This is a genomic window from Lentzea roselyniae (genome assembly GCF_039537795.1).
Classification (GTDB): Bacteria; Actinomycetota; Actinomycetes; order Mycobacteriales; family Pseudonocardiaceae; genus Lentzea; species Lentzea atacamensis.
The window spans coordinates 164,700-218,116 of the sequence record NZ_BAABBE010000010.1; the positions used below are offsets into that span (position 1 = coordinate 164,700).

The 53,417-nt window shown below is 69.5% G+C and carries 65 protein-coding genes and 2 pseudogenes (2 of these 67 cut by a window edge); 35 read left to right on the forward strand and 32 right to left on the reverse strand.

Going from position 1 to position 53,417, the window contains the following annotated elements; all coding sequences use genetic code 11:
* Positions 1-1,482, reverse strand: partial view of an ABC transporter substrate-binding protein gene (locus ABFX45_RS19835; protein WP_346131598.1) — the 5' portion only. It extends 192 nt beyond the left edge of the window; the window shows 1,482 of its 1,674 coding nt (coding positions 1-1,482); its start codon is at positions 1,480-1,482; its stop codon lies beyond the left edge, outside the window.
* A 126-nt stretch (positions 1,483-1,608) separates the two neighbouring features.
* On the opposite strand from ABFX45_RS19835, the gene ABFX45_RS19840 reads away from it, so the two are divergent.
* Positions 1,609-2,436 carry a M55 family metallopeptidase gene (locus tag ABFX45_RS19840; RefSeq protein WP_346131599.1) on the forward strand — a complete coding sequence of 276 codons (828 nt, stop codon included), beginning with the start codon at positions 1,609-1,611 and terminating at the stop codon, positions 2,434-2,436.
* A gap of 43 nt (positions 2,437-2,479) precedes the next feature.
* Complete coding sequence (locus ABFX45_RS19845; RefSeq protein ID WP_346131600.1) at positions 2,480-3,766, forward strand: M20/M25/M40 family metallo-hydrolase; 1,287 nt, start codon at positions 2,480-2,482, stop codon at positions 3,764-3,766.
* 4 nt (positions 3,767-3,770) lie between these two features.
* On the opposite strand, the gene ABFX45_RS19850 is transcribed toward ABFX45_RS19845, so the two are convergent.
* Both ABFX45_RS19850 and ABFX45_RS19855 read right to left on the reverse strand, forming a co-directional pair.
* Entirely contained in the window at positions 3,771-4,349 is a 579-nt protein-coding gene (locus ABFX45_RS19850) for a pyridoxamine 5'-phosphate oxidase family protein (RefSeq protein ID WP_109636968.1), read from the reverse strand.
* Positions 4,342-5,268, reverse strand: a complete 927-nt coding sequence (locus ABFX45_RS19855; protein WP_346131601.1) for a helix-turn-helix transcriptional regulator — start codon at positions 5,266-5,268, stop codon at positions 4,342-4,344. The genes ABFX45_RS19850 and ABFX45_RS19855 overlap by 8 nt, the downstream gene beginning before the upstream one ends.
* 63 nt (positions 5,269-5,331) lie before the next feature.
* Here ABFX45_RS19855 and ABFX45_RS19860 point away from each other — a divergent pair, with 63 nt between their 5' ends.
* Positions 5,332-6,399: an epoxide hydrolase family protein gene (locus ABFX45_RS19860; protein WP_346131602.1), complete on the forward strand. Its 1,068-nt coding sequence runs from the start codon at positions 5,332-5,334 to the stop codon at positions 6,397-6,399.
* Between the two features lie 41 nt (positions 6,400-6,440).
* Here the strand turns inward: ABFX45_RS19860 and ABFX45_RS19865 are convergent, their stop codons facing one another.
* Together ABFX45_RS19865 and ABFX45_RS19870 are read right to left on the reverse strand one after the other, a co-directional pair.
* Positions 6,441-7,031: a DinB family protein gene (locus tag ABFX45_RS19865; protein WP_346131603.1), complete on the reverse strand. Its 591-nt coding sequence runs from the start codon at positions 7,029-7,031 to the stop codon at positions 6,441-6,443.
* 82 nt (positions 7,032-7,113) lie between these two features.
* A complete protein-coding gene (locus ABFX45_RS19870; RefSeq protein ID WP_346131604.1) occupies positions 7,114-7,827 on the reverse strand; it encodes a class I SAM-dependent methyltransferase in 714 nt (237 codons plus the stop codon).
* Between the two features lie 104 nt (positions 7,828-7,931).
* On the opposite strand from ABFX45_RS19870, the gene ABFX45_RS19875 reads away from it, so the two are divergent.
* Positions 7,932-9,590, forward strand: a complete 1,659-nt coding sequence (locus ABFX45_RS19875; protein WP_109636972.1) for a M14 family metallopeptidase — start codon at positions 7,932-7,934, stop codon at positions 9,588-9,590.
* Positions 9,591-9,617: 27 nt separating this feature from the next.
* Here ABFX45_RS19875 and ABFX45_RS19880 read toward each other — a convergent pair whose 3' ends face one another.
* Positions 9,618-9,998 carry a Rossmann-fold NAD(P)-binding domain-containing protein gene (locus tag ABFX45_RS19880; protein ID WP_346131605.1) on the reverse strand — a complete coding sequence of 127 codons (381 nt, stop codon included), beginning with the start codon at positions 9,996-9,998 and terminating at the stop codon, positions 9,618-9,620.
* A 294-nt stretch (positions 9,999-10,292) separates the two neighbouring features.
* On the opposite strand from ABFX45_RS19880, the gene ABFX45_RS19885 reads away from it, so the two are divergent.
* Positions 10,293-11,360 (forward strand): DUF4158 domain-containing protein, encoded by a 1,068-nt coding sequence (locus tag ABFX45_RS19885; RefSeq protein ID WP_346131606.1) that lies wholly within the window; start codon positions 10,293-10,295, stop codon positions 11,358-11,360.
* Positions 11,266-12,672 carry a Tn3 family transposase gene (locus ABFX45_RS19890; RefSeq protein ID WP_346131607.1) on the forward strand — a complete coding sequence of 469 codons (1,407 nt, stop codon included), beginning with the start codon at positions 11,266-11,268 and terminating at the stop codon, positions 12,670-12,672. Before ABFX45_RS19885 ends, ABFX45_RS19890 begins: the two co-directional genes overlap by 95 nt.
* Here ABFX45_RS19890 and ABFX45_RS19895 read toward each other — a convergent pair.
* The gene (locus tag ABFX45_RS19895) at positions 12,641-12,952 is read right to left on the reverse strand and encodes a hypothetical protein (RefSeq protein WP_346131608.1); all 312 of its coding nucleotides are present in this window, start codon (positions 12,950-12,952) and stop codon (positions 12,641-12,643) included. The two genes, ABFX45_RS19890 and ABFX45_RS19895, sit on opposite strands and share 32 nt — an antisense overlap.
* A gap of 243 nt (positions 12,953-13,195) precedes the next feature.
* Here ABFX45_RS19895 and ABFX45_RS19900 point away from each other — a divergent pair, with 243 nt between their 5' ends.
* Both ABFX45_RS19900 and ABFX45_RS19905 read left to right on the forward strand, forming a co-directional pair.
* Positions 13,196-14,161 carry a tyrosine-type recombinase/integrase gene (locus tag ABFX45_RS19900; RefSeq protein WP_346131609.1) on the forward strand — a complete coding sequence of 322 codons (966 nt, stop codon included), beginning with the start codon at positions 13,196-13,198 and terminating at the stop codon, positions 14,159-14,161.
* A gap of 553 nt (positions 14,162-14,714) precedes the next feature.
* The gene (locus tag ABFX45_RS19905; protein ID WP_346131610.1) at positions 14,715-15,755 is read left to right on the forward strand and encodes a terpene synthase family protein; all 1,041 of its coding nucleotides are present in this window, start codon (positions 14,715-14,717) and stop codon (positions 15,753-15,755) included.
* Between the two features lie 726 nt (positions 15,756-16,481).
* Here ABFX45_RS19905 and ABFX45_RS19910 read toward each other — a convergent pair.
* Positions 16,482-16,733 carry a hypothetical protein gene (locus tag ABFX45_RS19910; RefSeq protein WP_346131611.1) on the reverse strand — a complete coding sequence of 84 codons (252 nt, stop codon included), beginning with the start codon at positions 16,731-16,733 and terminating at the stop codon, positions 16,482-16,484.
* The gene (locus ABFX45_RS19915; protein WP_346131612.1) at positions 16,711-17,109 is read right to left on the reverse strand and encodes an FAD-dependent monooxygenase; all 399 of its coding nucleotides are present in this window, start codon (positions 17,107-17,109) and stop codon (positions 16,711-16,713) included. The genes ABFX45_RS19910 and ABFX45_RS19915 overlap by 23 nt, the downstream gene beginning before the upstream one ends.
* 86 nt (positions 17,110-17,195) lie before the next feature.
* On the opposite strand from ABFX45_RS19915, the gene ABFX45_RS19920 reads away from it, so the two are divergent.
* The 4 genes from ABFX45_RS19920 to ABFX45_RS19935 all read left to right on the forward strand — a co-directional run bounded on the left by ABFX45_RS19920 (position 17,196) and on the right by ABFX45_RS19935 (position 19,623).
* Positions 17,196-17,747, forward strand: coding sequence for a TetR/AcrR family transcriptional regulator (locus ABFX45_RS19920; protein ID WP_109636974.1), 552 nt, complete (start codon positions 17,196-17,198; stop codon positions 17,745-17,747).
* Positions 17,740-18,267: an SMI1/KNR4 family protein gene (locus tag ABFX45_RS19925; protein WP_346131613.1), complete on the forward strand. Its 528-nt coding sequence runs from the start codon at positions 17,740-17,742 to the stop codon at positions 18,265-18,267. Before ABFX45_RS19920 ends, ABFX45_RS19925 begins: the two co-directional genes overlap by 8 nt.
* A gap of 49 nt (positions 18,268-18,316) precedes the next feature.
* Entirely contained in the window at positions 18,317-18,775 is a 459-nt protein-coding gene (locus ABFX45_RS19930) for a hypothetical protein (protein ID WP_346131614.1), read from the forward strand.
* Between the two features lie 83 nt (positions 18,776-18,858).
* Complete coding sequence (locus ABFX45_RS19935) at positions 18,859-19,623, forward strand: alpha/beta fold hydrolase (RefSeq protein ID WP_109636977.1); 765 nt, start codon at positions 18,859-18,861, stop codon at positions 19,621-19,623.
* A 12-nt stretch (positions 19,624-19,635) separates the two neighbouring features.
* Here ABFX45_RS19935 and ABFX45_RS19940 read toward each other — a convergent pair whose 3' ends face one another.
* Both ABFX45_RS19940 and ABFX45_RS19945 read right to left on the reverse strand, forming a co-directional pair.
* Entirely contained in the window at positions 19,636-20,424 is a 789-nt protein-coding gene (locus ABFX45_RS19940; RefSeq protein ID WP_346131615.1) for a pentapeptide repeat-containing protein, read from the reverse strand.
* Positions 20,425-20,470: 46 nt separating this feature from the next.
* Entirely contained in the window at positions 20,471-21,496 is a 1,026-nt protein-coding gene (locus tag ABFX45_RS19945; protein ID WP_346131616.1) for a coiled-coil domain-containing protein, read from the reverse strand.
* 596 nt (positions 21,497-22,092) lie between these two features.
* Between ABFX45_RS19945 and ABFX45_RS19950 the strand changes: the two genes are divergently transcribed.
* The gene (locus tag ABFX45_RS19950) at positions 22,093-22,308 is read left to right on the forward strand and encodes an OmpA family protein (protein WP_346131617.1); all 216 of its coding nucleotides are present in this window, start codon (positions 22,093-22,095) and stop codon (positions 22,306-22,308) included.
* 44 nt (positions 22,309-22,352) lie between these two features.
* Here the strand turns inward: ABFX45_RS19950 and ABFX45_RS19955 are convergent, their stop codons facing one another.
* On the reverse strand, positions 22,353-24,176 hold the full coding sequence (locus ABFX45_RS19955) for a hypothetical protein (protein ID WP_346131618.1): 1,824 nt from the start codon (positions 24,174-24,176) through the stop codon (positions 22,353-22,355).
* Positions 24,177-24,329: 153 nt separating this feature from the next.
* Positions 24,330-24,896: a TetR/AcrR family transcriptional regulator gene (locus ABFX45_RS19960; RefSeq protein ID WP_346131619.1), complete on the reverse strand. Its 567-nt coding sequence runs from the start codon at positions 24,894-24,896 to the stop codon at positions 24,330-24,332.
* A 67-nt stretch (positions 24,897-24,963) separates the two neighbouring features.
* Here ABFX45_RS19960 and ABFX45_RS19965 point away from each other — a divergent pair, with 67 nt between their 5' ends.
* A complete protein-coding gene (locus ABFX45_RS19965; protein ID WP_109637111.1) occupies positions 24,964-25,455 on the forward strand; it encodes an FBP domain-containing protein in 492 nt (163 codons plus the stop codon).
* Here ABFX45_RS19965 and ABFX45_RS19970 read toward each other — a convergent pair whose 3' ends face one another.
* The gene (locus ABFX45_RS19970) at positions 25,456-25,638 is read right to left on the reverse strand and encodes a hypothetical protein (protein WP_109636984.1); all 183 of its coding nucleotides are present in this window, start codon (positions 25,636-25,638) and stop codon (positions 25,456-25,458) included.
* 95 nt (positions 25,639-25,733) lie between these two features.
* On the reverse strand, positions 25,734-28,013 hold the full coding sequence (locus ABFX45_RS19975) for an Orn/Lys/Arg family decarboxylase (RefSeq protein WP_346131620.1): 2,280 nt from the start codon (positions 28,011-28,013) through the stop codon (positions 25,734-25,736).
* 252 nt (positions 28,014-28,265) lie between these two features.
* On the opposite strand from ABFX45_RS19975, the gene ABFX45_RS19980 reads away from it, so the two are divergent.
* Together ABFX45_RS19980 and ABFX45_RS19985 are read left to right on the forward strand one after the other, a co-directional pair.
* Positions 28,266-28,820, forward strand: a complete 555-nt coding sequence (locus tag ABFX45_RS19980) for an RNA polymerase sigma factor (protein ID WP_109636986.1) — start codon at positions 28,266-28,268, stop codon at positions 28,818-28,820.
* Positions 28,817-29,224 (forward strand): hypothetical protein, encoded by a 408-nt coding sequence (locus ABFX45_RS19985; protein ID WP_346131621.1) that lies wholly within the window; start codon positions 28,817-28,819, stop codon positions 29,222-29,224. The genes ABFX45_RS19980 and ABFX45_RS19985 overlap by 4 nt, the downstream gene beginning before the upstream one ends.
* Here the strand turns inward: ABFX45_RS19985 and ABFX45_RS19990 are convergent, their stop codons facing one another.
* The 3 genes from ABFX45_RS19990 to ABFX45_RS20000 are packed head-to-tail and all read right to left on the reverse strand — an operon-like array spanning position 29,225 to position 30,482.
* Positions 29,225-29,677 (reverse strand): SRPBCC family protein, encoded by a 453-nt coding sequence (locus tag ABFX45_RS19990; RefSeq protein ID WP_346131622.1) that lies wholly within the window; start codon positions 29,675-29,677, stop codon positions 29,225-29,227.
* Positions 29,674-30,021 (reverse strand): ArsR/SmtB family transcription factor, encoded by a 348-nt coding sequence (locus ABFX45_RS19995; protein ID WP_233439551.1) that lies wholly within the window; start codon positions 30,019-30,021, stop codon positions 29,674-29,676. The genes ABFX45_RS19990 and ABFX45_RS19995 overlap by 4 nt, the downstream gene beginning before the upstream one ends.
* On the reverse strand, positions 30,018-30,482 hold the full coding sequence (locus tag ABFX45_RS20000; protein WP_109636989.1) for an SRPBCC family protein: 465 nt from the start codon (positions 30,480-30,482) through the stop codon (positions 30,018-30,020). The genes ABFX45_RS19995 and ABFX45_RS20000 overlap by 4 nt, the downstream gene beginning before the upstream one ends.
* A 130-nt stretch (positions 30,483-30,612) precedes the next feature.
* On the opposite strand from ABFX45_RS20000, the gene ABFX45_RS20005 reads away from it, so the two are divergent.
* On the forward strand, positions 30,613-31,686 hold the full coding sequence (locus ABFX45_RS20005; RefSeq protein ID WP_346131623.1) for a hypothetical protein: 1,074 nt from the start codon (positions 30,613-30,615) through the stop codon (positions 31,684-31,686).
* Positions 31,687-31,711: 25 nt separating this feature from the next.
* Positions 31,712-32,758: a M4 family metallopeptidase gene (locus ABFX45_RS20010; protein ID WP_346131624.1), complete on the forward strand. Its 1,047-nt coding sequence runs from the start codon at positions 31,712-31,714 to the stop codon at positions 32,756-32,758.
* On the opposite strand, the gene ABFX45_RS20015 is transcribed toward ABFX45_RS20010, so the two are convergent.
* Together ABFX45_RS20015 and ABFX45_RS46540 are read right to left on the reverse strand one after the other, a co-directional pair.
* Positions 32,755-32,910: a hypothetical protein gene (locus tag ABFX45_RS20015; RefSeq protein ID WP_346131625.1), complete on the reverse strand. Its 156-nt coding sequence runs from the start codon at positions 32,908-32,910 to the stop codon at positions 32,755-32,757. The two genes, ABFX45_RS20010 and ABFX45_RS20015, sit on opposite strands and share 4 nt — an antisense overlap.
* Positions 32,911-32,934: 24 nt before the next feature.
* Positions 32,935-32,991, reverse strand: a pseudogene (locus tag ABFX45_RS46540) (winged helix-turn-helix transcriptional regulator); the annotation flags it as partial.
* A 47-nt stretch (positions 32,992-33,038) separates the two neighbouring features.
* Between ABFX45_RS46540 and ABFX45_RS20020 the strand changes: the two are divergent.
* Complete coding sequence (locus ABFX45_RS20020; protein WP_346131626.1) at positions 33,039-33,383, forward strand: hypothetical protein; 345 nt, start codon at positions 33,039-33,041, stop codon at positions 33,381-33,383.
* Here ABFX45_RS20020 and ABFX45_RS20025 read toward each other — a convergent pair.
* Together ABFX45_RS20025 and ABFX45_RS20030 are read right to left on the reverse strand one after the other, a co-directional pair.
* Entirely contained in the window at positions 33,328-33,492 is a 165-nt protein-coding gene (locus tag ABFX45_RS20025; protein ID WP_112225157.1) for a DUF397 domain-containing protein, read from the reverse strand. The genes ABFX45_RS20020 and ABFX45_RS20025 overlap by 56 nt on opposite strands.
* The gene (locus ABFX45_RS20030; RefSeq protein WP_346131627.1) at positions 33,458-34,333 is read right to left on the reverse strand and encodes a helix-turn-helix domain-containing protein; all 876 of its coding nucleotides are present in this window, start codon (positions 34,331-34,333) and stop codon (positions 33,458-33,460) included. Before ABFX45_RS20030 ends, ABFX45_RS20025 begins: the two co-directional genes overlap by 35 nt.
* 174 nt (positions 34,334-34,507) lie before the next feature.
* On the opposite strand from ABFX45_RS20030, the gene ABFX45_RS20035 reads away from it, so the two are divergent.
* Positions 34,508-35,128 (forward strand): dihydrofolate reductase family protein, encoded by a 621-nt coding sequence (locus ABFX45_RS20035; protein WP_346131628.1) that lies wholly within the window; start codon positions 34,508-34,510, stop codon positions 35,126-35,128.
* A 5-nt stretch (positions 35,129-35,133) separates the two neighbouring features.
* On the opposite strand, the gene ABFX45_RS20040 is transcribed toward ABFX45_RS20035, so the two are convergent.
* Positions 35,134-35,721: a TetR/AcrR family transcriptional regulator gene (locus ABFX45_RS20040; protein WP_346131629.1), complete on the reverse strand. Its 588-nt coding sequence runs from the start codon at positions 35,719-35,721 to the stop codon at positions 35,134-35,136.
* An 80-nt stretch (positions 35,722-35,801) separates the two neighbouring features.
* Between ABFX45_RS20040 and ABFX45_RS20045 the strand changes: the two are divergent.
* Positions 35,802-36,164, forward strand: a pseudogene (locus ABFX45_RS20045) (alcohol dehydrogenase catalytic domain-containing protein); the annotation flags it as partial.
* Here the strand turns inward: ABFX45_RS20045 and ABFX45_RS20050 are convergent.
* Positions 36,134-36,436, reverse strand: a complete 303-nt coding sequence (locus ABFX45_RS20050; protein ID WP_346131702.1) for a hypothetical protein — start codon at positions 36,434-36,436, stop codon at positions 36,134-36,136. The pseudogene ABFX45_RS20045 and the gene ABFX45_RS20050 sit on opposite strands and share 31 nt — an antisense overlap.
* Before the next feature lie 23 nt (positions 36,437-36,459).
* On the opposite strand from ABFX45_RS20050, the gene ABFX45_RS20055 reads away from it, so the two are divergent.
* Both ABFX45_RS20055 and ABFX45_RS20060 read left to right on the forward strand, forming a co-directional pair.
* Positions 36,460-36,831 carry an MDR/zinc-dependent alcohol dehydrogenase-like family protein gene (locus ABFX45_RS20055; protein WP_346131703.1) on the forward strand — a complete coding sequence of 124 codons (372 nt, stop codon included), beginning with the start codon at positions 36,460-36,462 and terminating at the stop codon, positions 36,829-36,831.
* A gap of 25 nt (positions 36,832-36,856) precedes the next feature.
* Positions 36,857-37,522 carry an HAD family hydrolase gene (locus ABFX45_RS20060; protein ID WP_346131630.1) on the forward strand — a complete coding sequence of 222 codons (666 nt, stop codon included), beginning with the start codon at positions 36,857-36,859 and terminating at the stop codon, positions 37,520-37,522.
* Here ABFX45_RS20060 and ABFX45_RS20065 read toward each other — a convergent pair.
* Positions 37,497-38,369, reverse strand: a complete 873-nt coding sequence (locus tag ABFX45_RS20065; protein ID WP_112225151.1) for a pentapeptide repeat-containing protein — start codon at positions 38,367-38,369, stop codon at positions 37,497-37,499. The two genes, ABFX45_RS20060 and ABFX45_RS20065, sit on opposite strands and share 26 nt — an antisense overlap.
* A gap of 53 nt (positions 38,370-38,422) precedes the next feature.
* Between ABFX45_RS20065 and ABFX45_RS20070 the strand changes: the two genes are divergently transcribed.
* Together ABFX45_RS20070 and ABFX45_RS20075 are read left to right on the forward strand one after the other, a co-directional pair.
* A complete protein-coding gene (locus ABFX45_RS20070; protein WP_109636995.1) occupies positions 38,423-38,989 on the forward strand; it encodes a TetR/AcrR family transcriptional regulator in 567 nt (188 codons plus the stop codon).
* Between the two features lie 68 nt (positions 38,990-39,057).
* The gene (locus ABFX45_RS20075) at positions 39,058-40,479 is read left to right on the forward strand and encodes a carboxylesterase/lipase family protein (protein ID WP_346131631.1); all 1,422 of its coding nucleotides are present in this window, start codon (positions 39,058-39,060) and stop codon (positions 40,477-40,479) included.
* Here the strand turns inward: ABFX45_RS20075 and ABFX45_RS20080 are convergent.
* Positions 40,476-40,997, reverse strand: coding sequence for a hypothetical protein (locus tag ABFX45_RS20080; protein ID WP_346131632.1), 522 nt, complete (start codon positions 40,995-40,997; stop codon positions 40,476-40,478). The genes ABFX45_RS20075 and ABFX45_RS20080 overlap by 4 nt on opposite strands.
* A 105-nt stretch (positions 40,998-41,102) precedes the next feature.
* On the opposite strand from ABFX45_RS20080, the gene ABFX45_RS20085 reads away from it, so the two are divergent.
* Genes ABFX45_RS20085 through ABFX45_RS20095 form a run of 3 tightly spaced genes read left to right on the forward strand, consistent with a single transcriptional unit; the run spans position 41,103 to position 42,601 of the window.
* Positions 41,103-41,471 (forward strand): hypothetical protein, encoded by a 369-nt coding sequence (locus tag ABFX45_RS20085; protein WP_346131633.1) that lies wholly within the window; start codon positions 41,103-41,105, stop codon positions 41,469-41,471.
* Between the two features lie 54 nt (positions 41,472-41,525).
* Positions 41,526-42,068: a DsbA family protein gene (locus tag ABFX45_RS20090; protein WP_346131634.1), complete on the forward strand. Its 543-nt coding sequence runs from the start codon at positions 41,526-41,528 to the stop codon at positions 42,066-42,068.
* A complete protein-coding gene (locus ABFX45_RS20095; RefSeq protein ID WP_109637000.1) occupies positions 42,065-42,601 on the forward strand; it encodes a vitamin K epoxide reductase family protein in 537 nt (178 codons plus the stop codon). The genes ABFX45_RS20090 and ABFX45_RS20095 overlap by 4 nt, the downstream gene beginning before the upstream one ends.
* Positions 42,602-42,613: 12 nt before the next feature.
* On the opposite strand, the gene ABFX45_RS20100 is transcribed toward ABFX45_RS20095, so the two are convergent.
* From ABFX45_RS20100 to ABFX45_RS20110, 3 genes are read right to left on the reverse strand one after another with little or no spacing between them, the layout of a single operon-like run.
* Complete coding sequence (locus ABFX45_RS20100) at positions 42,614-43,231, reverse strand: cation diffusion facilitator family transporter (RefSeq protein ID WP_346131635.1); 618 nt, start codon at positions 43,229-43,231, stop codon at positions 42,614-42,616.
* On the reverse strand, positions 43,224-43,541 hold the full coding sequence (cmtR, locus tag ABFX45_RS20105; protein ID WP_346131636.1) for a Cd(II)/Pb(II)-sensing metalloregulatory transcriptional regulator CmtR: 318 nt from the start codon (positions 43,539-43,541) through the stop codon (positions 43,224-43,226). Before cmtR ends, ABFX45_RS20100 begins: the two co-directional genes overlap by 8 nt.
* An 8-nt stretch (positions 43,542-43,549) precedes the next feature.
* A complete protein-coding gene (locus ABFX45_RS20110) occupies positions 43,550-44,398 on the reverse strand; it encodes a helix-turn-helix transcriptional regulator (protein WP_346131637.1) in 849 nt (282 codons plus the stop codon).
* A gap of 86 nt (positions 44,399-44,484) precedes the next feature.
* Between ABFX45_RS20110 and ABFX45_RS20115 the strand changes: the two genes are divergently transcribed.
* The gene (locus ABFX45_RS20115; RefSeq protein ID WP_109637004.1) at positions 44,485-45,267 is read left to right on the forward strand and encodes an SDR family NAD(P)-dependent oxidoreductase; all 783 of its coding nucleotides are present in this window, start codon (positions 44,485-44,487) and stop codon (positions 45,265-45,267) included.
* Positions 45,268-45,272: 5 nt separating this feature from the next.
* On the opposite strand, the gene ABFX45_RS20120 is transcribed toward ABFX45_RS20115, so the two are convergent.
* Together ABFX45_RS20120 and ABFX45_RS20125 are read right to left on the reverse strand one after the other, a co-directional pair.
* Positions 45,273-45,812, reverse strand: a complete 540-nt coding sequence (locus tag ABFX45_RS20120; RefSeq protein ID WP_109637005.1) for an HAD family hydrolase — start codon at positions 45,810-45,812, stop codon at positions 45,273-45,275.
* Positions 45,809-46,546: a DeoR/GlpR family DNA-binding transcription regulator gene (locus ABFX45_RS20125; protein ID WP_233439556.1), complete on the reverse strand. Its 738-nt coding sequence runs from the start codon at positions 46,544-46,546 to the stop codon at positions 45,809-45,811. Before ABFX45_RS20125 ends, ABFX45_RS20120 begins: the two co-directional genes overlap by 4 nt.
* Positions 46,547-46,619: 73 nt before the next feature.
* Between ABFX45_RS20125 and ABFX45_RS20130 the strand changes: the two genes are divergently transcribed.
* The 6 genes from ABFX45_RS20130 to ABFX45_RS20155 all read left to right on the forward strand — a co-directional run bounded on the left by ABFX45_RS20130 (position 46,620) and on the right by ABFX45_RS20155 (position 50,376).
* Positions 46,620-47,777 carry an MFS transporter gene (locus ABFX45_RS20130; RefSeq protein WP_233439557.1) on the forward strand — a complete coding sequence of 386 codons (1,158 nt, stop codon included), beginning with the start codon at positions 46,620-46,622 and terminating at the stop codon, positions 47,775-47,777.
* Positions 47,778-47,788: 11 nt separating this feature from the next.
* On the forward strand, positions 47,789-48,460 hold the full coding sequence (locus ABFX45_RS20135) for an RraA family protein (RefSeq protein WP_346131638.1): 672 nt from the start codon (positions 47,789-47,791) through the stop codon (positions 48,458-48,460).
* A 4-nt stretch (positions 48,461-48,464) separates the two neighbouring features.
* On the forward strand, positions 48,465-49,046 hold the full coding sequence (locus ABFX45_RS20140; protein WP_109637008.1) for a TIGR03086 family metal-binding protein: 582 nt from the start codon (positions 48,465-48,467) through the stop codon (positions 49,044-49,046).
* 48 nt (positions 49,047-49,094) lie between these two features.
* Positions 49,095-49,493, forward strand: a complete 399-nt coding sequence (locus tag ABFX45_RS20145) for a VOC family protein (RefSeq protein WP_109637009.1) — start codon at positions 49,095-49,097, stop codon at positions 49,491-49,493.
* Positions 49,494-49,498: 5 nt separating this feature from the next.
* Entirely contained in the window at positions 49,499-49,915 is a 417-nt protein-coding gene (locus tag ABFX45_RS20150; RefSeq protein ID WP_109637115.1) for a YciI family protein, read from the forward strand.
* Positions 49,916-50,124: 209 nt separating this feature from the next.
* On the forward strand, positions 50,125-50,376 hold the full coding sequence (locus ABFX45_RS20155) for a DUF4333 domain-containing protein (protein WP_170154956.1): 252 nt from the start codon (positions 50,125-50,127) through the stop codon (positions 50,374-50,376).
* 74 nt (positions 50,377-50,450) lie between these two features.
* Here ABFX45_RS20155 and ABFX45_RS20160 read toward each other — a convergent pair whose 3' ends face one another.
* Positions 50,451-53,417, reverse strand: partial view of a S8 family serine peptidase gene (locus tag ABFX45_RS20160; protein ID WP_346131639.1) — the 3' portion only. Its footprint extends 192 nt past the window's final position; only the last 2,967 of its 3,159 coding nucleotides appear in the window; its start codon lies beyond the right edge, outside the window; its stop codon occupies positions 50,451-50,453.

Consider the following 53,417-nt stretch of genomic DNA (forward strand, 5'->3'; position numbering starts at 1 on the left):
GGGCTGCGTGGTGAACCTGGTGAAGCGGTCGGAGCGGTAGGCCTCCAGCGCGTTCTCGTAGGCCAGCACCACCGCGGGCACCTGGTCGTAGAACCGCGCCTGCATCTGCTTCACGATCTCCACCCGCTTGCCCTCGTCGAACTCCGAGAGCTGCCGCGCGTAGAGCTGGTCGTAGGTCGCGTCGCAGAAGTACGCGTCGGAGGTACCGCCCTTGCCGTCCGCGCCCGGCCGCTGCGCGCACGTGTGCAGGCCCAGGACGAAGTCCGGGTCCACGTTCGTCGCCCAGCCCGAGAAGGCGAGGTCGTAGGTCGCCACCGTGGTCGCCTCGTTGAGCTGGTTGTCCGACACCAGCCGCACGTCCAGCGGGATGCCGATGTCGCCCAGCTGCCGCTTGAGGTACTCCGACGCCTGCTCGTCGTAGGCACGCCCCGCGCGCCCGACCAGCCGCAGCCCGAAGCGGGTGCCGTCGGCCTTGCGCGGATGCCCGGCGGCGTCGAGAGCGGCGTTCGCGGCCGCGGGGTCGAACTTGCGCAGCTCCTGCTCGCCCGGCTGCCAGTGCCACTTGCCGAACACCGGCGGCACCAGCCCGGCGCCCTTCTCCGCGTAGCCGAGGCTCACCCGCTGCACCAGCGCGTCGAGGTCGATGGCCTGCGCGATCGCCCGCCGCACCCGCACGTCCTTGAGCGCCGCGTGGCCGTCACCGATCGGCTCCCCGGTCCTGGTCTGCGCGCCGGGGTTGATCAGCAGCTCGACGAACCGGCGGCCCTGCGCCTTGTTGCGCGTGACGCCGGGCTTGTCCCCCAGCGAGTCGAACTGCGCCGGTGCCATCCGGTTGACCAGGTCGACCTCGCCCTTGGTCAGCGCCTGCACCGCGGCGTCGGAGTTCTGGAAGTACACGAAGTGCAGCTCGTCGTACTTCGCCGGGCCGCGCCAGTAGTTCTTGTTGGCCTTGAGCTTGATGAACTGCCCGGCCACGTGCTCGGTCAGCACGAACGGGCCGGAGCCCACGACCGGCATCTGGTCGTTGGCGTAGTCCTTGATGCTCGGGACCTTCTCCCACACGTGCCTGGGCACGATCGGGATGTCCAGCGCCAGCATGGTCACCTGCGGCGCCTTCGTCCTGATCACCACGGTCCGGTCGTCGGGGGCGGCGACGGAGGCGAAGTTGGTGACGAAGCTGCCGTTCGCGGTCCGCGCGACCTCGTCCTTGAGCATCAGGTTGTAGGTGAACGCGACGTCGTGCGCCGTGACCGGTTGCCCGTCGGACCACCTCTTGCCGTCGGGGACGGTGAACGTCCACGTGAGCTTGTCGGGTGAGGGCTCCCATCTGTTCGCGAGGCCCTCGGTCACCCGCTGATCGTCCGCCGCGTACGCGGTCAGGTAGTCGTACATCAGCCGGTTGATCTCGGTGCTCGACTGGAACACCGCCAGGAACGGGTTCATCGAGTCGATCTGCTGCACGATCGCGACCTTCAGAATCACCGGCCCCTGTGCCGTTGCAGAAGGTGTCGCCATCCCCAGTGTCATTGCCACGGCAAGTAACGCGCACAACTTGACCCGCACGAAATACCCCTCTTCCCCAGCAGCCCACCGCTACGTTACTCAGATGTGCGGATCATGATCTCGGCGGACATGGAAGGCGCCACCGGAGTCACCTGGACCGGGGACGTCATCCCCGGTACCGAGCAGTGGCAACGGTTCCGGCGCCTGTTCACAGGAGACGTCAACGCCTGCGTGGCGGGCCTGGTGGCGGGTGGCGCAAAAGAGGTAATGGTCAACGAAGCGCATTCCTCGCAGCGCAACCTTCTGCTCGAAGACCTCCACACCTCGGCTCGAATGCTCACCGGCAGGCACAAACCGCTGTCGATGATGCAGGGCATCGACTCCGATGTGGACGGTGTTGTTTTCCTCGGCTATCACACGGGTGCCGGCTCTCCCGGCGTGCTCGCGCACACCTACCTGGAGAACTCCATCACCGGCGTCTGGCTTGACGGGGTGCACGCCTCCGAGGGACGCCTCAACGCCGCGCTGGCCGCCGAGTACGGGGTGCCCGTGCTGCTGGTGACCGGTGACGACCTGACGTGCGAGGACGCGGCCTCCTACGCGCCCTCGGCGGCGACCGTGGCGGTGAAGGAGTGCGTGTCGCGGTACGCCGCCGTGTGTTTGCCACCCGCCGTGGTTTTTTCACACATCACACAAGCCGCCACAGTGGCGATGGCGTCCGCCGGGCGAGGTGAGGGTGTGGTGTCGCCGCACCGCATCGAGGTCGAGTTCGACGCCACCCACCTCGCCGACGCCGCCGCCGTGGTGCCGACCGTCGAGCTGATCGGCGCGCGGCGGGTCGGGTTCGACGCCGTGTCGATGACCGAGGCGATGAAGGCGTTCAAAGTCGTCACCCACGTCGCCGCCGGAGCCGTCGAGGGCATCTACGGCTGAGGCCGTGACATTTCCACCTGACGCGTGCGGCTACGGTGGCTTCATGACGCTGGACGTGGCGCAGCTGTGCGCGCAGCTCATTCGCTTCGACACGACCAACCGCGGCGGCGGCGACTGCGCGGGCGAACGCGAGGCCGCCGAGCACGTGGCCACCGTCCTGCAGGACAACGGCGTGCCACCCACGCTGCTCGAGCCCGCGCCACGCCGCACCAGCGTCCTCGCGCGCATCCACGGCACCGACCCGTCGCTGCCCGCCGTCCTCGTCCAGTCCCACCTCGACGTCGTGCCCGCCGACGCGGCCGAGTGGAGCTTCGACCCGTTCGGCGGCGAGATCCGCGACGGGTTCGTCCACGGCCGCGGCGCGGTCGACATGAAGGACATGGCCGCGATGACGCTGGCCGTGATCAACCGCTGGCACACCGAGGGCCGCCGGCCCCGCCGTGACGTCGTGCTGGCGTTCGTCGCCGACGAGGAGGACCAGGGCGTTTATGGCGCGCACTGGCTCGTCGACCACCACGCCGCCCACTTCGCCGGAGTCCAGGCGGCGATCAGCGAGTCCGGCGCGTTCTCCTTCGACGTCGACGGCGTGCGCCTGTACCCGATCGGCACCGCCGAGCGCGGCACCTCGCACATGAAGCTCACCGCCGCGGGCCGCGCCGGGCACGGATCCCGCAAGAACGACCGCAACGCCGTCACCGCGCTCGTCACGTCGCTGGCGCGCATCGCCGCGTACCAGCACCCGGTCCGCCTCACGCCGACGGTCGAGGCGTTCCTCGTCGGCGCGGGCAAGGCACTGGGCGTCGAGGTCGACCTCGACGACGTCGACGCCACCATCGCCCGCCTCGGCCCCGCCGCGAAGCTGGTGGAGAACACCGTGCGGTGCTCCACGACGCCGACGATGCTGCAGGCCGGCTACAAGGTGAACGTCATCCCCGGCAGCGCGACCGCCCAGCTCGACGTGCGGACCCTGCCCGGCGCCGTCGAGGAGCTGGAGGCGACCATCGACTCGTTGCTCTGCGACGGCGTGACGCGCGAGTTCCTGGAACACCAGCCGCCGGTCGAGGCACCCGTGGACACCGCGTGGTTCGCCGCGATGGCCGAGGCGTTGCGCGATGAGGACCCCGCCGCCGTCGTCGTGCCGTACTGCCTGGGCGGCGGCACCGACGCCAAGGCGTTCAGCCAGCTCGGCATCCACTGCTACGGGTTCTCGCCGCTGCTGCTGCCCGCCGGGTACGACTACCGGTCGATGGCCCACGGCGTCGACGAACGCGTCCCCGTCGCGGGCCTGGAGTTCGGGGTCCGTGTCCTGGACCGGTTCCTGTCGAGCTGACCGCTCACCGCCGGGGCGGCAGGGGCAGCGGAACCGCCGGCAACCCGTCGAGGCTCGCGTTGTTGTACGGCTTGCTCGCGGTGTACTCGCGGAACTCCTCGTCGGTCTTGCGGCCGAAGTGGTTCGCGTGCAGCTCCCGTTCCGCCCGGTAGTCCATGAACGGCACCGCGAACCCGCACGTGTCGCTGATCAGCTCCGCCGTCACGACGATGACCGCCCGCAGCGCCGGTCCGTCCGCCTCACCGAACCCCGCCACCAGCCCCGGGAAGCGCGGGTCGTCGCGGAACACCGGCTCACCGCGGCCGTGGATCCGCACGATGTTCGGCGGGCCCTCGAACGCGCACCACATCAACGTGATCCGGCCGTTCTCCCGCAGATGCGCGATCGTCTCGGCGTGGCTGCCGCCGAAGTCGAGGTAAGCCACCGTGCGGTCGTCGAGGATCCGCAACGTGCCCTGCCGGCCCTTGGGCGAGAGGTTCACGTGACCGTCGCCGGCCAGCGGAGCGCTCGCCACGAAGAACACCTTCTGCCTCTCGATGAACTCCCACAGCCGCGGCTCGATGCGCTCGTACTCCTTACCCATGGTCGGCAGTATTGATGGCGCCGCGGAACCTGTCAGCCGTCTTTCCCAGGTGCTGAACGAGCTCCGGCGGCCCGTCCACCTCGAAGTCGCTGTCGAGCATGCCCAGGTACACCGCCAGCATCTGCGGTGTGTCCGACCCCGCGGTCATCCGGCACGTCGTCTCGTCCACGGCCTCCACCAGCGCCGCCGGCACCTTCGCCGCGACCTCGTGCGCCGGCGCGTGCACCGTGACCGTCGCCCGGAACCGCCACGCCGCCGTCGCGAGCCCCTGGGCAAGGTGGGCCTCCAGGTCGGGAAGCTCACGCGGGGTGAACCTCGGGCCCGTCGGGAACCGCGGCTGCATCCGATCGGCCCGGAACGTCCGCCAGTCCTGCCTGGCCACGTCCCACGCGACCAGGTACCAGCGGCCCCGCGTGTGCACCAGCCGGTACGGCTCCACCTCCCGGCGATCCCGCGCGCCGTCGAACTTGACGTAGTCGAACCGCAGCCGTTCCCGCGCGCGGCAGGCGTTGACGATCTGCACCGTCACCTCGGGGTCGAGCTCGGTGGCGGTGCCGACGGTGAACTCCTGCAACGCGGCGACCCGGTGCCTCAGGCGCGAGGGCAGCACCTGCTCCAGCTTGCGCAGCGCCCGGTCCACGGTCTCGGAGTCCTGCGTGCTCAGGCTCAGCGCGATCGCGACCGCCTCGTCGTCATCGAGCAGCAACGGCGGCAGCTTCGCCCCCGCACCCAGCTTGTAGCCGCCCGCCACGCCCGGCGTCGCGTGCACCGGATAACCCAGGCTCCGCAGCCGATCCACGTCGTTGCGCACCGTCCTGGTCGTCACGCCGAGCCGCTCGGCCAGCTCGGGCCCCGACCAGTCGCGCGGGGTCTGCAGCAACGACAGCAGCTTCAGCAACCGTGCCGACGTCTCCACCATGCCGAGCACTCTCCCCGCGAATGAGGAACGAACCTTTCCGCGATTGTTCCTAACGTTGCGGCCATGGACACCTTTCGCGTCGAGATCTCCCAGAACGACCTCTCCGACCTGCGGCAGCGGCTCGCCGGCGTGCGGTGGCCCGCGCAGTCCGGCACCGATGGCTGGAAGCGCGGCGTGCCCGTCGCGGAACTCCGGTCGCTCGTCGAACACTGGGCCGGCGGGTTCGACTGGCGTGCCGTCGAGGACCGCCTCAACGCCCTCGATCAGTTCGTGACCGAGATCGACGGCCAGCCCATCCACTTCGTCCACGTCCGCAGCTCCCGCGCCGACGCCCTGCCGCTGATGCTCATCCACGGCTGGCCCTCGACGTTCGCCGAGTACCTGGACGTGATCGCCGACCTCGCGCGCGACCACCACGTCGTCGTGCCGTCCATCCCCGGCTTCGGCTTCTCCGTGCCCGTCACCGGCGTCTGGGACGTCTCCCGCACCGCCGGCGCGTTCGTCGCGCTGATGGACCAGCTGGGCTACGAGCGGTACGGCGTGCAGGCCGGTGACGTCGGCGCGGGCATCGCGGGCGCCATGAGCCGCCTGACCCCGGCCGTGGCCGCCATGCACATCAACGGCCCCAGCTCCCACCCGTTCGGCGGCCCGCTGCCCACCGACAACCTCTCCGGCGTGGAGCTGGCGCGCGCCGAGGTGTTCAACGAGCTGGTCGCCACCGGCCTCGGCTACCTGCAGCTGATGTCCACCAAACCGTGGACCATCGGCTTCTCGCTCACGGACTCGCCGGTGGGCCTGCTGGCGTGGATCTACGAGAAGTTCCACGCCTGGTGCGCGGAAGTCGACCGCGACGCACTGCTCACCGCCGTGTCGATCTACTGGTTCACCGGCACCGGCGCCACCTCGGCCGAGTTCATCTACGAGTCCATGAACGCCCCCGGCACGTGGGGAGGGGCCGCCGCGCCCACCGGGTTCGCGACCTTCGCCGCCGACACCGGCATCCGCTCGCTGCTCGACCCCGAGCACCAGGTGGAGCACTGGACCGAGTACGACCGCGGCGGCCACTTCCCGGCCATCGAGGTGCCCGACCTCTACGTCGCCGACGTCCGCAAGTACTTCTCCGCGTTCTAGTGGCGTGACCGGCGGGCCCGGTTTGAGCTCGACCGCCGGCCTCAGACCAGGCCCGCCGCCTTCCGCGCCGCCTGCTCCACCCGCTCCCGGTACACCGCCCAGTCCTGGTCCGGCAGGTTCGACACCCCGTCGCGCAACCCCGCCGACCCGTCCAGGCCCTCCCGCAGGATGTCCGCGTGCCCGGCGTGCCGGTTCGTCTCCGCGATCATGTGCACCAGCAGCAGGTGCAACGTCACGTACCGCCGCTCCTCCGACCACCACGGCACCACACCCGGCGCGTCCAGCGGCAGCTCCGAGATCACGCTGTCGGCGAACGCCGCGACCCGGTCGTACAACGACAGGATGTCCTCACGCGACTCGTCGGCGGTGGCGAACATGTCCGCGTTCTCGTCCTCACCGCTCTCGATCTGCTCGAGCCACGGCAGTTTCTCCCCGAACGCGCGGCCCAGGCAGGCACCGAAGTACCCCGACTCGCAAGTGGCCAGATGCTTGATCAACCCCAGCAGGTTCGTCCCGGTCGGCGTCAACGGCCGCCGCACGTCGTACTCCGACAACCCGTCGAGCTTCCACCGCATGGCGTCGCGGGCCGTGCGGAGATAGCGGTGCAGGTCTGCCTTGGGATCCGAAGCCATGCCCGTAAGCCTGTCAGAGCCCGCCCCGAGGCGACCGTGATTTCGTCCAACCGGGCGTGGTGGTCCGCGCACCGGCAGCGTCTCAGACAGCGTTGAGCACCAGCAGATCCAGGTGATCGACCACCGGACCCGTCTCGACCGCGGCCGCCTCCAGCAACCGCGCACGGCCCGCCTCGAACTCCTGCTCCGACAGCGACCGCAACAGCGTGTCCGCCTCCCACCGCAGCGACGAAGCCTTCTCCGCCAACGACAACGCCGTCACCTGCGCAACCGGCTCCAGCCGGTCGACGGCGAACCCCAGGCCGTCCGCGACCTCGGACACCGTCGGGAACGACGACAACGCCCGCGTCGCCTCCGGGAAGAACCGGAACAACCCCACCCCCTCGTGCCGTTCCCGGAACAACGACCGCAACACCACCACTCCGCCCGGACGCAGCACCCGCCGCAACTCCGCCCCAACGGTCGGCAGGTCGCGGACGTGGTGGATCACCGTCGAGATCCACACCACGTCCACCGACGCGTCCGGCACCGTAATCGCGTACGCGTCCCCGACGAGCATCGTCAGCCCCGACGCCTGCCTCATGTCCGCGGACGGCTCCACCGCGACGACGGCCACGCCCGGGAACCACTCCGCGAACGCCCGCACGAACAATCCCGTCCCGGCCCCCAGATCCAGCACCGTGCGGCCCGGCAGGAAGTACGGCTCCACCGCGTCCCGCCACGACGACAACCCCGTCAACGAAATCTCACGAGCCACCCGGTACGAGGCGGCCTCCACAGCGTCGTAGCGATGCATACATCCACATAACCCCATACGGATGGCGGGATGACAGTGGGCCTTCACACGCACTTCACTTACCCCAGCCATGTCCCTGCCGTGGTCCGAAAGGGTTGCCCTGCATGCGTAAAAGCCACCTCAGACCCCTGATCGGGGTCGCCGTCGCCGCGAGCGTCGTGTTCACGATGGGAGGCGTGCCGACCGGCGCGGCTCCCGGCGCCGAGGAAACGACGACCAACTACCAGGTCAGCGGCGTCCGCTCCGCTGACCAGCGGACCAAGCTCGCCAAGTCCGGTGCCGCCATCGACTCGGTCGAGGAGCACGGCATCGTCGTGATCACCGCCACCGAGCGGGAGGTCAAGAGCCTCAAGGCCCAGGGCTTCGAGATCACCGAACTGCCCAAGCGGATGGAGGCGAACTCCGCGATCGGACCGTTCGACTTCCCCGCCGCGGACTCGAACTACCACAACTACGCCGAGATGACCGCCGCGATCAACCAGGTCGTCTCCCAGTACCCGAACCTGATCTCCAAGCAGGTCATCGGCAAGTCCTACGAGAACCGCGACATCATCGCGCTCAAGATCAGCGACAACGTCGGAGTCGACGAGAACGAGCCGGAGGTGCTGTTCACGCACCACCAGCACGCCCGTGAGCACCTCACCGTCGAAATGGCGATCTACCTGATCAAGACCTTCACCTCGCAGTACGCGAGCGACGCGCGGATCAAGGGCCTGCTCGACACCCGCGAGGTCTGGATCATCCCCGACGTCAACCCCGACGGCGGCGAGTACGACATCGCGACCGGCACCTACCGGTCGTGGCGCAAGAACCGGCAGCCCAACGCCGGTTCCAGCAACGTCGGCACCGACCTCAACCGCAACTGGGGCTACAAGTGGGGCTGCTGCGGCGGTTCCTCCGGCAGCACCGGCAGTGACACCTACCGCGGGCCGAGCGCGGAGTCCGCGCCCGAGGTGAAGGTCGTCGCCGACTTCGTGCGCGGCCGCAACGTCGGTGGCAAGCAGCAGATCACCGCGTCCATCGACTTCCACACCTACAGCGAGCTCATCCTGTGGCCGTGGGGCTGGACCTACGACGACGTCGCACCGGGCCTGACCCAGGACCAGCGCGACACGTTCGCCAAGATCGGCCAGGACATGGCCGCGACCAACAACTACACGCCCGAGCAGTCCAGCGACCTCTACATCACCGACGGGTCGATCCCCGACTGGCTGTGGGGCACGCAGGGCATCTTCGCCTACACCTTCGAGATGTACCCCGGCAGCGCCGGCGGTGGCGGCTTCTACCCGCCCGACGAGGTGATCCCGGCGCAGACCGCCCGCAACAAGGAGGCCGTGCTGCAGCTGCTGGAACGCGCTGACTGCCCGTACGAGGCCATCGGCAAGGAAGCCCAGTACTGCGGCGCCACGCCGCCGTTGCCCGGCAAGTACTTCGAGAACGCCACGGACTTCCAGATCAGGGACAACACCACCATCAACTCCCCGATCACGGTGTCCGGGGTGGCGGGCAACGCCCCGTCGACCCTCAAGGTCGCCGTGGACATCAAGCACACCTACCAGGGCGACCTGAAGGTCGAGCTGATCGCGCCGGACGGCACCGCCTACGTCCTGCACAACCGCACCGGCAGCGGTACGGACAACATCAACACCACCTACACCGTCAACGCCTCCAGCGAGGTCGCGAACGGTGGCTGGCAGCTTCGGGTGACCGACGCCGCCAGCCAGGACACCGGGTTCCTCGACAAGTGGAGCCTGCAGTTCTGACCCTGCCGTTCTGACAACACCGTGCCGTCAGGGCGCCGAGACCTCGGCGCCCTGACGCTCGTAGTCGGGCACCCGCATCGAGTCGTGCAGCCGCATGCCCTTCGAGTTGAGCTTGACCAACGGCCGCAGCAGCCACAAAGGCAACGACGTGAAGAACTGCGCACCCCGCGTCAACGCCCACACCCCCGCCCGCGTCGACGGGACCAACGCCTTCGCGGCTCCCAGCGCGAACTCCCGGCTCGCGTGCACCAGCCCGCGCATCTCGTCCTCGTACCGCGCGAACGCCGCCACGTGGTCGTCGGTGCGGGCCAGCTCGCCCGCCAGCACGTAGGCGCCCAGCACCGCGAGGCTCGTGCTGCCCCCGATCGCCGGGCCGGGGCAGTAGCCCGCGTCCCCGACCAGCGCCACCCGCCCGCGCGCCCACGTGTCGCCGCGCAGCTGCGTGATCGAGTCGAAGTAGAACGCCCGGTCGTCGTCGAGGTGCTCGAGCCATCCGTCGACCTCGGGATGCAGGCCCGCGAACGCCTCCCGCAGCAGCTGCTTCTGCCGCGCGACATCCCGGTAGTGGTACGGGTGCGACCGGAATACGCCAGAAAGGGGCCGTGAGCCGACATAGCCGCTGGTCGGGGCCGGTGTTCGTATGGGTGTCCACTGTGGCTTAAGGTTCCAGCGTCCTGATCATCGTGTTGGCCGAGGTGCGTGGTGGCGTCGATTGACCGCACCGCGTACCCGCGGTTCAAGCGGGTGGTGTCGGCTCGGGAGCTGGCCGAGTCGTTCACCCCGGCCGCCGGCGAGGTGGAGTGGGCCCAGGGGAAGACCACGAGCGGGGAGCACTTCCTGGCGCTGGTGGTGCGGTTGAAGTGCTACCAGCGGCTGGGCTATTTCCCGAAGCTGAACGAGGTGCCCGGTGTCGTGGTCGCGCATGTTCGCGGCAGCCTGGGGTTACCCGAGGGCACAGCGGCCGAGGTGGGCGCCGTGCGGACGGCCAAGCGGCACCGGCAGTTCGTCCGGGAGCGGCTGGGGGTGGTGTACGAGCCGGCGAGGGTGCGCCGGGTCGCCAAGGGCGCGGTCCGGTCGGCGGCGCAGACCAAGGACAACCCGGCCGATCTGATCAACGTGGCGTTGGAGGAGCTGGTCCGGCAGTCCTGCGAGCTGCCCGGCTACACCACGCTGGACGCGATGGTCGCCACAGTGCGGGCCGAGGTGAGCGCCGGGTTCTTCACCGCGTCAGCCGGCCGGATGTCGCCTGCGGAGAGGGCGCGGCTGGAGCGGATGCTGCTGGTGGACCCGTCTACCCGGCGCAGCGAGCTGGACTGGCTGAAGGACCCTGCGAAGGCGGCGACGCTGGGCAAGTTCAAGCGGCGCCTGGAGCACTTGGCCGACCTGGACGCCATTCGGCCGACTGAGCGGTGGCTGGAGGGGGTGCCGCCGGGCAAGGTGGGGCACTTCGCGGGGGAGGCGAGGGTGACCGACGCCGCCGACTTCCGCAAGGTGCTCAACACAGAGAAGCGGTTGACGCTGCTGGCCAGCCTGGTGCACACGCTGCGGGTCAGCTCGCGCGACGAGGTCACCACGATGTTCTGCAAGCGCGTCGCCGTCATCCACAAGAAAGGCAAGGACCGGCTGGAGGAGCTGCGCGAGGAGCCACCGGGCGGAGTCCGAGCGACTGCTGGGGGTGTTCGGCGACGTGCTGGCCGCCGCCCGCGAGGCGACCGGCCCCACGGACCTGGGGCCAGAGGCGCAGGCAGTCGAGGCTATCGAGGGCGATGACAGTGGGGCCGCGCTGGAGGCGGGCGGCCAAGCCGCAGACCAGGCGGGGCGGCTGATGCTCAAGGCGCTGGAGGACGGCGACGGCCTGGAGCAGCTGATGGCCGCGCACCAGGCGGTGGCGGCCCACCACGGCAACAACTACCTACCCCTGCTGGAGCAGTTCTACCGGTCCCATCGGCCAACCCTGTTCACCCTGGTCGACTCGCTTCAGATGGAGGCGACCAGCGAGGAGCGCAGCGTGCTGGACGCGGTGGAGTTCATCAAGGCCAGCCGCGACCGGCGAGGCGACTGGATCGAGGAGGTGACCACCGTCAAGCGCGACGGCCAGGACCTGGTGGTGAAGGTCGATGTCGACTCCTTCGCCAGCGACCTGTGGCGCAAAGCATTGCGGGACAAGCGGAAACCGGGGATGCTCGCGCGCCGGCACCTGGAGGTGTGCGTCTTCTCGGCGCTGGCCGCCGAGCTGCGCTCCGGGGACATCGCGGTCGCGGGGTCGGACTCCTACGCCAACCTGCACGCCCAGCTGATGGGCTGGGACGAGTGCCAGGCGCTGGTGCCGCAGTTCTGCGAGCAGGCCGGCATCCCCTCCGACGCGGACAAACTGGTCGCGTTCTTCAAAGACAAGCTGGCCAAGGCCGCCAAGGAGACAGACGCCGGGTACCCGGCAAACACCGACCTGAGGCTGGAGGGCGGCAAGCTGGTGCTGGCCCGCCGCAAAGGCCAGGACCGCAGGCCCAGCGCCATCGCGCTGGAGCAGGCCATCCACCAGCGGCTGCCCGAGCGCAGCCTGCTGGACATCCTGGCCCGCACCGCCCACCTGACCGGCTGGCACCGCCACTTCGGGCCGGCGTCCGGGTCGGACCCGAAGATCCGCGACGCGATGGGCCGCTACGTGGTCACCGCCTACACCTACGGCGGGAACCTGACGGCCGCCGAGGTCGCCCGCAGCATGAAAGGCGTCTCGGCCCACGAGATCTACACCGCCGGCAACAAGCACTGCCCCCCAGACAAGATCCACAAGGCGTCGGCGGAGGTCATCAACCGGTTCGCCGAGCTGGACGTGGCCGGGATCTGGGGCGACGGGCACGTGGTGCCGGCCGACGGCTCGCAGATCGAGACCTGGGACAACAACCTGCTCGCGGAGACCTCAGTCCGATACGGGGGCTTCGGCGGGATCGCGTTCCGGCCTGCGCCCGCTCGTCGAACCCGCTGGTCGCGGTCGTTATCTGAATGTCGGGCTTGGTTGTGCTGGTCAGCGAGTCGCGTGATCTTGAGGGGCATCAGGCACTGGCTTGGGGGTGATCCTGTTTGAGTGCGGTGGCGATCCAGTCGCGGGCGCGGTTGAAGTCGGCGCCCTTGCTCCACCCTGCGCCGCAGTTGATGACGGGGACGAGTCCGGTGAGGCGGGGGCTGAGTTGCCGCAGTTTCCGCTCCCAGTCTGCGGGGTCGGGGGTGGTCGCCCAGCAGGCTCGCACGTCCAACCTGGAGGCGTAGATGGCCGCCAGCGAGCATGTCCGTCCGCGGTGGACGCCCTGGTCGCCGTCTGGGACGGCGGGCGCGGCGGCACCGCCGACGTCGTGGACGCTGCCCAAAGCGCGGCATCCCGGTCACCGTCGTCTGGCCGAGGGCCCCGAGCGCGGATGACCGCCGACGCCGGACGGGCGATGGGGCACGAGGTACAAGCGACGCCCGTCCCCGATCCGCGATCTACCGGATAACAGGCTGTTATCCGGTAGACTGATCCACATCTGGAGTCGGCGACCAGCCGGAACGGTTCGGCGGCCAGTGCGCGACTCGTGCGCGTTATCCGGTAGGTCGATCGGGACGGAGGACTCATGGTGGCGGCGACCGTGACGGAGCTGGACACCCGGCGGGACGAGAAGCAGTCGGCGAGGCCTGGCGGGTCGACGGTGCGCGCGTCCATCGACGCCTTCCTTGACACCCCCAAGGTCAAGGGCAACCCGAACACGCTGCGGGCCTACGCAGGCGTGCTCGACCGCACAGCCGAGCTGATCGGCGCGGGCCGGAGGCTGGCCGGCGTCGAGGACGGGGAGGTCGCCGACGCGCTGGACGAGCTGTGGGGCGAGGCGAAACCGGCGACCTGGAACCGCAACCGCGCCGCCGTCGGCTCCTGGCTCGCCTGGTGCGCCGGCAAGCAGCACTGGGCCGCCCCAGCGCTGCCGGCGACGGCGGAGCGACGGCGGGAGGGCAACGACGACACCAAGGCCGTCTCCCGCTCTCGGATCGACCGGCTGTGCCGACGGCGGGACGTGCCGCTGCGGGAGAAGACGCTGTGGCGGATGCTCTACGAGTCAGCCAGCCGCGCCAGCGCCGTGCTCGCGCTCAACGTCGAGGACCTGGACCTGCCGAACAAGCAGGCCAAGATCACCGCCAAGGGCGGCGACACGATGTGGATCACCTGGGGCACCGACACCGCGCACCTGCTGCCCAGGCTCATCGCCGGCCGCGAGTCCGGCCCGCTGTTCCTCTCCGAGCACCGCCCCGGCCCGCACCGCAAGGCGACCACCTACCCGGAGGACATCTGCCGGGAGACCGGCCGTGCCCGCCTCGGCTACGACCGGGCGAGGATCCTCCTCGGCCACTACGGCGACGGCCTCCGGCTGCACCAACTCCGGCACTCCTCGGCCACCCACCTCGGCGACGCCAACACCTCCGCGAACGTCATCATGGCCAAGACCGGCCACAAGTCCCTGCGCTCGGTGCAGCGCTACGTCAAACCCGGCCTGGCCGCCGTCCACCAGGCCACCGAGAAGCTGTCCAGCCCCCGCCGCCGCGGCTGAGTGACATCCCGCCTGAACCAGCCGAAACGTCAGTCCGTGATCAACTCGTGGCGGGTTCTGTGCTTACCTTGGCTGCACCCCTCGCAGGGCGCTTGGTCACGCCCGGAGCGTGCATCAAACCCCTGCATCAAGTCAACGTCGCGAGCACCTTTGCTGCACGACCGGGCTGGGTCGAATCGGACACCCGCCAGGGCCCGGCCGGTCGTGTATCTAACGTTCGTTGGATGCACGACCGTAGAGGGTCCTGGCAGACGCCGATGATCGTCACGTCGCCAGTTCGCCCAGCGTCCGGTGATCGAACACCGTGTCCGGGCCGGGGCACGTCAACCGCACCCGGCCGTCGGCGTCCGAACGGACCGCATACGGCCGCTCACCGCGCTCCCGGCCGCACACTGGTGCGTATCCGGGTTCCACCGGAACGTGCCGCCCTCGGGCAGGACGTCCAATAAGGCTGTCTCAGTCCATTACTGGGTCCGTACCGCCCCAGTACGGTGCGGTTTGACGGAACCGCGCTGCCCCCTGCGAGGGGCGGCGACGCATAAGGGGCCGCAGGATGGAAGATCGCACGGACCGGTACGCCAGCACGATCGTCGGATTCCTGGACGACATCGGATACAGCGAGCCGGACGACAAGGTACTGGAAGGACACCGCGCGCAGGTCATGCGCGCGGTTTGCCGCGACACCATGGAGCACTTCAGACCCCGGCTGAAGGAACTCCAGATCACCGACGAATGGCTGACGTGTCTGGCGCGCACCATCGTCCGGATGACCGTCTTCGGCTGGGAAAGACTACCTCTGGACGTCATGACGCAGCTGAACATCTACTTCATGTACGCCATCTCGATCGACGACCCCGGCGGCGACGCCCAGCTGGACCCGCGCCTCATCCAGTCCTTCGCCGCCGACCTCACGACGGGCAGAGAACAGGCACACCCCAAATACCGGTCACTGTTCGCGTTCTTCCCGGACCTGTTCCGATGCTACGGGCCGATCTCGCAGACCATGATGTTCAAAAGCAACATGGCGTACATGCAGGCCTGCTGGATCGAGTGCCAGACCTTCCGCGGCCTGCCGGGGGCGACCGACTACCCGATGTTCATGCGCCGCCTGAACGGGCTGGGGGAGTTCTGCGGCGCCGCGCTGCTGCCCGCAGCGCAGTTCGACGAGCAGACCCAGCTCGAAGAGATGATGAGCCTGATCGCCCAGGTTGAGCCGGTCATCATCCTGGTCAACGACCTGTTCTCCTTCTACAAGGAGTCGGCCGCCGGCGACGGCTGCCTGGTGAACAACATCGCCGCGACCGGTGGCCTCGACCTCGAAGAGGTCCTTGCCCGCCTGCGCCGCGACGCCGCGCGCGCCGTGAACACCCTCCTGGAGGTGTTCACCAACGATTTCCGACAGGCGGTCCTGGCGGACATCGTCGACGTCTTCGTCCGTGGATACGTCCGCTGGCACCTGTGTGACGAGCGGTACCGGCTGGCCAGCCTCGTCGCCCAGTGCGGTGATAGCGACAACGGGGCGAAGCTGCGCCGGCACCGTGAGATCGCCTGCCGCGCCGCCTGCGTGGACCTGGTGGACTTCGACGCGTTCTGACGTCTGCTGTCGCACCCCGGCCGCAAGGGTAACGGGTCTGATGCTGCCGGCCCCGGTCACCGGCAAGGCGCTCGCCTCGGGATGCTCGTGACCACGAAACCGCACCGGCAGGAACTGGGTCGGATCGGGCCGCCTGTCAGCCGACGACGTCCTGGCAGCGCGGCGCGTTCGGTACGTTGCCGACACCGACCATCTCAAGGAGTCCTCAGCAGATCGCTTACGAAGCCGGCGCTGCCCTGATGGCCATGAAATCCCGGAGCTACGGCCGTGGTGCCGCCGCAGCTCCGCGTCCAGCAGCGTCAAGTCATAGGCGATGTTGAACCCCACCAAGGGAACCTCAGGCCACCACCATCTCGCCAGCCGCTCCGCCACCTCCGCGACGACCTCGCCAGCCGGCCGTCCCCGGTCGCGGGCCTCGGCGGTGCTCACGCCATGAATCCGCTGGGCCTCATCGGGGATCTCCACGCCGGCTCGGCCATCCACCATCCACGTAGACGGGATCACCATCGTGATCGGCTTCGAGCCGACGCCCACACGGCACGGCGAGATGGACACCACCGCCGCAGTGACCAGCCTGGCCTCAAAGGGATCCACCCCGGTGGTCTCGGTGTCGAAAGCGACCACCCGCCCGTCCGCCCATAACACTGGAGAGTCATCCATGAGCGGAACGTACTTCCCAGGGCCGACAAAACCGATTGAGCCCCCACGCACTGCCGTTACCTGCGGCTATGTGGGCTCACGGCCCCTTTCTGGCGTATTCCGGTCGCACCCGTGGTAGTCCAGCTCTTCCTTCCTGCGGAACAGGAACACGGCCCGCGCGTCGTCCACGCTGCGTGCCCCGTACACCGCCGCACTGCGTCCCGGTCCGATGTGCCCGGTCATCGCCCCCGGCGCACCCAGTTCGCGAGGGACCGACAACACGGCCAGATACGCGCCCACGAACGCCTTCTCGACCTCACCGAACACCAGCCGGCGCACGTTCGAATGCAACCCGTCCGCGCCGATCACCAGATCGAACTTCCGCGGTGCCGCCTTCTCGAACGTCGCGCATGATCTCGACGTGCCGGTCCGACGCGGCACCGAACAGCTTCGTCGCGTCGGCGCTGATGGGTCTGCGCGTTCCCTCACGCAGGAACGTGATGCGCTCGGTGCCGGTCGCCAACGACTCGATGCGCGGCAGAACACCCATGCGTTCGGAGATGTCCATCGCCGGCTTGAACAGGTCGACCGCGTGCCCACCCGTCTTGCGCAGCACCGGTGACCGCTCCACCACCGTCACCTCGTGCCCGTACCGGGTGAGCCAGTACGCCAGCACCGGACCCGCGATGCTCGCACCGGAAACGAGAACCCGCACGTCAAACCCGCCTTACTTAACGGTCGGTAAGCCCCCTTCCTTGAGACCACACCCGCCCTTACCGACTGTTAAGTAAGATTCGGCGCGTGGCCAGACCGTCCGACACCAAGAAGCGGATCATGCAGACCGCGCGGGAGCTGTTCGTCACCAAGGGCGTCCAGCAGACCAGCCTGCAGGAGATCGCCGACCGCCTCGGCATCACCAAACCCGCGCTGTACTACCACTTCACCTCACGCGAAGAGCTGGTCCGCAGCATCGTCACCCCGCTGCTCGACGAGGGCGACGAGTTCCTCTCCCGCATGGAGGACCGCGCCGACGTGCCACCCCTCGAACTGATCGAGGGCTTCTTCGACTTCCACCACCGCCACCGAGCCGACGTCCTGCTGCTGGTCGCCGAGCTGTCCACCCTCGCGGAGCTCGGCCTGATCGACACCGTGCTGGCGTGGCGGGCCCGGCTCACGCGGATCCTGTTCGGCCCCGAGCCGACGCTGGAGCAGGAGGCGCGGGCCGTGCTGGCGTTCGGCGGGATGCAGGACTGCACCATGCAGTTCCCGGACGCGCCGTACGACGAGCTGAAGGCCGCGACGGTGACCGCCGCCTGCGCCGCACTCGGCATCGAGGACCACCCGCGTGACTGACGCCCTCGCGCGACTGCGGGAAGTCCTGGCAGGTTTCCCCACCGGCCTCGCCTACCCGTTGTCAGAACTGGTCTACGCCCCCGCGAGCCACGTCCACGACTGGACAGCAATCGAGGCCGACGCCGGCATCGAGCTGCCCACGGACTACAAGCGCCTCATGGACGGCTTCGGCGAGCTCACCATCGGCGGGATCGACATCGTCCCCGCGCACGGCTTCCGCGAGGGACACGAGGTGCACGCCACCTACCTGCGCGACTGGTTCGCGAACGACCCCTCCGCCGCACTGCCGGTACACCCCGAACCCGGAGGCTTGCTGCTGTGCGCGAGCACCGAGGGCCGCGACGTCCTGTGGTGGGACACGTCCAACCCGGACCCCGGCCGCTGGACGATCCTCTGGGACGTGGAGTTCGACCGGCACCGCTTCGAGGGAACCCTCACCGAACTGCTCGTCGCCGAGCTCACCGGCGTCCTCGACCCGCAGCTGACCGGTTACACCCTCGGCGACGCCGACATGTGGTGACACCGTTCGGCCTCTGCCGATCAACGCGCGTGTGAGCGAACATCACGCAGTGCCCCTTCGCCACTCCTGGGTGCTCCCGCTGACACCCGTCGCCGCCGTGCTGCTCACAGCGGCCGCCCTGATCCCGGTCACCGCCACGGGACCCGACGAACACCCGTGGCTGCTCGGCCTCCTGATCACCGCCATCACCCTCGCCGCGATCGTGGCCACAGCCGCCGCCCGCACCACCGGCGAACCGGTCAGCCGCCCGCACATGATCGCCACCATCACCGGCGTCCTCACCGCGGCGACCCCCTTCGCGGTCAGTGGACTGCTCGGCGGGCCAACGGATCCGCTGATTGTGCTGCCGTGGCTGGTTTTCGGCTTGGGCGCCGCCCACTGGCAGCTGCACCTGTGCGAGGGACCACGATCACGTCCGCTGCACGCCGCCATAGGATTTGGCTACACCTTCGTGTTCACCGCAGTGACCCTGTTCTTCGCAGTGATCGCCGCGCGACTCGTCGACTAGGTGAGAACCGGGTCTCGAAACCGGTCTCACTTGCCGTGCACGCGAGGTAGGGTCCAGCAGTCGAATCAGCCGCCGGGAGAGACATGCGCGCCGTCGAGATCAGACCTGGGGTCCGGATCCGCTGGGTCGAAGTACCGGGCGACACGCCCGCCCGCGTCTACCTGCACGGTCTCGGCGCCTCCTCGGCGCCCTACTACGCCGAAGCCGTCGCCCATCCGCTGCTCGCCGGCCGCCGCAGCCTGATGATGGACATGCTCGGCTTCGGCATCAGCGACCGCCCCACCGGGTTCGCCTACTCGCTCGAAGGCCACGCCGACGCCCTCGCCGTCGCGCTGGCCAAGATCGGCCTGCGCCGCAGCGAGATCATCGGCCACAGCATGGGCGGAGCCGTCGCCATCGTGCTCGCCGCCCGCCACCCCGAGATGGTGCGCTCGCTCGTCCTCGTCGACCCCCACGTCGACCCCGCCACGCCCGCGCTCGGCGCACCCGGCAGCCGGGGCATCGCCGCCTACGGTGAGGCCGACTTCCTCTCCCACGGTTTCGACCGCGTGCTGCGCGACGTCGGCCCGCACTGGGCCGCGACCATGCGCATGGCCGGCCGCGAAGCCCTCTACCGCAGCGCCGTCGACCTCGTCCGCGGCACGTCCCCGACGATGCGGAAACTGTTGCTGGAACTGGAGATCCCGCGCGTCTTCCTGCACCCCGAGGACGCCCCGCCCAGGGGTGCGCGCGAGCTCGCCGCGGCCGGTGTCCAGATCATCTCCGTGCCGAACACCGGTCACAACATCATGATCGACAACGTCGAGGGCTTCGCCCGCGCGGTCGCCCAGCAACGCCTGTCGGTCTAGCGCCACACAGTTTCAGCGACGTTTGCCGGTCCCCGTGTGCCAGTGCGACGGCCGGGTCAACGCCGCCGGCAGCTTCGTGCGGGCGTTCCCGCGCGCGGCGTTGACCTGCGGCTGCGTCAGGAACAGGCACGTGCTCAGATCCGCACCCGACAGGTCAGCGCCGCGCAGGTCGGCGCCGATCATGTCCGCCCGCGACAGGTCGGCGTTCGTCAGATCCGCACCGATCAGGTAGGCACCCCGGAAGTCGGCGTTGCTGAGGTTCTTGTTCCGCAGGCGCGCGCCGATCAGGTCGGCGCTCCGGTACGACTTCGCGCTCGCGCGCAGCCGCTCGCTGGTTCGCAGCAACAGGACGGTCACCTTCGCGCGAATCTCCGCGACGTCGACGGCGAGGAGATGGTCCGGATCAGCGAACGTGTGCCGCTCAACCTCGGCGTAGGCCTCGCCGAGGTCGTCGTGCGGGTCGAGACGACGGGCCTCGGCGAGATACCAGAGCAACTCGTGCAGCTGCCGCGCCACCGGGAACACCGCGAACATCTTCTGCCGCTCACCGGTGCGCCAGTCGTTGCCGCGGAACACCGTCTGCGACACCCGCTGGCCCGCGCCGAAGCAGTCGTAGACCGTGCAGCCGGGATAACCCTTGTCCCGCAACCGGTCGTGGATGCCGCAACGATGGTCTGCCAGCAGGTTGCGGCACGGTGTCCCGGCGTCCTTGGTGGCCGCGAAATCGGCCGACTTCGCGAAGGGCAGCGCGACGCAGCACAACCCGAAACAGTTGGCGCAGTCGCCCTTGAGCTCTTCCATCGTCGATCAGCCTACTTCGGCGGAAGAGCTGATCCCCGACGTAGCCCTAACGACGCAACGCCCGCAGTTCGCCCGCAGCCTCGTCGAGCTGACGTTCCGCGCGTTCCGCACGGACCAGCGTCTGCGCCCGCGCATCCTCCACCGCGGCCAGCGCCTGCCGCACCGCCGCCACCTGATCAGCGCCTTCCTGCCTGACCTGCGCGAGCCGCCGGTCGAACTCGCCACGGGTCCGTTCCAACTCGGCACGGGCGTCCGCGGCGGCCTGCTCGGCCCGTTCGGCGCGCACCAGCGCCTGATCACGCGCCTTGGCAGCCCGGCTGACGGTCTCCGCCGCCTCCTGACGCGCCAGCTCAACCTGCGCCGCGGCCTCGGTGCGCGCCTGGTCAGCAGCCTGCACCGCAGCCGCGGCGTCGGCCTTCGCACGTCCGATCTCAGCTTCGGCTTCCGCGTGAGCACGGTCGACCGCGGCGGCGGCCTCCTCGCGAGCCCGGTCGGCCTCGGTCCTGGCCTCGGCGCGGGCCTGCTCGATCTCCTTCGCGGCCTGCCGACGCGCCTGCTCGGCGTGCTTCACCGCATCGGCTTTCGCCTGCTCCGCCACCTCCAGCGCCTCACGCACCTTGGCGTCCGCCTCGGCCCGGATCTCCTCGATCACGGCCGCCGCCTGCACCCGGACCTCGCCGATCTGGGCCTCGGCACGTTCTTCGGCCACCCGTGCGGCCTCCAGAGCCTCGTCCCGCTCGGTCAACGCGGTGTCCGCGGCCTCGTCGGCTTCCTCCGCCGCCCGCACGGCCTGCTCGGTCATCTCCTCAGCGGCCTTGCGAGCTTTCTCCGCGTCGTGCCGCCGCCGTTCCGCAGCCGCCAACTCCGCCTGCGCCTCGGCGACCCGCCGCGCGGCCTCGGCCTCCGCTGCCTGGATCTGGCTCTCCGCGACGCTCGGGTCCGCCATCGCGTTCAGCTCACCGACAGCCCGTCCGAGGGTCTGCGTCATCTGCTCCGACAGCACCCGGAAGCGGTCGAGGAGCTCTTCGGCCCTGATCTTGGCCGTACCGGAGACCCTCGGGAGATTCGTCACGGTGACGACCTCCAAGTTTTGCTCAGGCGCCTCAGCCAGCCGCTGCCGCTCCCGCCAAGCCCGCCAGCGCGTGTGCTCGGGCAGGTCGCAGTACTCCGAGGGCCTGCCCGGCCCGCCACCTCGGAAAACGGGGCGCTCACAGCCGGGGAAGTTGCAGCTCGTCTCCACGGCAATATCGTAGCAGAATTACGTGTGCAGTTACGTTATCCAACGCAACGCTACCCAATTGGGCAGGAAAAACCTGACCCCCGATAAGTGAACCTTATCGGGGGTCAGAGAACTCGGACTTCGCTGCCCGAACGTCCTGTGGATGTGCACGGTTGGCTGCCCCTGAGATACCGCAGACCGAGGCCGACCCCCTGGTTCGCGGGAGATTCGCCAACCGAGCGGTGCTGAGCGGCCAGGCGACCCAGTACATGTGGTGGCACTGGCGCGCCCAGCACCGGTGGGTCCCCCGCCACCGACACCTGCGCCGCGCCCCTTGTGGTGACCAATGACCTGCTGTTCGCCTTCAACTCGGCGATCGTGTGACCCGCGGCCCGATCGGTGCTGGTCGCCACGCTGCCGACGCTGCGGGCGAGGCCCCGACGAACGTCGTGGGGCACACGGACTCCGTGGGGGCCGACGAGTACAACCAGCGGCTCTCGGGACAACGGGCGCACGCCGTGGTCGCGGCTCTCATCGCGGAGGACCCGTCGCTCTCAGGCCGGCTGCACGCGTCCGGACGCGGCGAGTCGGAGCCGGTCGACACCAACCGCACGGGGGCGGGACGCCAGCGCAATCGTCGGGTCGAGCTGGTCACGACGCTGTGATCGATCTGTGTCAGGCGCTGGACGACGTGCACGGGCTTCATCGCTCACCGCCCCCTGATCCTCGACTCGACCGCGTCACCGATCAGGTAGTCCGTGACCATGTACGCGGCCACGCCGACGAGGAACCCCACGGCCGCACCGAGCGGAGTGGCGGGTGCGCCGACGATGGCACCCGTGATTCCCGCGGCAAGCAGCCCGGACGCCACGGCTCGGCCACCGCGCGCCGCATAGTCGGTCGCGTTGTAGTCGGCGGTGCCGCGCAGCTCCTCGATGGCCATGTGTCCCGTCTCGATCAACGGGGCCGCGACCACGGCACCGGCCGCGCTCGTCCCGGCCCGGCCCAGCACGACGTACACCCGGCCGGCCCCACCGGCCATCAGCGAGTTGCCGACCGCCGCGCCGACCCTGGTCTCCACCGCGCCACCGACGCCGGCGCCGACACCGGTGGAGGCCGCGGTCGTGCCCAAGTCCGCGGCGGACGGCAGTCTGCCCTCGGTGACGAGCGAACCACCTGCCTGGAACAACACGGCGGCGCCCGCGCCCATGGTGCCCGATCGCACGCCGGCGCGGCCCATCGCGCGGGGTGCGCCGCGTTCGGCCACCGACAGCGCTTCGGGGAACGTCCGCATCGCGATGTCCGGCCGGGCACCACGGCCGGAGCCGCCCAGTCCGGCCGCGAGGCGCAAGTTCTGGACGGCCTGCAGGCCTGCGGTGTCCATGCCGTGGCTGACCACCTGCTCGGACAGAGCCCGTGCCAGCCGGGTGAGGATCGGGGTGCGTTGCGCGGGCGGCAGGGCGTTGAGCTGGGCCAGTGTGCGGATCTGGGTGCCGCCGACGCGTTCGTTCGCGACGGCGAGGTGAGCCTCGATCGCGGCCTGGTGGTTCGCCGGGTTGGTCATGACGCCGTTGGAGACCGTGGCACGGAACGAGGTCACGTCGTCGGCGTTGACCGCGAGCCTGCCTCGGCGGATCACGTCCTGCCGCGCTGCCTGCCAGGCGGGGGCCGTGGTCGGTGGCCACGGCAGCGTCGGGTGCTGGTTCCACACGGCTCGGTCGAACGCCGTGCCGCCACCCGCACCGGTGAGCGTCCGGAACGAGTCACGGTAGTAGCCACCGCGCCCGGCGGCGGCCTGGGTGGACGCCTTGACACTGACCAGCCGCCCGCCGATGTCGGTGAAGTCCCAGACCGGGTAGTTGCCCGACTGGGGCGCCGAACCGGGTCCCGCCGGCCGCCACGGCACCGCGTTCAAGTCGCGTACCAGCGGCGAACCTTGACGTGCGGCGAACGACAGCTCGCTCACATCGCCGGTGAACCCCCTGCGCAGCACGCCGGGCCCGCTGACGTCGGTGCCGACCACGCCGGGTAGCTGCCGTTCGAACGCGCCGCTCTGCAGCCGCGGCCCGAGCACACCGGCGGCCGCCGCTTCGTCCAGGCTGGTGATCGGGATGCCCAGCCCGCTGAGGGCCCGCTGGAACTGCCGCTGCGTCACGACGACGGCCGGCGCCGACCGGCCCCAGCCCAGTGGCGCGGTGCCCACGTCGACGACCTGCGAGCCATCGGTGACGGCGAGGAGCTGGCCACGGCCACCGGCGTTGCTCTGCTCCGCGAGGAAGACCTGTCCAGCGTCGACGCGGGCCTGACGTTCCTGCTCCAGCGCGGTCTGGCGAGTGGTGGCGACCTGCCGTTCCGCCGCGGCGAGCTCAGGCCTCGCGAGCTGCTGGCGAACCGTCTCGAGCTCGTCCAGCAGACCGGTGTTGGTCAGGTCGCCGACCGGAGCCGGCCGCGTCGGCGTGGCGGTTGACCGCTGCTGTCGCTGCACCCAGGCGGTAACGGCGGCGTTGCCGGCGGCGCGGGGTAGCGCGGTCAACGGCACGTGTGTCCCGCGGTGGTGGTGAGAACGTAGCTCGTTCTTGCCGGAGCTTGGCTCGGGAGAGCGGCGCGCGTGGGTCGGCACCCGCTCAGCCTCCGTGGAGGCGGCGGTGACGTCGATGTCCTGCGGGGCAGACGCAGGGGCGGCGTTCTAGGACGGCCACGCCCGCAGCAGGGAGTCGAGTGCGTCGAGCGCCCGCAGCCACGACGCCTCGACCCCGCGCGGGTGGCTGTGGAACGCCCCGGCGCGCTCCAACGACACGTAGCCGTGGAACGTGCTGTGCAGGAACCGCACGGCGTCGGTCTGGTCTGGCTCCCACAGGTCGTAGCCGCGCAGGATCGCGCGGGTCATCTCGGCGTGCTTGCCGGCCGCGCTGGTCGCGGCCGTGTCCGGGTCGAGCGCCATCTGCGTCGCGGTGTAGCGGCCGGGGTGCTCGTGCGCGTACCGCCGATACGCGTTGGCGAACGCCACCAGCGCGTCCTTGCCCGAACGGCCGGCCAGCGCGTCCGCCACCCGGTCCGCGAGCTCCGCCAGTGCCAGCACCGCGAGCCGGACGCGCAGGTCGTGGGCATTGCGGATGTGCGAGTAGAGGGAGGCGTCCTTCACGCCGAAGTGCCGGGCGAGCGCGGACACCGTCACGTTCTCGAAGCCGACCTCGTCCGCCAGCTCCGCGGCCGCATGCGTGAGGCGGTCGGCGGTGAGCCCAGCGCGTGCCATCCGTCACCCTTCCTAGGGTCCTTATTCATTTGCCTAGGACCTCTAGGCAAACCTAGCGTCCGTGGTCGTGAAGCCGCTGACCGAACACGACATCCGCGCGTCCTTCGTCAATTCCACCAAGGGCGAGGCGAAGCGCATGCACGTCCCCAAGGATCTTGCCGAACGTCCGTGGGACGACCTCGACTTCCTCGGTTGGCGTGACCCGGCCGCCCCTGATCGCTCATACCTGGTGATCGAGCTGGACGGACGGCTCGTCGGGATCGCGCTGCGCCGGGCGACGCAGGCAGGGCGCGCGCGTAAGACGATGTGCGCGTGGTGTCTGACCACGCATTCAGGGGACGGCGTGTCGCTGATGACCGCGCGTAAGGCCGGGAAATCCGGTCAACTGGGCAACTCGGTCGGTGCCTACGTGTGCGCCGACCTGGCGTGTTCGCTGTACCTGCGCGGCAAGAAGAGCGCGGGGCCGGGCTCGCGGTTCCACGAGTCGATCACGCTCGGCGAGCAGGTCGAGCGGATGGTCTCGGGGATCAGCGCGTTCCTCGCGCGCGTGAGCTCCTAGTCAGAGTTCGAGCACCAGCTCGGCCGAGCACGCGCGGGCACACGGCCACGGCTCACCGCACTCGGTGCACCCGGTCGTCGCGGGCAGGTGCGTGTCGAGGACGTGCACCGCTCTGCTGCGGTAGCGCTCCAGGTCGGACTCCCAGTCGTGTCGGGAGGACGCGGTCGCACTGGTCATGTTCATGTGCCTTCCGTTCGGCCGTCGGACAACAGCATGCACCCGGAAGACCTGTCTTGTGGCACAAATCACGCGGCGAGTCCTGCCACGGGGGGATTCACTCATGACCGCAGGCAGGCGATCCAGTAGTCGCCCGCGGTGTCCCGGTGGACCCCGTGGGTCTCGCTCGGGAAACCGGGGAACTCGCGGTCGAACGCCTCCAGAGCACGTAGATAGCGCAGCACCGCGCCGTCGGCCTCACCGGTGCTCTCACCGGGCATCAGGACCGGGATGCCCGGTGGCGTGGTGACGACCTGGGTCGCCACCGTCCGCCCTGCGATGTCGGCCAGCCGCACGGGTTCGGTGTCCCCGCGGATGAGGCGCTGGTAGGTCTGCGCAGGCGTCAGCACCGCCGGGGTCGGGTGGGTGAACGCCTCGTCCAGCAGTGCGGTGAGCTCGCTCTTGCTGAGCTGGTCGTGCATCTGGGCGCACAGCTGCGGCAAGGTGAGGCCGGCGTAGCGGTCCGGGTGAGTGCGCACCAGGTCCGGCAGCACCTCGGCGACCGTCGCGTCGGTGTCGAAGAGGTGCTTGAAGTCCAGCAACGCGTCCAGCAGCGTGCCCCACTTGCCCTTGGTGATGCCCATCGAGAACAGGATCAGGCAGGTGTAGGCATCGGTCTTCTCCACCACGATGCCGCGAGTCTCCAGGTACGCGGTGACGATCCGGGCGGGGATGCCCGTCTCGGCGACGTGGCCGGCGGCGTCGACGCCGGGACAGGTGATCGAGACCTTGATCGGGTCGAGCAGGCAGTAGCCGTCCTCCATGCCCTCGAAGCCGTGCCAGTCGGCACCCGGCGCGAGCGTCCAGGAGCCCGGTTCGGTGCGCAGCAGATCGAGCGGCGCGTCGGCGAAGGCGTGCACGTGACCGGTGGCGGGGTCGGTGACCTCGTCGGGCTGCCAGGTGCCGAAGAACCAGCCCGGCCGGTCCGCTGCCTCCCGGATGCGCCGGCTCAGCCGCGCCACCGCCTGCCGGAAGCGGATCGCCTCGGTGATCGCCTCGTCGGTCAGCCACCGGCCACCGGGCCCGTCCATCATGGCGGCGGCCACGTCGAGCCCGGCGATCATCGGGTACATCGGTGACGTGGTCGCGTGCATCATGAACGTCTCGTTGAACTGCCGGTGCTCCACCGGCGACCTCGGCGAGTTCTTGACGTGCACCATCGAGCTCTGCGACATGGCGGCGAGCAGCTTGTGCGTGGACTGGGTGGAGAAGACCGTGGGACGCACTTCCTCGTCGGGCAGGGCGTCGGCGTCGACGGACATGCCGTAGCGGCGGGCGTAGAGCGGGTTGAACCTCGCGTAGGCGAACCACGCCTCGTCCAGGTGCAGTCTCGGCACCGTGGCGCCGAGCAGTTCCGCGACCCGCACCGCGTCGTAGCACAGGCCGTCGTACGTCGAGTTCGTGATTACCGCGTACACGGGTTTCTCCGACGCGGCACCCTCGCTGAACGGGCTGCGGCCGACCGCGCTCGCGACCGCCTCCGCACGCATGGCCGAGGGAGGGATCGGTCCCATGAGCCCGTAGCCGTTGCGGGTGGGGACGAGGTAGACGGGACGACCGCCGGTCAGCGTCAGGCCGTGGTAGATGGCCTTGTGGCAGTTGCGGTCCACCAGCACGAGCTCGTCGGTGGCGATGCTGGCGTGGCAGGCGATCCGGTCCGCGGTGGAGTCGCCGTGCAGGACGAAGTAGGTGAGGTCGGCGCCGAAGATCCGGGCGGCGTTGCGTTCCGCGTCACCGATCGGCCCGGTGTGCTCGAACAGCGACCCCAGCTCCGCCACGGAGATCGACAGGTCGGTGCGGAACAGCGTCTCGCCGTAGTAGTCGTAGAACGCCCGCCCGGCCGGCGACTTCAGGAAGGCCACACCGCCCGCGTGCGCCGGTGTGTGCCAGGAGTACTCGTGCGTGTCCTCGAACCTCCTCAGTTCCCGGAAGAACGGCGGCAGCACACCGTCCAGGTAGCGCAGCGCGGCGACCCCGATCCGGCCGGCGATGAAGTCCGGCGTGTCCTCCAGCAGCCACACGTACCCGGAGACCACCTCGGACACCCACAACGGCAGGTCGTCCACGGACGCCGCGGTGGTCACCAGGAACACCGGCAGCTTCGTGAACCTGCTCATGATCGCCCGCAGCACGGCCTCGGGATCGTCGAGGTCCCACGACACCAACGCGGCGGACAGATCGGCCCTGCTCTGGGTCAGCGCGAGGGCGTCGGACGCGGTGCCCGCGCGGGCCACGCCGTGCCCCTCCTCGTCCAGTTTCGCGCAGATGCGGTCGAGCTGGTCGCAGGCCACCGAGCCGCTGCTGCGGGGATCGAGCGCCACCAGAACGGTTGATCGGGACACGATCGACTCTTTTCGTCCGACTTCGCTGTCGTCGTTCTGGTCTAGAGCTTTGAGCCCGAACAGGCCCTCTGTCGATGCCGCATTGGCATGAAGTGAAAGGCACCCGGACAGCCCTAGACCGCTTCCGCGCGCGATCAACGTTCAGGCCCGGCCACCTGAACGGCAGCAGGGCGTGGTCCGAACGGGGGGAGGTGCGCGATGTGTCCGGCCGGGCACACGAATCAGGACGGCGTGGCGGGGCATCATGTCCACATGGACATACCGGCGCTGGTGGCCGCGGCCGCGCGAGGCGACCAGAGCGCGTGGGACGCACTGGTCAGACAGTTCAGCGGGCTGCTGTGGTCGATCGCCCGCGCCTACCGCCTCAGCGACGCCGACGCGGCCGACGCCGTGCAGTGCACCTGGATCAAGCTCGTCGAGCACCTCGACCGCATCACCGAGCCGGAGCGTCTCGCCGGGTGGCTGTCCACCACCGCGCGGCACGAGTGCCTGCAGATCATCCGCCGGTCCGGGCGGCTGCCGGAACCGGCGGAGGAGATCGCCGACTCCCCCGACCCCGCACCCGCCGTCGACCACGAACTGCTCGTCGGTGAACGCAACGCCCGGCTCTGGCGCGTCTTCGAGGAACTGCCGGACCGCTGCCGCCGGCTGCTGCGCGTGCTGATGGCCTCGCCGCCACCCGCGTACGCCGACGTCGCGCTCGCCCTCGACATGCCGGTCGGCAGCATCGGGCCCATCCGCCAGCGGTGCCTGGGTCGACTGAAAGCGCTGGTCAGGGGCGATTCCCTGCTGGAGGAGCGGTCATGAACGACGACGACTTCCTCGACGTCCTGCGCGCCACGGCCGACGAGTTCGACCCGGTGCCGGCGGGCGTGCTGCGCGATGCGAGCGCCGCGCTGGCGTTGCGGTCGCTCGACGCCGAACTGGCCGAGCTCGTCGAGTCCGAGGCGTTGGTGCGCGGTGATGGGCCGTTGACGCTCGCCTTCGAGTCCGAACGGGTCACCGTCAGCCTGGAGATCAGCGACGGCGTGGTCCGCGGGCTGGTCACCGGCGCTGAAGGCGAGGCGGTGGTGGAGACGCCGCACTCACGCCGTGCGGCGCCCATCACCGATGGCTGGTTCACCGTGACCGACGTGCCGTCCGGGCTGGTCCGGATCCGGGTGACGGCGAGCGACGGCACCCCGGTCGTCACGCGGTGGGCACGGGGCTGATCACCAGGGGTCCGGCAGGCCCTGGCCGGTGGTGATCAGGCTGTGCAGGCTGCCGTTGACGTAGTGCAGCCAGCCCGTGGAGCACGCGCTGTAGCACTCGACGTCCGGCACCAGGCCGACATGGGTGAACCGCAGCTCGGTGCCGCCGGCCGCGGGAACGATGTCGAACACGATGTCGCTGCCCGTCCACTCCGCCGGTTCCGAGACGAACGACAGGTGGCTGTCGACGACCCGCCAGACCACGCGGCGGCCTGGCACGAGCTCGGTCACGCGCTGGCGGCTGTAGTGCTGCGGCGCATGCCGGTAGGTGAACTCGGCGTCCGCCTCGTCGGCACGGCCCTCGATCTCGCCGGTCCACCAGGCACGCACGTCGATGATGGCGGCGAAGACCTCGTCCGGAGACTGCTCGACCGTGTACGACGCGGTATAGGCACGTTCTGTCTGTGTCGTCATGAGTGATCCGCTCCAGAGTCCGATTTGCCGCGCTGAATCCGCTCGGCGATCCGCTTGATCCGCTGCAGCCGGGCGTCCCACGTGGCGCCGACCGCCGACAGCTGGGCCACCGCACGGGCCAGCTGTTCCTCGTCCACCTCGTAACGGCGCTCGCGCCCGGCCGGCGTCACGTGCACCAGGCCGACGCGGTCGAGGACACCGAGGTGCTTGGCCACCGCCTGCCGCGTGACGGGCAGCTGCTCGCTGAGCGTCGTCGCCGTCCCGCCACCGTCCGCGAGGAGCAGGTCGAGCATCCGCCGCCGCGTCGGGTCACCGACCGCGGACCACAGGTCGTCGTCGATCACGGCCGTGCGACCAGCTTCTGGGCGTACGCGACGAGCCTCGGCAGGAAGTGGTTCCAGCCGTTCACGTGATCGGTGTAGGCCTTCTCCAGCACGGCGGCTTCCCACCCGCGCTCACGGAAGCCGGTCTCCTTGAAGCGCAGCAACGTGCCGTCGCCGGACGCGACGAGGTCGATCGTGACGAGCAGGGAGTTGCCCGGTGTCGCCGCCTCGCCCTGGTCGGTCACCCAGAGGAAGGCGAACCGGCGCGGCGGATCGGCCTCCACGACGGTGAGCTGCTCGACCTTCGCCTCCGGCGAGGCCGGATCGCCGAAGGTGATCGTGCCGACCGCACCGGGCACCGGGTCGAGCTCGGCGTCGTCGGGCCACCACTCGCGCAGGTGCTCCGGCGAGCTGACCACCTCGTAGACGACCTCGGGAGTGGCGTCGATGTGCAGCTCCCGTTCGATGCTTCCGTACTCCACGGGCTTCTCCTGACTCAAACGCAACCAACGGTTGCGCATGAACCTAGTCGGAGCACACCCGCTAACGCAACCGTTGGTTGCACGACAATTTCGGTCGACTCGGCAGCGCCGGGGTCCCGATACTCCCCGCGTGACCACGTTGCCGGTCTTGTGGCTCCGCGGAGCGCCCGGAGTGGGCAAGACGACCGTCGCCTGGGAGGTGTTCGAACGCCTCGCCCGGCGAGGTCTCGCGACCGGCTTCGTCGACATCGACCAGCTCGGCATGTGCCTGCCCGAACCCGACGGTGACCCCGGCCGCTACCGCCTCAAGGCCCGCGCACTCGGCGCGGTGACCGCGAACTTCCGCGACGCCGGCGCCCAGTGCCTCGTCGTGCCGGGCGTCACCGACCCGGTTCGCGGGATCGAGACCGTGGCGAACGCCGAGCTCACGACGTGCCTGCTGCGCGCCGACCCCACGGAACTGGCCCGGCGCATCACCACACGTGGCGGCGCGACCAACCTCATCGAGGCGCTCGAACATGCCGAGACCGTGGACCGCGAGCCGGGTCTTCACGTGGACACCACCGGACTGACCGTCACCGAGGTCGCGGACCGGGTGCTGGCACAAACCGGCTGGCCCGATCCCCGTGAGCCGGCGCCAAGGCCTTTGCGGCGGTACTCGGATCCGGGCGAGGTCCTCCTGTTGTGCGGACCGGCGGCCGTCGGGAAATCGACCGTGGGCTGGCAGGTCTTCCAGCAGGTCCAGCGATCCGGTCGCAACGCCGCGTTCGTCGATCTCGACCAGATCTCCTTTCACCGCCCCGAGCTCGGCGACCACTTCAGAGCCGCCAACCTGGCCGCGGTCTGGCACACGTTCCGCGCCGCCGGAACCGAGTGCCTGATCGCGGTGGGCCCGCTCGAGGACCCCGAGCGGTACCGGGCGGCCCTGCCCGCCGCCGCGGTCACCGTGTGCTGCCTGGACGCCGGCAGGGACGTCCTCCTGGTCCGCGCCACCCGCCGCGCCCGAGGCGAGTCTCCCGCGCCGGGCCTGGCCGGCGACCTGCTGCTGGGTCAGCCACCGGACCGGCTGCGGGAGATCGTGGGCCGGACTCGCGGAACCGGTGATCTGCGCGTGGACACCGGCCACCGGCCCGTGGACGAGATCGCCGACGAGGTCCTGCGGAACACGCTGTATTTGCGCGCCGGAAATCGCCCTCTCCGCTGATACAAGGGGAACCAGAGGGGGAACAATGGTTTGCTTCATCCTGCCCGCACACCTGCTGATCGAGCTCGCGGAAGCGGGCAACGTCGATCTCCGCGACACCATCCCGACCCTGCTCGCCTCCGCCGCCCTGCGCACCCAGCGCACCACGCTCACCGAGGCCATCCAGTTCCTCGGCCTGGGCGCCGACCAGCTGCGCGGACCCGCGAGCGAGTTCAAGGCCGTGCACGACGTCCAGGGCGGCGACGAGCGCGACCTGCCCGGCGTCCTGCGCCGCAAGGAAGGCGGCGGCGCCGTGGGAGACCCCGCCGTCAACGACGCGTTCGACAACGCCGACAGGACCTACGACTTCTTCCGTGACGTGCTCGGCCGCCACAGCGTCGACGGCCACGGTCTCAAGCTCGTGTCGACCGTGCACTTCGGCCGCGACTTCGACAACGCCTTCTGGGACGGAACCCAGATGGTCTACGGCGACGGCAGCGGCAAGGTCTTCCAGCCCGGAGCCCTGGCCCGCGACCTGTCCGTGGTGGGCCACGAGATCACCCACGGCGTCGTGCAGTACACGGCGGGCCTGCGCTACCGCAAGCAGTCCGGCGCGCTGAACGAGTCGATGGCCAACGTGTTCGGCTCCCTGGTCAAGCAGCACGCGCTCGGCCAGTCCGCCGACCAGGCCGACTGGCTCGTCGGCGCGGGCATCCTCGGCACGCAGCTGCAGGGCGTGGCGCTGCGGTCGATGAAGGACCCCGGCAAGGCCCACCAGCTCGACCGCCAGCCCGCACACATGCGTGCGTACGTCGACCTGCCCGACGACGGCAACCCGCGCAACGACCACGGCGGCGTGCACATCAACTCCGGCATCCCCAACAAGGCGTTCCACCTCGCGGCGACGCGGCTGGGCGGCAACGCCTGGGAGCGGGCGGGCAAGGTCTGGTACGACGCGCTCGCCACGAAGCTCGGCGTGAACTCGAACTTCGTGGACGCGGCGGCCGCGACCGCGGCTTCCGCGCAGGCGCTGTTCGGGAGCGAGGTCGCGAACGTGGTGCGGTCGGCCTGGAACGACGTCGGCGTCAGCTAGGCGAGTTCGGCCTGGATCGTGTCGTGGGTGACCGGCTGACCGCAGTGGTGACAGACCAGGTCGACCTGCACCGGCCGGCCGCAGGAGTGCCGGCGGACGAGCACGGGGCTGTCCACCGCCCACCTGTCGCCCCACTGGGTGAGGGCGAGCATGACCGGGAACAGCTCCCGGCCCGCCGCCGTGAGGTGGTACTCGTACCGAGGCGGATGCTCGCTGTAGAGCCGGCGTTCGATGACCCCGGCAGCCTCGAGCTTGCGGGTTCACCGACTGGGTGCAGACCGTGGCCGACAGCGAGGACGCCGCCGACTACCGCTCCCGCGTCACCGACTCCGAAAGCGCCTCGATGTGGCAGAGCCTCGCCTCCCCGCCGGGCTACAAGTCCGGCTACTGCGTGGCCGTGTGCCCTGCCGGTGAAGACGTCCTCGGGCCGTACCTCGACGACCGCAAGGCCTTCATGAACACCGTGCTGCGACCGTTGCAGGAGAAGACGGAGACCCTCTACGTCCTGCCGGGCTCACACGCGCAGGAATACGCCCAACGCCGCTTCCCCCACAAGCCCACCAAGGAAGTTACCGGCGGATGGCAACCACCAGCTCCAAGAAGCTCGTCCACTGGTGGGACGTGAGCGGGAGCTCGACCGAGGGCGCCTTGCTGTCCCGGACGCCGACGCCACGGCCAACTTCAACACAGTTGCCGTCGCTAGCGCTGTAGCTGCTCTTGCGCCACCTGGTCATCACGCGTCTCCTCACCGATGATGTCGGTGATCAGCTTCCTCGTCTGGACCTCGTCCAACGCCGTCCGATCGAGTGACTTCAGCACGGTGTCGTAGCGGTCGACGGAGACCTGATCTTCGAGGAAGACGTTAGCGCCCTCGCTTTCGACGTAGACGATCGGCGGAATCTTCTTGAACTTGAGGCGGTCGAAGTCACCCGCCAGCCCCGCGTGCGGACCGAACGCCGTGGGAACCAAGCGAATCGTCAGGTACGGCCGGACGGACATGCGCAGCAGGTGGTGCAGTTGGTCCGCCATGACGCTCGCGTTGCCCACCGGCAGTCGAAGAGCCTGCTCGTGCATGTAGATGGTGACTTTCCGGTTTCCGTCCAGAACGGCCGTCTGACGCACAACCCGGTTCTCGGTGAGCGCCCGCGCGTCTGGTTCAGGCAGCGGCTTGGCGAGGGCGAGGTGCCAGGTGTAGTCGGGGACCTGCACGAGACCGTGCACGACGTGCATCGACCAACCGTCGATCTCCGTAGCGATTTTCTCGTGCTCTCGCAACGTGCGCACTCGGTCCGTCGTGCTGGAGCCGGTGGGCTGCAACCAATCCCTGATGTGTGCGTCGTGGTGCAGGGCCATCAGGTGGTCGAACTCGTCCGGGGGCGTGCGCAGCAAACCCAGCAGCTTGGCCAGCTCGACGTCCGTTACGCCTTCCTTGCCGTTGACGAGCTCCGATACCTTGGCCTCCTGCCACCCCAACAGGTCAGCAGCCGCACGGTTGGTCAGGCCGGCCGCACGCAGCAGCGCCCGTATCGCGTCGCCGAACTCGCGGCCGCGCACCGTTGATCTCCGCAAAGGCATGGCAGGGACGGTAGAACCGCGCGTCCGTTTGGCTCCACCCATTCGCCGCAGATCAACCTGAAAGCATGCTGTTTGGCGGCTTTCCAAAGTCTTCGAGAAATCCGGGAGAGGTGTCGGATCGGCGCCGCGGCGTTCGTAGCAGTGGTGAAAGCGCCGCCGAGACGAGGAGCCACCATGAAGCTGACGACCATGACCCAGATCACCATCGACGGAGTGGTGCAGGGCAACGGCGGCGCGTCGGACGACGACCGCAGGAACGGGTTCGAGCGCGGCGGATGGGCCTTGGGCAAGGGCGACAAGGACACCCACGCGTTCATCAACGAGACCTACCACCGCGCCGATGCGTTCCTGTTCGGCAGGCGGACCTACGAGCTGTTCGCCAGCGTCTGGGGGACCTTGTCCGAACAGGACGTCCCCGGCTGGGAGCCCGTCCTGCGGTCGTTGAACGCACGGCCCAAGTACGTGACATCGACCACGCTCACCGATCCGGCGTGGCCGGGCACCACCGTCCTGGCGGGCGATCTCGCGGCCGCCATCGCGGACCTGAAGGCGGAGCCGGGCGGTGAGCTGCAGGTGCACGGCAGCGGCACCCTGATCCGGTGGCTGCTCGAGAACGACCTCGTCGACGAGATGACTCTGATCGTCATGCCGGTGGTCGTCGGTCAGGGCGAGCGGCTGTTCCCCGCCGCCGGGCCGGACCTCGCGCTGGACCTGGTCGAGTCACGGGCCGACTCGAAGGGCGTGACGATCCAGGTCTACCGGCCGGCCGGGCGTCCGCAGTACGCCACGGCCTGAAGTTCCTAGCCGGGTGCGACCACGCGGCGAACGCTGTCGCGCAGCAGGTCCCGGCGGCGCTCGTGAACCTCGGCGGGTTCGTCGATGGTGGCCGCGTAGACGTTGCTGACCGGTGACCAGGCCATCGACATCGCGATCACCATCGCCATCAGGTCGAAGGGGTCGCCGTCGCGGACCAGGCCTGCCCCCTGCGCCTCGGCGATGGCCTGGAGCTTGCTCGCGTCGAGGCGGTCGGTGTCGGCGACGAGGTGGCCGGTGGGCCGTCGTTCCAGGCGGGCCCAGGTGGCCAGCCGGATGACGTCGGGGTGCCGCAGGTACTCGTCGTACAGGCGCACGGCCCAGTCCGCCAGGTCGGCGGCGTCGATGGGGACGACGTTGACGATCCGCTCCAGCGAGCCGAAGAAGATCGCGTCGAACAACCCTTCCTTGTTGCCGAAGTAGGCGTAGAGCTGGGCTTTGTTGGTGCGTGCGGCGGCGACGACCCGTTCGATGCGGGCGCCTGCGATGCCGTACTCGGCGAACTCGCGGGTGGCGACGTCGATGATGCGCTGCCGCGTGGCCGCACCGCGGGCCGTCAACTGCTGGTCGGACATGGGCCAACCCTACAGACAGAACAGTTGGTTTGTTTCTCGTGTAGCTTGAAATAGACCGAACAGTCTGTTTGAGGAGCGTCATGCGAAGCACCACCGGCTGGCAGGCCCGCGGCACCACGTTGCACGCGGTACCCATCCCTCGGCGCGACCTGCGCCGCGACGACATCGCGGTGCGCGTGGACTTCTGCGGGGTCTGCCACACCGACCTGCACGCCGTCCGCAGGCACAACGGCGAGGACGTGCTCGTGCCGGGTCACGAGTTCACCGGCGTGGTCACCGAGGTCGGTCCGGACGTGACGGCGTTCCGGGCCGGTGACCCCGTCGCCGTTGGCAACATCGTCGACTCCTGCGGCGTGTGCACGATGTGCGCTGCGGGCCAGGAGAACTTCTGCCGCGAGTTCCCCACGCTCACCTACAGCGGCACCGATCGCCACGACGGGACGACGACGTTGGGTGGTTTCTCCCGCGAGTACGTCGTGCGCGACCGGTTCGCCCATCCCCTGTCGGCAGGACTGGAGCCGGCCGCCGCCGCGCCGCTGATGTGCGCCGGGATCACGGTGTGGGAACCGCTGCGCGCACTGGGCGTGGGCCCGGGAACGCGTGTCGCGGTGGCGGGTCTGGGCGGACTGGGCCACCTCGCGGTCAAGTTCGCCGCGGCGATGGGCGCGGAGGTGTCGGTCGTGAGCCGGTCGGCGAATCGCGCGAGCGACGCCACGGCCCACTTCCACCGATGTCGTGGTGTCCACCGACCCGGACAGCACCGCCGCGGCCCGCGACCGGTTCGACGTCCTGATCGACACCATTCCCGTCCCCCACGACCTCGGCCCCTACCTGAGCCTGGTGGCCATGGACGGAACCCTGAGCCAGGTCGGCTACCTCGGGTCCCTCACCGTGGAGACGATGGACCTGCTCCTCGGCCGCAAGAAGCTGACCTCGGGAGGCAGCGGTGGTCTTGCCGCCACCGCCGCCATGCTGGAGTTCTGCGCCGCGCACGGCATCACCGCCGACATCGAGCTGCTTCCGTCGGGCCGCGTGACCGAGGCGCTCGGCCGGCTTGAGCGTGGCGATGTCCGCTACCGGTTCGTGCTCGACCTGTCCGACCTCGGCTGAGGGCGGCCCGTGATTGAGTAGGCGCATGATCGACGTTCTCGGAAACGGATCCGCACCGCGACTCGTCGTGTTCGACCTCGACGGAACCCTGTATCCGAAGGAGGCGTACGTGGAACAGGTCCTCGCGGTGATCGGCCGGATGTTCGTCGAGCTGCAGGGCACTTCCGCCGCCCACGCGGACGCGAAGACGGCCGAGCTGCGGGAGGCGATGCGGACGAACTGGTCGGGCACGTCGACGACGTCGTTCGTGCGGGCCAACGGTTTCGACGTCGCACAGTGGCTGGAGTACCGGGAAGCGCATCTGTCCATTGCGGACGGCCTGGAGCGGGACGAGAACCTGGTGCGGGAGCTGGCGCGGCTGCGTGAGGTGGTGCCGATCGTGCTGCTCACCAACAACACGAGGAGTTCGGCGACGGCCATCCTGGACAAGATCGGTCTGGGGGCCGGCGGCTTCACGCAGGTGTTCAGCTCCGAGGACTCCGGGGACACGCCGAAGCCCGATCCCGGTGCGTTCCGGGTGGTGCTCGACCGGTGCGGGGTGCCCGCCGCGCGGACGTGGAGCGTCGGTGACCGGGTGGACATCGACATCGAGCCGTTGCGCCGGCTCGGTGGCGCCGGAATCGCGGTCGACGGGCCCGCTGATCTGGCGGCGGCCGTCGATCACCTCATCGGGCTGGCGCGTCAGGGGTGATGGTGCCGTCCGGGGCGACGTGGAAGCCCGGGATTTCCAGCACCGCTTTGAGGTTCGTGAGTTTCGCACCGAGGAACCAGCGCGTGTCGCTGGAGCGGACGCCGTCGAACAGGGCGTCGTCCTCGAAGACCACTCCGGTGAACCGGCTGGTCCCTCGAAAGCTCACGTCGACGAACCTCGCCACACCGGCGAAGCGGGCGTCGGTGAAGCGCGCGATGCCGATGAAGGTGGCGCCCTCGCAGTTGAGGCCGCCGGGGAAGACGCACTGGCGGGCGTTGAAGTCGACCAGCGTGGCACCACTGAGGTCGAGCGTGACCTGCCAGGGGTCCGGTCCGCGCAGGTTGCCGGTGAGGATCTTGCCCGCGGCCCGGCGGACGTGCAGTTCCTGTTCAGCTTCGAGGTCCTCGGCCTGGTGGTACGGCATGCGCAGGTACGCGGCGATGACGTCGGCGACGACCTGGCGCTGGTGGTGGTACTCCTGGGCGAGGCGTTCCAGGGCGTAGAGGCCCGCGACGCGCACCTGGGCCAGCGGTGAGCCGAGGTGCTCGGTGGCTTTGACGTAGAGGTCGGTGAGGCGGCGCTCGTCGGCGTCACGGGTCGTGTGGACGGCGATGACCTCCTGGTGCCACTGCCGCCGCACGGCCAGGAACAGCACGACGCTGCCGCCGCCCGCCAGTCCGACGGTGAAGCCGGTCTTGATCGCTTCCATCCGCCGTCCCGGGTCCGCACCCGCCTCCAGCAGCAGCCAGACGAGCACCGCTGCCGTCAGCACGACGACCAGGACCGCGCACACCACGATCACCCATCGGCGCAACGGCCGTAACTCCACCTGCTGCCTGGTGCTCATGGAAGTTGATTTTGACTTGCCCAGCGTTTGCTCAGCTGTGCTAATTTTTGCTCATGCGAGCAAAGTCGGTCACGGAGCAGGCCCGCCGGGCGCAGATCGTGCGGGCGGCCATCGCCACGATCGCGGAGCTGGACTACGCGGAGACGTCGTTCAAGGCGATCGCGACGCGCGCGGGCCTGAGCAGCACCGGGCTGATCTCGTACCACTTCCGCAACAAGCAGGAGCTCGTGGACGTGGTGTTCGCGGACATCCTGGAGCGGTTCCAAGGGTTCGTGACCGAGCGGATGGGCCAGTCCACCGCTCGCGGTGAGCTGGAGGCGTTCCTCCGGGCCAACGTGGCGTTCCTCCGTGAGCACCGCGACGACATGCTCGCGTTCCTGCGCATCAGGGCGCACGCGGCGGTGACCGACGGGGGCATCGCCGACTCCGATCACGTGGCGCTCGCCGCCCTCCTCAGGCAGGGGCAGGAGGCCGGTGAGTTCCGCGCGTTCGACCCGGACGTGATGGCGGTGTTCATCCTCGCGATGCGCAACGGCGTCGTGCTGCGGTCCGGGGCACTCGATCTCGACGTCTGCGAACGGGAGCTGGTCGCGGCCGTCGAGCTGGCAACAGGGGGTTAGTCATCTTGCGTCGGGGGATTGTGGTGGCCGCCTTGCTCTTGGTGAGCGCGTGCGGAAAGGGGGATGCGGTGCCGTCGAACGTCGTTGCGACCGACACCGGACAGGTCAGGGGCGAGCAGCGCGACGGGCACCTGGTGTTCCAGGGGGTTCCGTACGCGGCCAAGCCCGAGCGGTGGAAGCCGCCGGCTCGGGCCGCCGCGTGGAGCGGGGTGCGGGACGCGCTCAAACCCGGAAGTCCGTGCCCGCAGGTCGGATCCAGCTATTCCGAGGCCAAGAGCACCGACGAGGACTGCCTGTTCGCGAACGTCACCACGCCTTCGGTGACGGGTTCCAGACCCGTGCTGGTGTGGGTGCACGGCGACGGCGCGGTGGGGGCCGGGCACTACTTCAACGCGGAACGTCTTGCGCGGCAAGGAGATGTCGTCGTCGTGACGTTCAACTACCGGATGGGGGTGTTCGGCGGCTTCGGGCTGCCGGGGCTCGAGCACTCCGGCGAGTTCGGGCTGCTCGACCAGCGGGCCGCGCTGGAGTGGGTGCAGCGCAACATCGCGGCGTTCGGCGGGGATCCGGGCAACGTGACGCTCTTCGGGGTGTCGTTCGGCGCGACGACCGTCGGCGCTCACCTCATCGGGCAGCGGCCGTTGTTCCACAAGGCCGTCATGCACAGCTCGTTCACGCTGGTGGACGTGCCGAAGGGCACCTGGTACCCGGACCTGGAGGCGTTGCCGTCGCTCGTGTGGCGGCCGGTCCCGGAGATCCAGGAGATCGGCACGATGATCACGCGCGAGCTGGGGTGCGCGGACGTCGAGTGCCTGCGGCAGCTGCCGGTCGAGAAGCTGCTGGAGCACCCGCAGATCATGAACATCTTTCAGCCGGTGGGGTACGGCGGTTCGTTGCTGCCCAAGCTGCCCGGGGAGTCGTTGGAGGCGGGTGAGTTCTCGTCCGTGCCGATGCTCGTCGGTGCGACGCGGGACGAGCACAACAGCTTCGTCGGCTTGTTCCGGCAGGGACCGATGTCAGCCGAGGACTACTCGCGGCTGGTGCGGGAGGCATTCCCCGACCGCGCTGTCGAGATCGAGCGTGAGTACCCGGTCAGTGCCTACGCGTCACCGAAGCAGGCGTGGGCCAGGGTGCTGACCGACCGCGTGTGGGCGCGGGCGACGTTCCGGCAGAACACGTTGTACGCCAAGAAGGCGCCGGTGTACGCGTTCGAGTTCGCTGATCGTGGGGCGTCCACGAACCCGGAGTTCCCGGCGGAGCTGCACGGTGCGAACCACTCGTCCGACATCGACTACCTGTTCCCGGACGCCGACTTCGACAAGGACCGCGGGTTGTCCGACCACATGATCAAGGCGTGGACGGACTTCGCCAGGAACGGAACGCCGGGCTGGCCGAAGTTCTCCGAGGGCCAGTACGTGCAGTCACTGGCTCCGGGAGCGATCGGGCGCGTCGACTACGCGGCCGAGCACAAGCTGGCGTTCTGGAACTAGGTCGCGCGGCGGCTGATCATGGCTTCGGCGAACTCGCGCACGTCCACCACCTGGTCCCGGGTGAGTCGCCGGACGGCCCAGACGATCTCACCGAGACCGGGCACCGGGGCGCCCACCGGCGTGATTCCGGTCAGCGTCGCCAGCACGTCGGCCGGAATGTCCAGCAACGGCGCCAGGTCACCGAGCAGATCGGGCGTCAGCTCCTTGCGCCCGGCGCCGACCATGGCGTAGCTGGAAGCCGCCCAGTACCGGCGGCCCTCCGTGATGTCGCAGACCGCTTTGGCGACCAGGGTCTGGTAGAGGTTCCGGTTGGAGAGCAACCGCATGACGAGGGCGCCAGGCCCCTCGCTGGCCAAATAGAGGTCGAACGATATCGGCATCTGTGCGGGCTTCGTGCGTTCGTGCTGCGGCAACGAGTCCGCGAACGCACGAACCTCCGCGCGCTGTTCCGCCGACAGCTGCAGAGCGGCCTGGACGATGTGCGGAACCCCCGAGGCGGCATGGCGATCGAGCGGCATGAGGTCCTCCGGGACATGGTGCCCGTCGAGGACCAATCGGTCTGATTCGTGCAGTTTCTCCCCCACGCGATCCAGCGTAGGCGGCAGATCGCTACCCTGGATCACGTGTCCGGCACCCGCAGCTCGCGAACTCGCGCGTACCTCGCGCGGATGTTCGCAGTGCTCGCACTGGTGGCCGGAGTCGCGATGATGCAGGGCACCCCGTGTGAGACGGAGTTCGCCTGGACCGCGCAGTGCCCCACGTCGAGCACCCACGCGGTCGTCCACTCCGATCAGACCGACGACACCGGCCTGATCGAGGGCATTCTCGTCGCCGGTGCCTGCCTGGTGGTGGCACTGGCGGTGCTGATCGGCTTCGCCGTGCTGCGGCGCGCCGGTTCGGTGCAGGCGCGGCTGGTACCACTGCCCGTGTGGTCTCGTCCTTCACGTCGGCTGGAAGTGCGGCTGACGCAGCTCTGCGTGCTGCGCAACTAGACCGATCCCGGTCTGGAGCCCGTCCTTTTCCGCCTTCGTGGAGGTCTTTTCGTCATGTCCAAGAACGCTCGCCTGTCCCTGATCATCGTCGCCGTCGTGGCCGTGGTGATCGCCGGTTTCATCTTCTTCAGCCGCAACACCAACACCACCGCGGCACCGCAGTCCGCCGACGGCAAGGTGACCGTGGTCGAGTACCTCGACCTCGAGTGCCCGTCCTGCCGCGCCGCCCACCCCGGAGTGCAGAAGCTCAAGGCCGAGTACGGCGAGCGCGTGTCGTTCGACGTGCGGCACTTCCCGATTCCCAGCCACCGCAACGCCGAGCTCGCGGCCGTCGCGGTCGAGGCGGCGGGTGCGCAGGGCAAGCGCGATGACATGTTCAAGCTGATGTTCGACGCGCAGCAGGAGTGGGGCGTGGCCGCGTTCGAGAAGGCGCTCGGCGACTCGGCGCTGCGGGAGCGGGTGCTCGCCCAGCGTGCGGAGGGCAGCAAGGCCGGAGTGCAGGGCACGCCGACGTTCTTCATCAACGGCACCAAGTTCAGCGGCGCGCCGAGCTACGAGAACCTGAAGACCGCGATCGACCAGGAGCTCTCCAGGTGAACCGAGTGGTCGCGTGGGTGCTCGCGGTCGGCGGGTTCGTCGGCCTGGTCGCCTCGTCCGTGCTGACGATCGAGAAGATCGCGCTGCTCAAGGACCCGTTCTACGTGCCGACGTGCAGCATCAACCCGGTGCTGAGCTGTGGCTCGATCATGAAGACGCCGCAGGCCGAGCTGTTCGGGTTTCCCAACCCGTTGCTCGGCATCGCGGGGTTCGCGGTGGTGATGACGCTGGGTGTCGTGCTGCTGGCGGGCGTCGCGTTGCCGTCGTGGATCTGGATCGGGCTGCAGGTCGGCGCGACGTTCGGCGTGCTGTTCGTGCACTGGCTGATCTGGCAGAGCCTGTACGAGATCGGGGCGCTGTGCCCGTACTGCATGGTCGTGTGGGCGGTGACGATCCCGATCTTCTGGTACACGACGCTGCGCAACATCCGGCCGTCCTTCCAGTACCACAGCGTCGTGCTGATCCTGTGGTACCTGGTGATCGCGGCCGGAGTGCTGCAGGCGTTCTGGTTCTACTGGTCGTCGTTGTTCTGACAGCAGTGGGTTCTAACAGCAGTGGTCGCCGCGCCAGGCCTCCCGGCCCTCCTTGACCGCCACCGCGGCGATCACGAGTGCTGCCAGCGGATCGGCCCACCACCAGCCGAACAGGCTGTTGACGCCGAGCCCGACGAGCAGCACGGCGGACAGGTAGGTGCACAGCAGCGTCTGCTTCGAGTCGGCCACGGCGCTCGCGGACCCGAGTTCGCGGCCGGCTCGGCGCTGCGCGTAGCTCAGGCCCGGCATGACCAGCAACGAGACCGCCGCCAGCACGATGCCGACGGTGGAGTGCTCGGCGCGTTCCTGGGAGATCAGTGCGGTGACCGACTCGAAGGTCACGTAGGCGGCGAGCGCGAAGAACGACACCGCGATCACCTTGAGCGCGGTGCGTTCGCGCGCTTCGGGGTCCTTGCCGGAGAACTGCCAGGCGACCGCCGCGGCCGACGCCACCTCGATGATCGAGTCGAGACCGAAGCCGATCAGCGCGGTGGAGGACGCGATGGTCCCCGCCGTGAGCGCGATGATCGCTTCGACGACGTTGTAGGTGATCGTGGCGGCGACGAGCCACTGGACGCGCTTGGTCAGCGTCGTCTTGCGGGCCGTCGGCTGGCAGCAGGCGTCACTCATCGACGCACTCCACCTGCGGGTCGACCGCGAGGACGACGTCGGCGAGTTCGGTGAGGGCGCGGGTGAGACGCTGGTCCGCGAGCTCGTAGCGGACCTGGCGGCCCTGGTAGGCGGCGACGACGAGGCCGCAGCCACGCAGGCAGGACAGGTGGTTGGAGACGTTCGGCCTGGTCAGGCCCAGTTTCTCCGCGAGCTGGGCCGGGTAGCCGTGGCCGTCGAGCAACGCCACGAGGATGCGGCATCGCGTCGGGTCGGCCAGCGCCTTGCCCAGCCTGGACAGTGCGGTTTCTCGGGTCTCACAGGTCAGCACTCGCTGAACTATACAGCTCCAGATGTCGCCTTGGGACCCAGCACGTTCAGCAGGGCCAGTGCCTCGGCTGCGGGCGATCCCACCGGCGCGCTGTAGAGGACGAGGTGCTGGTCGCGGTCCGTGAGGGCGAGCGAGTCGCAGTCGACGGTGACCTCCCCGACGACCGGGTGGCGGAAGGTCTTGGTGAGCGTGGGCGCTGCCTGCACGTCGTGCCGCTCCCAGAGCCGGGCGAAGTCCGGGCTGGCGTGGAGTTCGCCGACGAGGCCGGTCACCGCGGGATCCGCCGGGTAGCGGGCGAGGGTGACGCGGAGCTGCGTGACGACGTGGTGCCGGAACTCGACGGCGTCGGAGATCCCGTACAGCGGCGCGTCAGGCGGGGCAGGCCCGAGGAACGCCCGGCGCGCGAGGTTGCGGTCCTCGGGGGCGAGCTCGGCGAAGTCCTCCATGAGCGCGGCCGCGAGGTCGTTCCACGCGAGCACCTCGAACACGGCGGAGGTCACGAACCCCGCTGTCAGCGGCAGCCGTTCGAGCAGCGCGAGGATGCTCGGGCGGACGTCGCGCCGCAACGTCCTGGCACGGGTCGGCGCGGCGCCCGCGAGGACGTGGAGGTGGTCGGACTCGGCGTCGGTGAGCCTCAGCGCGCCCGCGATCCCGGCGAGGACGTCGCCGGACGGCCACGGCGCCCTGCCCTGCTCGAGCCGCACGTAGTACTCGGTGGAGATGTGCGCGAGGACCGCGACCTCCTCGCGACGCAGACCCGGTGTGCGGCGCCGCGGTCCGGACGGCAGACCGACGTCCTGCGGCCGGAGCCGCTCGCGACGGCTGCGGAGGAACGCGCCGAGCTCCTGCTTGCTCATACCCCGAGTCTTCCCGTCGCACGGCGGCGGATCCTGGTACAGCCTGTGCCTGCCTCCGGGCATCGGGCCGCGCTGACATTGTCGTCATGACCAACGACATCCACATCGCACCCGTCGGCCTGCTCACCGGCAAGGTCGTCCTCGTCACCGGCGCCAGCCGCGGCATCGGAGCGGCCGCGGCCAGGCTCTTCGCCGCCGAGGGTGCCGCCGTCGTGCTCGCCTCCCGCGGCACCGACGCCCTCGACCTCATCGTCACCGAGATCCGCGCCGGTGGAGGCGTCGCCGACGCCGTCGCGCTGGACCTCGCCGACCGTGCGAGCATCCGTGCGGCGGTCGACCGGGTCGAGGAGCTGCACGGGCGGCTCGACGGCGCCTTCAACAACGGCGCGACGATCCAGCAGCCCGGCCCGCTGGACACCACGAGTGACGAGGACATCGACCAGCAGTTCGCCGTGAACTTCCGCTCGCACTGGACCGCCATGACCGCGGAAGCGGCGCTCATGCGACGCAACGGCGGCGGGGCGATCGTCAACACTTCGAGCATCGGCAGCCGCCGCGCGAACCCCGCCCTGCCCGCGTACGGCGCCATGAAGCGCGCGCTCAACAGCATCACCGAAACCGCGGCCGTGACCTGGGCCGGTCAGGGCATCCGGGTCAACGGCATCACCCCCGGCGGCACCGCCACGGAGATGATCGACGCGTGGGAGGCGGCGTCTCCCGGCATCGTCGAGCGCATCACCGCGACGAGCCCGCTGGGCCGCATGGCAGAGCCGCGCGAGGTGGCCGAAGTCGCCGCGTGGCTGCTCAGCGACCGCGCGTCGATGGTGACCGGCGCGATCGTGCCGGTCGACGGCGGCGCCGGGGCCTGAGCACGTCAGACGACGCCGAGCCGGTCCCTGAGCCCGGCGATCCCGGTGAAGTGGTGGCCGCGCATCCCGATCTCGCGCGCGGCCTCGACGTTCTCCAGCCTGTCGTCGACGAAGAGGATGTCGCCGCCGCCGAGCGCGTCGCGGCACCACTCGAAGGCCGCGCGTTCCGGCTTCGCGTGGCCGATGCGGCACGAGAAACCCCGCACCTCGAACAGGTCCAGCCACGCGTGGGTGCGTTCGAAGTTCCGGGCGTGGTCTTCCGGGATGTTGGACAGCAGCGCGATTCGCCGGCCCGCGTCGTGCAGGTCGTGGAGCAGGGCGACCATCTCGTGGTCGACGCGGCTCCAGCTGGTCACGTCCTGCTCGACGAGCGGTGGGTGGCCGACGAGCGCCCAGTACTCCTCGGCCGTCACGTCGCCGCGGTCGTAGGCGGGCCGGTGCGCCCAGTACGCGTCCCAGAACGACGGCGACGTGCTCATCGAGGCCATGACCTCGGGCGACTGGTCGCGCGCGATCACACCGAACATGTCGAACAGCACGATCACGCCGTCACCACCGTCACGCCGGCGGCCGCCAGGTCCTCGTCGCCATCCGCGTCGGTGACCACAGCGTCCAAAGAGGACGCGGGAGCCACGAACGCCAGCGCGGTGCGCGACAGCTTCGAAGCGTCGACGGCCGCGATCACCCGCCGCGCGGAGGAGATGGCGGCGCGTTTCACCGATGCGTCCTCCAGGTCGAAGGCGGTGAGTCCTTGAGCCGCGGAAAGCCCGCAGCAGCCGATCACCGCGGTGTCGAAGCGCAGTGCGGAGAGGGAGGCGAGCGTCAGGGGCCCGGTCAGCGCCAGCTCGCCGGGGCGAGGGCGGCCACCGGGCACGAGCAGGGTGAGCGAAGTGCTGGAGGACAGGGCGTTCACCGCGTGCAGTGAGAGAGGCATGACGGTGATGCGGCGGTCGTGCAGCAGGCGCGCGACCTCCAGGCACGTGGTGCCGCTGTCCAGCACGACCGACTCGCCGTCCGCGACCATGCCCGCGACAGTGGCGGCGATGCGGCGCTTGGCCGCCATGTTCTCGTCGGTGCGCAGGGCGAACGGGGGTTCGGAGCCGCGCAGCAGGAGGCTGCGGGCGCCGCCGCGGAAGCGTTCGAGGACGCCCTGGGCGGCGAGGACCTCCAGGTCGCGGCGGATGGTCATCTCGGACGCGCCGGTGAGCGCAGCCAGGTCGGCCACCCCCAGCGAGCCGGCGTCGCGGACGGCCTCGGTGATCTGCTTCAAACGGGACACGGCGTGATTGAACATCAGCCGTGTTCGAAACTCAATCTTTCGAACACGGCACACGTTCGTTAGCGTGGAGCAAGTGAACGCTCTCAAGGCCGCGCGGGTGGCCACCTTCACGTACTTCGCGCTCAACGGGTTCCTGCTCGGGCTGTGGCTCGTGCACATCCCGACGGTCGAGCAGCGCACCGGCATCGACCACGCCGAGCTTGGCCGGTTGCTGCTGTTGCTCGGGCTGGGCGCGTTCGTTGGCATGCGGATCGGTGGCAAGGTCACGGACCGGGCGGGCGTGAAGCTGGTCGTGCCGATCGCGGGTGTGGTGTGCAGCGTGACCGCTTTGACGCCGGGTCTGGCCGTTGACCAGTGGACGCTCGGTGCGGCGCTTCTCGTCTTCGGCATCGGCAACGGGCTGATGGACGTCAGCATGAACGCCCACGCCGTGGTGGTGGAACGGCACTACCAGCGGCCGGTGATGTCGGCGTTCCACGCGACGTGGTCGCTCGGTGGTGTGGCGGCGGCGTTGACCGGAGCGCGCACACTCAGCTGGGAACTCTCCCCCGCCACCACGCTCGGAGCAGCAGCCGCGCTCGGTGTCGTGGTGAGCCTTGTGACCGCGAGGGCGCTGCTCAACGAGAAGGAAGAGCAGCACGCTCAGCCCACCGGCAAGCGCAGGGTGCCGCGCCGGATCTGGATCATGGCGGTGCTGGCGGGGTTCGTGATGCTGAGCGAGGGCGCGGCGAACGACTGGAGCGTGCTGCACCTGCAGGACGTCCTCGGCGCCTCACCGGAGATCGCGGCACTGGCCTACGGCGCGTTCGCGACGACGATGACGACCGGGCGGCTGCTCGCCGACCGGATCGCCGCCAGGATCGGGCCGGTCGCGGTGCTGCGCTGGGGCTCGGCGATCGGGGCGGCGGGCATCGCGACGGCGGCACTCTCGCCGTGGATCTGGCTGGCGCTCCTCGGCTGGGCGATCGCGGGAGCGGGCCTGTCAGGCACGGTGCCGCAGCTGTTCAGCGCGGCCGGCCACGCGGAGGCCGGTGCGGCGGCGGCGAACGTGTCGCGGGTGGCCGGGCTCGGTTACCTCGGTGTGCTGGCGGGACCCGCGGTGATCGGGTGGATGACGCACTTCGTGCCGCTCAACATCGCGTTCCTGCTGCCGGTGGCCATCTGCGTGGTCGCGGCGTTCTCCGCGGGCGTGTTGCGGACCGATTCGGCTCAGGAGCGCGTGGCGGCGTAAGACTGTGCGACATGGACCTCGCCGAACTGGATCTCACCACCGCACACGTCGCCGACGCCTGCATCCGGGCGGACATCCCGGTCCGCACGGCCACCCTGACGCCGGTCATCCCCGGCACCAGGACGTCCGGCCGCGTCCTGCCCGCCCGGCACGCGGGCAGCGTCGACATCTTCCTGGAGGCCATCGAACGCAGCCGCCCCGGCGACGTGCTCGTCGTCGACAACGACGGCCGCACCGACGAGTCCTGCGTGGGCGACCTGATCGTGCTCGAAGCGCGCGCCGCCGGGCTGGCCGGCGTGGTGATCTGGGGCCTGCACCGCGACACCCAGGACATCCGCGCGATAGGCCTGCCGGTGTTCAGCCTCGGCGCCAACCCCACCGGCCCGTTGAGCCTGCGCGACCGTGCACCCGAGGCTCTCTCGACGGCGGAGGTCGGCCAGTGGACCGTCACGTCCGACGACGTGGTGTTCGGTGACGACGACGGCGTCCTGTTCGTGCCCGGCTCCGAGGTCGAAGCCGTCCTCGCCAAGGCGGCGAGCATCCGCGACGTCGAACGAGCGCAGGCCGAGCGGGTGCGGCAGGGCGAGTCCCTGCGCAGCCAGCTCCAGTTCTCCGAATACCTGGCGAGCGGACTGACGTTCCGCGAGCATCTGCGCAAGATCGGCGGCGCAGTCGAGGAGTGAGGCCATGATCCCCGAGACATCGATTTCGGACAGGTACCGGGCTCGTGCGGACGCCTTCGAGGCGAAGGTCGCTCACGTGCGTGCGGACCAGTGGGACAACCCGTCGCCGTGCGCGAAGTGGACCGCGCGTGGGGTGGTGGACCACGTCATCGAGATGCACGGCGTGATGCTGGGCGTGGCGATCCCACGAACCGACGACCCGCTGACGGACTTCCGCGAGGCCCGGCGCCAGATCGAAGAGGCGTTGTCGTCGGACCGTGCCCGCAGCGAGGTCTCCACACCCCTCGGCCCGATGACCCTGGAAGACCACATCGACCGCGTCGTGAGCGACGACCTCGTGCTGCACGGCTGGGACCTCGCTCGCGCCACCGGCCAGGACGAGACGATCCCGCCGGCCGACGTGGAACGCCTGTGGGCCACGGCAACCGCGGTGCCTCCCGAGCTGATGGAACGCTTCCGCACGCCCGGCGCGTTCGGCCCCGGCATCGAGGTCTACGGCGAGGAGGTCGCGGTGCCCGACGACGCTCCGCTGCAGGACCGGCTGCTCGGGTATGTGGGCAGAGACCCCATGTCGAAAAGTTCCTGAGCACTTCGACGGACCGCTGTAAGGCAGCCGCTGAGAGGAACTTCGGACATGGACTGGACGCTGGAAGTCATCGTCGTGCCGGTATCGGATCTCGACCGGGCGAAGCACTTCTACGCCGAGCAGCTCGGCTTCACCGTCGACCACGACACGACGTTCGACGAGAACACCCGCATCATGCAGCTCACCCCACCCGGCTCGGCCTGCTCGATCGTCATGGGCAAGGGCATCGTGAAGGGCGAACCGGGCGCGCTGAAGGGCGTGCAGCTCGTCGTCTCCGACCTGGAGAAGGCCCGCGCACAGCTGGTCGAGCGCGGCGTCGAGGTGGGCGAGATCGTGCGCATGAACGAACAGGACGGTGGGTCGTTCATCTTCTTCGACGACCCGGACGGCAACAGCTGGGCCGTGCAGGAGATCAAGGCCCGCGCGACCGGTGGGGAGTGGAAGTGAAGTACATGCTGGTCAGCTACGGCGGCAACCAGGAGGACTGGGAGGGCCTGGCCGCGTGGTCCGACGAGGACATGCACCGCATGATCGCCTACATGCGCGATCTGGACGCCGAGCTGCGCGCCTCCGGTGAGTTGCTGCAGTCCGAGGGCCTGAGCGGCCCGGCGCGCGCGTTCGTGGTGCGCGGAGGCGACGGCGGCGGTGCGCCGATCGTGGTCGACGGGCCCTTCGCGGAGTCCAAGGAGGTCATCGCCGGGTACTGGGTGGTGGACGTCGCCAGCCGCGAGCGGGTGCTGGAGATCGCGGCGAAGTGCTCGGCCTGTCCTGGGCCGGGCGGGTCGATCCTGAACCAGCCGATCGAGGTGCATCCGATCATGGAGGCGCCGGACGTGGATTCGGAGACTTTGGCGCCGTATCGGCAGTAGCGGTGAGGGGCCGGGCGGACCCGGCCCCTCACGCCGTTTGCGAGAGGTGCCGTAACAGGACTGTCCGCGGAGCCGATCTCGCCCACATGCACTCTCGCCGCGTGGTGCTCTGCATCGGCTTGGCGCTCGGGGCCGCTTCTGCGGCTTGTTCTTCTCCCACTCCGGGGACAGCTGTGCCCGCGCCGCACACGGTCACTGTGGTCTCAACGGTGACGGTGACATCGACGGTGCCCGCGTTGAGGCGAGTGTTCCAGCCGGACGCTGTCGCGCGTGGCGTGGTTCAAGTCCTCAAAGAGGAGTACAAGATCTCCGATATCGGCGACGCGACGTGTCCTGATGGTCAGGTTGTCGAGCCGGGGAACTCGTTCTCCTGCATGGTTCAGGTCAGCGGCAAGTGGAGGTCCGTCAAGATCGTGGTCAAGTCCGTCGACGGCGAGTACGAAGTTGGTCAGCCGCGGTGACCTGAGCAGGTTCGCGCCCGCCTCGTGACGGCCGTCGTGGGTGAGGGGCCGGGCGGACCCGGCCCCTCACGCCGTCACTTCAGGTCGTACGCACGGATGATCGTCTGCTCGACGGATCCGTTCGCGTCACTGGCCTTCGCCTTCAGCGACACCGACTTGGCGTTCTTCGGGTGCAACACCGCAGCACGCCACTGGTCGCGCACCTTGAACACCAGCGCCTGCTGCCAGGTCTTGCCCTCGTCGTAGGACACCTGGATCTGCGGCGTCCTGATTCCAGCCGAAGACGAGGAACCGTTGCGTTCCACCGTCACCGGGATCGTGAACGCACGACCCGCAGATGCCCGGTTCTGGTCGTCCAGCTCCGGCGCGAACCGCACCGCCAGCAGCGGCACCGCCTTGTACTCCTCGCCCGCGACGTGCTCGGACGTGAACGTCCAGTCGGTGACGATCCTCGACGACTGCGAGTCGCGGGTGGCCTCGACGTGCGCCCGGTAGGTCTTCTTCTCCGCCGGCACGCCCTGGATGTAGGCGTAGCCCGCGTAGGCCTGGTCGGAGATGACCTTGCCGTCGAGGGTCACGACGGTCCTGCCGACGTGCGTGCCGCCGCCGACGGTGCCGATCGCGCTGAACATCGGCACGTCGAGACGCAGCTGGTTGCCCAGGCGTCCGGCGAACCGGACGTGGCGCGGGTCGTTCGGCACGGCGGGGCCGTACACGGCGCTGTTCCAGTGCTTGGTGACGGTGCGGCCGAGCTTGTACACCTGTGGCACGGCCGTGTACTGGTAGCCGTGGCCGGGGTACTCGCCGAGCTTGGCGAACTCGGTCACGGAGCCGAGCCACTCGACGTCCGGCGTGTAGAACTCCTTGAGCCGCAACGGAAGCGGACCGGAGGCGCCGTTGTCGCGCTGGCCGATCGAGCCCGGCACGCGGGCGTGGATCACCGAGTCGACCTTGGCCAGTTCGCTGTCCTTCACCGTGCGCTGGACGTTCTCCGGCACGCGGCCGTTCTCGGAGATCCGCACGTTGTACTGGTACGGGCTGCCGTCGAAGTAGCCGTTGCCGTCCGGCTTGGCCATGACCGTCTGCGCGTAGAAGCTGAACTTGGGCCACGACGTCTTCGACGGGCGGATGAAGAAGCCTTCGAAGCGGCCGATGATCCAGGTCGTGCCGGTCAGGCCCCAGTTGGCCTGCATGGCGAAGCCCAGCTCGGCGCTCGACGACGCGGCTTCCTTCTGCTCCACCGTGATGGACGGCTGGTTCGCCTGCCGCGCGTCGAACACCAGGTCGGTGTCGCCCGTGACCTCGATCGCCGGCTCGATCATCGCGGTGCTCGAGCCGCGCTTCGTCGGGTCGGGGTCGCGGGTGTAGACCGAGCCGTCGAAGAAGAACGTCCCCTTGGGCAGGCGCTGGACGATCGTGCCCGACGGGTCGAACCGGAGGTACGCCTGGGGGTTGTTGACGTCGACGAACCGGTAGGTGTAGTCCGGCGTCGGATTGCCGTTGCGGTCGAGGAACGTCAGCTTCACGTCGTAGCTCTCGACCTCCTTCACCACACCCACCGGTACGCGCGTGCCATCAGAAGCCAGGATCACGGCGCCGTAGATCGCGTCCGGAACGGAAGCACGCGTGTCCGCGGTGACGACGGCGTCCGCCGAGCCACCGGCCGGGATCGTCAGCTTCGACGGCGACACGCTGAACAGGCCGGAAGCAGCGGGCTTCACCTCGGCCACGCTGAGGTCGAGCGTCACGGCCGCGTTGCCGTTGTTGCGGTAGGTCAGCTTCTGCGTGATCGGCTTGTCGTCGTCGTGCGGCCACCGGGCGATGCCCAGCGAGTGGCTGCCGGCGGACGTCGTGACCCCAGCGGACACCGCGCGGCCCACGTCGAGACGTCCGGCGCCCTGCTCGTAGATGGTCAACGACGGGTTGGGCTTCGCCGTGTTCATCAGCGCCGCCTTGATGTCCTCGGCCTTCCACGCCGGGTGCTGGGCGGCGAGGATCGCCGCCGCGCCCGCCACGTGCGGCGTGGCCATCGACGTGCCGGACAACGCCACGTGCGCGTCACCGACAGGCGTGCCGATCTGGCCGTTCTTCGCCTTGGCCGCCACGATCTCCACGCCCGGCGCCGTGATGTCGGGCTTGACCGCGTTGTTCACCCAGCGCGGGCCGCGCGAGGAGAACTCGGCGAGCTTGTCGTCACGGTCCACCGCGCCGACGGTGAGGGCCGCGTCGGCGGCCGCGGGTGAACCCACCACGCCACCGGAGTTGCCGGCGGCGACCACGAACAGTGCGCCGGTCTGCGCGGTGATCCGGTTGAGCGCCAGCGACATCGGGTCGGTGCCCTCTTCCGGCCACGGGCTGCCGAGGCTCATGTTGACGACCTTGGCCTTGGTGGCGGCCCACTCCATGCCGGCGATGATGTCGCTCTCACGGCCGCCGCCGTGGTCACCGAGCACCTTGCCGTTGACGATCTTCGCGTCGGGCGCGATGCCCTTGTACGTGCCGTCACCGGTCACGGTCGCGGCGACGTGCGTGCCGTGGCCGGAGCGGTCGTCGGTGGTGTCGCTGTCGCTGAAGTTCTTCGACTCGACGACGGCGCCTGCGAGGTCCGGATGCGTCTCGTCGACACCGGTGTCGAGCACCGCGACCGTCACGCCGGACCCGGTGAAGCCCTTCTCCCACGCCCGGGGCGCACCGACCTGCGCGGCGCTGCGGTCCAGCGACGCGGTGACCAAGCCGTCGAGCCAGATCCGTCCGGTTCCCGCCGCCCGGGCACCGGACCAGAACCCGCCGTTCTTCTCGACCGTCACGGCGTGCGCGCCGATGCTCGGCAACGACTCCGCGTTGGCCGCGCTGATCCCCTGCCCCTGCACGATCAGCGGAATGGTCTTGCTGGAGGCGTCGTCGTAGCCGGATCTGGCCAGCAGCGAGACGTCGAACAGCCGCTCGTCGAGCTCCCCGGAGTTCAACCCGGCCTGGGCGTCCGAGGGAACGACGTGGAGGTCGCCCCGCGGATCCTTGAACGTCCGGAACGCGATGTTCTG

Bases quoted from the DNA above. Each gene is read 5' to 3' on its own strand.
- ABFX45_RS19845 (WP_346131600.1), top strand. From the start codon at position 2,480: ATGACGCTGGACGTGGCGCAGCTGTGCGCGCAGCTCATTCGCTTCGAC.
- ABFX45_RS19850 (WP_109636968.1), bottom strand. From the start codon at position 4,349: ATGGGTAAGGAGTACGAGCGCATCGAGCCGCGGCTGTGGGAGTTCATC.
- ABFX45_RS19855 (WP_346131601.1), bottom strand. From the start codon at position 5,268: ATGGTGGAGACGTCGGCACGGTTGCTGAAGCTGCTGTCGTTGCTGCAG.
- ABFX45_RS19860 (WP_346131602.1), top strand. From the start codon at position 5,332: ATGGACACCTTTCGCGTCGAGATCTCCCAGAACGACCTCTCCGACCTG.
- ABFX45_RS19865 (WP_346131603.1), bottom strand. From the start codon at position 7,031: ATGGCTTCGGATCCCAAGGCAGACCTGCACCGCTATCTCCGCACGGCC.
- ABFX45_RS19870 (WP_346131604.1), bottom strand. From the start codon at position 7,827: ATGCATCGCTACGACGCTGTGGAGGCCGCCTCGTACCGGGTGGCTCGT.
- ABFX45_RS19875 (WP_109636972.1), top strand. From the start codon at position 7,932: ATGCGTAAAAGCCACCTCAGACCCCTGATCGGGGTCGCCGTCGCCGCG.
- ABFX45_RS19900 (WP_346131609.1), top strand. From the start codon at position 13,196: ATGGTGGCGGCGACCGTGACGGAGCTGGACACCCGGCGGGACGAGAAG.
- ABFX45_RS19905 (WP_346131610.1), top strand. From the start codon at position 14,715: ATGGAAGATCGCACGGACCGGTACGCCAGCACGATCGTCGGATTCCTG.
- ABFX45_RS19935 (WP_109636977.1), top strand. From the start codon at position 18,859: ATGCGCGCCGTCGAGATCAGACCTGGGGTCCGGATCCGCTGGGTCGAA.
- ABFX45_RS19940 (WP_346131615.1), bottom strand. From the start codon at position 20,424: ATGGAAGAGCTCAAGGGCGACTGCGCCAACTGTTTCGGGTTGTGCTGC.
- ABFX45_RS19960 (WP_346131619.1), bottom strand. From the start codon at position 24,896: ATGGCACGCGCTGGGCTCACCGCCGACCGCCTCACGCATGCGGCCGCG.
- ABFX45_RS19970 (WP_109636984.1), bottom strand. From the start codon at position 25,638: ATGAACATGACCAGTGCGACCGCGTCCTCCCGACACGACTGGGAGTCC.
- ABFX45_RS19980 (WP_109636986.1), top strand. From the start codon at position 28,266: ATGGACATACCGGCGCTGGTGGCCGCGGCCGCGCGAGGCGACCAGAGC.
- ABFX45_RS19985 (WP_346131621.1), top strand. From the start codon at position 28,817: ATGAACGACGACGACTTCCTCGACGTCCTGCGCGCCACGGCCGACGAG.
- ABFX45_RS19990 (WP_346131622.1), bottom strand. From the start codon at position 29,677: ATGACGACACAGACAGAACGTGCCTATACCGCGTCGTACACGGTCGAG.
- ABFX45_RS20010 (WP_346131624.1), top strand. From the start codon at position 31,712: ATGGTTTGCTTCATCCTGCCCGCACACCTGCTGATCGAGCTCGCGGAA.
- ABFX45_RS20015 (WP_346131625.1), bottom strand. From the start codon at position 32,910: ATGCTCGCCCTCACCCAGTGGGGCGACAGGTGGGCGGTGGACAGCCCC.
- ABFX45_RS20025 (WP_112225157.1), bottom strand. From the start codon at position 33,492: ATGACCAGGTGGCGCAAGAGCAGCTACAGCGCTAGCGACGGCAACTGT.
- ABFX45_RS20030 (WP_346131627.1), bottom strand. From the start codon at position 34,333: ATGCCTTTGCGGAGATCAACGGTGCGCGGCCGCGAGTTCGGCGACGCG.
- ABFX45_RS20035 (WP_346131628.1), top strand. From the start codon at position 34,508: ATGAAGCTGACGACCATGACCCAGATCACCATCGACGGAGTGGTGCAG.
- ABFX45_RS20040 (WP_346131629.1), bottom strand. From the start codon at position 35,721: ATGTCCGACCAGCAGTTGACGGCCCGCGGTGCGGCCACGCGGCAGCGC.
- ABFX45_RS20060 (WP_346131630.1), top strand. From the start codon at position 36,857: ATGATCGACGTTCTCGGAAACGGATCCGCACCGCGACTCGTCGTGTTC.
- ABFX45_RS20065 (WP_112225151.1), bottom strand. From the start codon at position 38,369: ATGAGCACCAGGCAGCAGGTGGAGTTACGGCCGTTGCGCCGATGGGTG.
- ABFX45_RS20070 (WP_109636995.1), top strand. From the start codon at position 38,423: ATGCGAGCAAAGTCGGTCACGGAGCAGGCCCGCCGGGCGCAGATCGTG.
- ABFX45_RS20080 (WP_346131632.1), bottom strand. From the start codon at position 40,997: ATGCCGCTCGATCGCCATGCCGCCTCGGGGGTTCCGCACATCGTCCAG.
- ABFX45_RS20090 (WP_346131634.1), top strand. From the start codon at position 41,526: ATGTCCAAGAACGCTCGCCTGTCCCTGATCATCGTCGCCGTCGTGGCC.
- ABFX45_RS20100 (WP_346131635.1), bottom strand. From the start codon at position 43,231: ATGAGTGACGCCTGCTGCCAGCCGACGGCCCGCAAGACGACGCTGACC.
- ABFX45_RS20110 (WP_346131637.1), bottom strand. From the start codon at position 44,398: ATGAGCAAGCAGGAGCTCGGCGCGTTCCTCCGCAGCCGTCGCGAGCGG.
- ABFX45_RS20115 (WP_109637004.1), top strand. From the start codon at position 44,485: ATGACCAACGACATCCACATCGCACCCGTCGGCCTGCTCACCGGCAAG.
- ABFX45_RS20135 (WP_346131638.1), top strand. From the start codon at position 47,789: ATGGACCTCGCCGAACTGGATCTCACCACCGCACACGTCGCCGACGCC.
- ABFX45_RS20140 (WP_109637008.1), top strand. From the start codon at position 48,465: ATGATCCCCGAGACATCGATTTCGGACAGGTACCGGGCTCGTGCGGAC.
- ABFX45_RS20145 (WP_109637009.1), top strand. From the start codon at position 49,095: ATGGACTGGACGCTGGAAGTCATCGTCGTGCCGGTATCGGATCTCGAC.
- ABFX45_RS20150 (WP_109637115.1), top strand. From the start codon at position 49,499: ATGCTGGTCAGCTACGGCGGCAACCAGGAGGACTGGGAGGGCCTGGCC.